General features: G+C 66.5%; 57 protein-coding genes (1 of these 57 only partly in view). 17 read left to right on the top strand and 40 right to left on the bottom strand.

What is annotated here, in order from left to right:
• From ABZW16_RS12105 to ABZW16_RS12095, 3 genes are all read right to left on the bottom strand, one after another.
• Positions 1-639 carry the 5' portion of a response regulator transcription factor gene (locus ABZW16_RS12105; RefSeq protein ID WP_354954987.1) on the bottom strand. Its footprint begins 18 nt before the window's first position, so only the first 639 of its 657 coding nucleotides appear in the window; the start codon lies at positions 637-639; its stop codon lies off the left edge, out of view.
• Positions 640-661: 22 nt separating this feature from the next.
• Positions 662-1,822 carry a histidine kinase gene (locus ABZW16_RS12100; protein WP_354954985.1) on the bottom strand — a complete coding sequence of 387 codons (1,161 nt, stop codon included), beginning with the start codon at positions 1,820-1,822 and terminating at the stop codon, positions 662-664.
• A gap of 124 nt (positions 1,823-1,946) precedes the next feature.
• Complete coding sequence (locus ABZW16_RS12095) at positions 1,947-3,170, bottom strand: cytochrome P450 (protein ID WP_354954983.1); 1,224 nt, start codon at positions 3,168-3,170, stop codon at positions 1,947-1,949.
• Between the two features lie 253 nt (positions 3,171-3,423).
• Between ABZW16_RS12095 and ABZW16_RS12090 the strand changes: the two genes are divergently transcribed.
• A complete protein-coding gene (locus ABZW16_RS12090; protein WP_354954981.1) occupies positions 3,424-3,975 on the top strand; it encodes a TetR/AcrR family transcriptional regulator in 552 nt (183 codons plus the stop codon).
• Between the two features lie 251 nt (positions 3,976-4,226).
• Here ABZW16_RS12090 and ABZW16_RS12085 read toward each other — a convergent pair whose 3' ends face one another.
• The 5 genes from ABZW16_RS12085 to ABZW16_RS12065 all read right to left on the bottom strand — a co-directional run bounded on the left by ABZW16_RS12085 (position 4,227) and on the right by ABZW16_RS12065 (position 7,599).
• Positions 4,227-4,526 carry a hypothetical protein gene (locus tag ABZW16_RS12085; RefSeq protein WP_354954979.1) on the bottom strand — a complete coding sequence of 100 codons (300 nt, stop codon included), beginning with the start codon at positions 4,524-4,526 and terminating at the stop codon, positions 4,227-4,229.
• Between the two features lie 48 nt (positions 4,527-4,574).
• Positions 4,575-5,288 (bottom strand): hypothetical protein, encoded by a 714-nt coding sequence (locus ABZW16_RS12080; RefSeq protein WP_354954977.1) that lies wholly within the window; start codon positions 5,286-5,288, stop codon positions 4,575-4,577.
• 115 nt (positions 5,289-5,403) lie between these two features.
• Positions 5,404-5,802: a hypothetical protein gene (locus ABZW16_RS12075; protein ID WP_354954975.1), complete on the bottom strand. Its 399-nt coding sequence runs from the start codon at positions 5,800-5,802 to the stop codon at positions 5,404-5,406.
• A gap of 184 nt (positions 5,803-5,986) precedes the next feature.
• A complete protein-coding gene (locus ABZW16_RS12070) occupies positions 5,987-7,084 on the bottom strand; it encodes an ionic transporter y4hA (protein WP_354954974.1) in 1,098 nt (365 codons plus the stop codon).
• 122 nt (positions 7,085-7,206) lie between these two features.
• A complete protein-coding gene (locus ABZW16_RS12065; RefSeq protein ID WP_354954972.1) occupies positions 7,207-7,599 on the bottom strand; it encodes a nitroreductase/quinone reductase family protein in 393 nt (130 codons plus the stop codon).
• Positions 7,600-8,231: 632 nt separating this feature from the next.
• On the opposite strand from ABZW16_RS12065, the gene ABZW16_RS12060 reads away from it, so the two are divergent.
• Positions 8,232-8,900: a PhoU domain-containing protein gene (locus ABZW16_RS12060; RefSeq protein WP_354954970.1), complete on the top strand. Its 669-nt coding sequence runs from the start codon at positions 8,232-8,234 to the stop codon at positions 8,898-8,900.
• A 25-nt stretch (positions 8,901-8,925) separates the two neighbouring features.
• Here the strand turns inward: ABZW16_RS12060 and ABZW16_RS12055 are convergent, their stop codons facing one another.
• A complete protein-coding gene (locus ABZW16_RS12055) occupies positions 8,926-9,882 on the bottom strand; it encodes a LysR family transcriptional regulator (protein ID WP_354954968.1) in 957 nt (318 codons plus the stop codon).
• A 70-nt stretch (positions 9,883-9,952) separates the two neighbouring features.
• Between ABZW16_RS12055 and ABZW16_RS12050 the strand changes: the two genes are divergently transcribed.
• On the top strand, positions 9,953-11,113 hold the full coding sequence (locus ABZW16_RS12050) for a TDT family transporter (RefSeq protein WP_354954966.1): 1,161 nt from the start codon (positions 9,953-9,955) through the stop codon (positions 11,111-11,113).
• 37 nt (positions 11,114-11,150) lie between these two features.
• Here ABZW16_RS12050 and ABZW16_RS12045 read toward each other — a convergent pair whose 3' ends face one another.
• Both ABZW16_RS12045 and ABZW16_RS12040 read right to left on the bottom strand, forming a co-directional pair.
• Positions 11,151-12,080 (bottom strand): RNA polymerase sigma factor, encoded by a 930-nt coding sequence (locus ABZW16_RS12045; protein WP_354954964.1) that lies wholly within the window; start codon positions 12,078-12,080, stop codon positions 11,151-11,153.
• 84 nt (positions 12,081-12,164) lie between these two features.
• Positions 12,165-13,037 (bottom strand): haloalkane dehalogenase, encoded by an 873-nt coding sequence (locus tag ABZW16_RS12040; protein WP_354954962.1) that lies wholly within the window; start codon positions 13,035-13,037, stop codon positions 12,165-12,167.
• A 644-nt stretch (positions 13,038-13,681) separates the two neighbouring features.
• Here ABZW16_RS12040 and ABZW16_RS12035 point away from each other — a divergent pair.
• Together ABZW16_RS12035 and ABZW16_RS12030 are read left to right on the top strand one after the other, a co-directional pair.
• Positions 13,682-14,464 carry an HNH endonuclease family protein gene (locus tag ABZW16_RS12035; protein WP_354954960.1) on the top strand — a complete coding sequence of 261 codons (783 nt, stop codon included), beginning with the start codon at positions 13,682-13,684 and terminating at the stop codon, positions 14,462-14,464.
• 35 nt (positions 14,465-14,499) lie between these two features.
• Positions 14,500-14,724, top strand: a complete 225-nt coding sequence (locus tag ABZW16_RS12030) for a hypothetical protein (RefSeq protein ID WP_354954958.1) — start codon at positions 14,500-14,502, stop codon at positions 14,722-14,724.
• Between the two features lie 214 nt (positions 14,725-14,938).
• Here the strand turns inward: ABZW16_RS12030 and ABZW16_RS12025 are convergent, their stop codons facing one another.
• From ABZW16_RS12025 to ABZW16_RS12015, 3 genes are read right to left on the bottom strand one after another with little or no spacing between them, the layout of a single operon-like run.
• Positions 14,939-15,958: an NAD(P)-dependent alcohol dehydrogenase gene (locus ABZW16_RS12025; RefSeq protein WP_354954956.1), complete on the bottom strand. Its 1,020-nt coding sequence runs from the start codon at positions 15,956-15,958 to the stop codon at positions 14,939-14,941.
• An 11-nt stretch (positions 15,959-15,969) separates the two neighbouring features.
• Entirely contained in the window at positions 15,970-16,392 is a 423-nt protein-coding gene (locus tag ABZW16_RS12020; protein WP_354954954.1) for a hypothetical protein, read from the bottom strand.
• On the bottom strand, positions 16,389-16,832 hold the full coding sequence (locus ABZW16_RS12015; RefSeq protein WP_354954952.1) for a hypothetical protein: 444 nt from the start codon (positions 16,830-16,832) through the stop codon (positions 16,389-16,391). Before ABZW16_RS12015 ends, ABZW16_RS12020 begins: the two co-directional genes overlap by 4 nt.
• A gap of 133 nt (positions 16,833-16,965) precedes the next feature.
• Between ABZW16_RS12015 and ABZW16_RS12010 the strand changes: the two genes are divergently transcribed.
• Entirely contained in the window at positions 16,966-17,778 is an 813-nt protein-coding gene (locus ABZW16_RS12010; RefSeq protein WP_354954950.1) for a helix-turn-helix transcriptional regulator, read from the top strand.
• 141 nt (positions 17,779-17,919) lie between these two features.
• Here the strand turns inward: ABZW16_RS12010 and ABZW16_RS12005 are convergent, their stop codons facing one another.
• From ABZW16_RS12005 to ABZW16_RS11980, 6 genes are all read right to left on the bottom strand, one after another.
• Positions 17,920-18,843, bottom strand: a complete 924-nt coding sequence (locus tag ABZW16_RS12005) for a LysR family transcriptional regulator (RefSeq protein WP_354954948.1) — start codon at positions 18,841-18,843, stop codon at positions 17,920-17,922.
• Positions 18,844-18,952: 109 nt separating this feature from the next.
• The gene (locus ABZW16_RS12000) at positions 18,953-20,521 is read right to left on the bottom strand and encodes a hypothetical protein (RefSeq protein ID WP_354954946.1); all 1,569 of its coding nucleotides are present in this window, start codon (positions 20,519-20,521) and stop codon (positions 18,953-18,955) included.
• Positions 20,506-21,303, bottom strand: coding sequence for an ABC transporter ATP-binding protein (locus ABZW16_RS11995; protein ID WP_354954945.1), 798 nt, complete (start codon positions 21,301-21,303; stop codon positions 20,506-20,508). The genes ABZW16_RS12000 and ABZW16_RS11995 overlap by 16 nt, the downstream gene beginning before the upstream one ends.
• A gap of 78 nt (positions 21,304-21,381) precedes the next feature.
• Positions 21,382-22,590, bottom strand: coding sequence for an FAD-dependent monooxygenase (locus ABZW16_RS11990; protein WP_354954943.1), 1,209 nt, complete (start codon positions 22,588-22,590; stop codon positions 21,382-21,384).
• A 224-nt stretch (positions 22,591-22,814) separates the two neighbouring features.
• Positions 22,815-23,462 (bottom strand): PadR family transcriptional regulator, encoded by a 648-nt coding sequence (locus tag ABZW16_RS11985; protein ID WP_354954941.1) that lies wholly within the window; start codon positions 23,460-23,462, stop codon positions 22,815-22,817.
• 55 nt (positions 23,463-23,517) lie between these two features.
• Positions 23,518-25,551 (bottom strand): MDR family MFS transporter, encoded by a 2,034-nt coding sequence (locus tag ABZW16_RS11980; RefSeq protein ID WP_354954939.1) that lies wholly within the window; start codon positions 25,549-25,551, stop codon positions 23,518-23,520.
• Between the two features lie 134 nt (positions 25,552-25,685).
• On the opposite strand from ABZW16_RS11980, the gene ABZW16_RS11975 reads away from it, so the two are divergent.
• The 3 genes from ABZW16_RS11975 (at position 25,686) to ABZW16_RS11965 (ending at position 27,505) form a co-directional block, all read left to right on the top strand.
• Positions 25,686-26,561: an oxidoreductase gene (locus tag ABZW16_RS11975; protein ID WP_354954937.1), complete on the top strand. Its 876-nt coding sequence runs from the start codon at positions 25,686-25,688 to the stop codon at positions 26,559-26,561.
• A gap of 63 nt (positions 26,562-26,624) precedes the next feature.
• On the top strand, positions 26,625-27,113 hold the full coding sequence (locus ABZW16_RS11970; RefSeq protein WP_354954935.1) for a transcriptional regulator: 489 nt from the start codon (positions 26,625-26,627) through the stop codon (positions 27,111-27,113).
• Positions 27,114-27,148: 35 nt separating this feature from the next.
• On the top strand, positions 27,149-27,505 hold the full coding sequence (locus ABZW16_RS11965) for a DUF3817 domain-containing protein (RefSeq protein WP_354955029.1): 357 nt from the start codon (positions 27,149-27,151) through the stop codon (positions 27,503-27,505).
• Between the two features lie 22 nt (positions 27,506-27,527).
• Here the strand turns inward: ABZW16_RS11965 and rdgB are convergent, their stop codons facing one another.
• The 10 genes from rdgB to clpS form a co-directional block, all read right to left on the bottom strand.
• On the bottom strand, positions 27,528-28,133 hold the full coding sequence (gene rdgB / locus ABZW16_RS11960; protein WP_354954933.1) for an RdgB/HAM1 family non-canonical purine NTP pyrophosphatase: 606 nt from the start codon (positions 28,131-28,133) through the stop codon (positions 27,528-27,530).
• On the bottom strand, positions 28,133-28,903 hold the full coding sequence (gene rph / locus ABZW16_RS11955; protein ID WP_354954931.1) for a ribonuclease PH: 771 nt from the start codon (positions 28,901-28,903) through the stop codon (positions 28,133-28,135). The genes rdgB and rph overlap by 1 nt, the downstream gene beginning before the upstream one ends.
• 42 nt (positions 28,904-28,945) lie before the next feature.
• Complete coding sequence (locus tag ABZW16_RS11950) at positions 28,946-29,710, bottom strand: cyclic nucleotide-degrading phosphodiesterase (RefSeq protein WP_354954929.1); 765 nt, start codon at positions 29,708-29,710, stop codon at positions 28,946-28,948.
• Between the two features lie 77 nt (positions 29,711-29,787).
• On the bottom strand, positions 29,788-30,510 hold the full coding sequence (locus ABZW16_RS11945) for a rhomboid family intramembrane serine protease (protein WP_354954927.1): 723 nt from the start codon (positions 30,508-30,510) through the stop codon (positions 29,788-29,790).
• A gap of 103 nt (positions 30,511-30,613) precedes the next feature.
• Complete coding sequence (locus tag ABZW16_RS11940; protein ID WP_354954925.1) at positions 30,614-31,576, bottom strand: cysteine synthase; 963 nt, start codon at positions 31,574-31,576, stop codon at positions 30,614-30,616.
• A gap of 8 nt (positions 31,577-31,584) precedes the next feature.
• On the bottom strand, positions 31,585-31,857 hold the full coding sequence (locus ABZW16_RS11935; protein ID WP_354954923.1) for a MoaD/ThiS family protein: 273 nt from the start codon (positions 31,855-31,857) through the stop codon (positions 31,585-31,587).
• A 33-nt stretch (positions 31,858-31,890) separates the two neighbouring features.
• On the bottom strand, positions 31,891-32,313 hold the full coding sequence (locus ABZW16_RS11930) for a M67 family metallopeptidase (protein WP_354954921.1): 423 nt from the start codon (positions 32,311-32,313) through the stop codon (positions 31,891-31,893).
• A 266-nt stretch (positions 32,314-32,579) separates the two neighbouring features.
• Positions 32,580-33,638, bottom strand: coding sequence for a P1 family peptidase (locus tag ABZW16_RS11925; protein WP_354954919.1), 1,059 nt, complete (start codon positions 33,636-33,638; stop codon positions 32,580-32,582).
• A 64-nt stretch (positions 33,639-33,702) separates the two neighbouring features.
• Entirely contained in the window at positions 33,703-34,272 is a 570-nt protein-coding gene (locus ABZW16_RS11920; protein WP_354954917.1) for a DUF2017 domain-containing protein, read from the bottom strand.
• 22 nt (positions 34,273-34,294) lie between these two features.
• Positions 34,295-34,615 carry an ATP-dependent Clp protease adapter ClpS gene (gene clpS / locus ABZW16_RS11915; protein ID WP_354954915.1) on the bottom strand — a complete coding sequence of 107 codons (321 nt, stop codon included), beginning with the start codon at positions 34,613-34,615 and terminating at the stop codon, positions 34,295-34,297.
• A gap of 119 nt (positions 34,616-34,734) precedes the next feature.
• Here clpS and ABZW16_RS11910 point away from each other — a divergent pair, with 119 nt between their 5' ends.
• Positions 34,735-36,030: a nicotinate phosphoribosyltransferase gene (locus ABZW16_RS11910; RefSeq protein ID WP_354955027.1), complete on the top strand. Its 1,296-nt coding sequence runs from the start codon at positions 34,735-34,737 to the stop codon at positions 36,028-36,030.
• On the opposite strand, the gene ABZW16_RS11905 is transcribed toward ABZW16_RS11910, so the two are convergent.
• Positions 35,960-36,235 carry a hypothetical protein gene (locus ABZW16_RS11905; RefSeq protein WP_354954913.1) on the bottom strand — a complete coding sequence of 92 codons (276 nt, stop codon included), beginning with the start codon at positions 36,233-36,235 and terminating at the stop codon, positions 35,960-35,962. The two genes, ABZW16_RS11910 and ABZW16_RS11905, sit on opposite strands and share 71 nt — an antisense overlap.
• Positions 36,236-36,351: 116 nt before the next feature.
• On the opposite strand from ABZW16_RS11905, the gene ABZW16_RS11900 reads away from it, so the two are divergent.
• Positions 36,352-36,918: a nicotinamidase gene (locus tag ABZW16_RS11900; RefSeq protein WP_354954911.1), complete on the top strand. Its 567-nt coding sequence runs from the start codon at positions 36,352-36,354 to the stop codon at positions 36,916-36,918.
• Between the two features lie 133 nt (positions 36,919-37,051).
• On the top strand, positions 37,052-39,097 hold the full coding sequence (locus tag ABZW16_RS11895) for an ATP-dependent DNA helicase (RefSeq protein ID WP_354954909.1): 2,046 nt from the start codon (positions 37,052-37,054) through the stop codon (positions 39,095-39,097).
• 632 nt (positions 39,098-39,729) lie between these two features.
• On the opposite strand, the gene ABZW16_RS11890 is transcribed toward ABZW16_RS11895, so the two are convergent.
• From ABZW16_RS11890 to glgP, 3 genes are all read right to left on the bottom strand, one after another.
• The gene (locus ABZW16_RS11890; protein WP_354954907.1) at positions 39,730-40,275 is read right to left on the bottom strand and encodes a DoxX family protein; all 546 of its coding nucleotides are present in this window, start codon (positions 40,273-40,275) and stop codon (positions 39,730-39,732) included.
• 110 nt (positions 40,276-40,385) lie between these two features.
• On the bottom strand, positions 40,386-41,747 hold the full coding sequence (locus tag ABZW16_RS11885; RefSeq protein ID WP_354954905.1) for an NCS2 family permease: 1,362 nt from the start codon (positions 41,745-41,747) through the stop codon (positions 40,386-40,388).
• Between the two features lie 415 nt (positions 41,748-42,162).
• Positions 42,163-44,733, bottom strand: coding sequence for an alpha-glucan family phosphorylase (gene glgP / locus ABZW16_RS11880; RefSeq protein WP_354954903.1), 2,571 nt, complete (start codon positions 44,731-44,733; stop codon positions 42,163-42,165).
• Between the two features lie 231 nt (positions 44,734-44,964).
• Here glgP and ABZW16_RS11875 point away from each other — a divergent pair, with 231 nt between their 5' ends.
• From ABZW16_RS11875 to glgB, 3 genes are read left to right on the top strand one after another with little or no spacing between them, the layout of a single operon-like run.
• Positions 44,965-45,606, top strand: a complete 642-nt coding sequence (locus ABZW16_RS11875) for a LysE family translocator (protein WP_354954901.1) — start codon at positions 44,965-44,967, stop codon at positions 45,604-45,606.
• A gap of 38 nt (positions 45,607-45,644) precedes the next feature.
• Entirely contained in the window at positions 45,645-47,648 is a 2,004-nt protein-coding gene (locus ABZW16_RS11870) for an alpha-1,4-glucan--maltose-1-phosphate maltosyltransferase (protein WP_354954899.1), read from the top strand.
• The gene (gene glgB, locus ABZW16_RS11865; RefSeq protein ID WP_354954897.1) at positions 47,645-49,801 is read left to right on the top strand and encodes a 1,4-alpha-glucan branching protein GlgB; all 2,157 of its coding nucleotides are present in this window, start codon (positions 47,645-47,647) and stop codon (positions 49,799-49,801) included. The genes ABZW16_RS11870 and glgB overlap by 4 nt, the downstream gene beginning before the upstream one ends.
• Before the next feature lie 19 nt (positions 49,802-49,820).
• Here the strand turns inward: glgB and ABZW16_RS11860 are convergent, their stop codons facing one another.
• The 3 genes from ABZW16_RS11860 to ABZW16_RS11850 form a co-directional block, all read right to left on the bottom strand.
• On the bottom strand, positions 49,821-50,672 hold the full coding sequence (locus ABZW16_RS11860; RefSeq protein ID WP_354955025.1) for a tetratricopeptide repeat protein: 852 nt from the start codon (positions 50,670-50,672) through the stop codon (positions 49,821-49,823).
• A 137-nt stretch (positions 50,673-50,809) separates the two neighbouring features.
• The gene (locus ABZW16_RS11855) at positions 50,810-51,178 is read right to left on the bottom strand and encodes a DUF3817 domain-containing protein (RefSeq protein ID WP_354954895.1); all 369 of its coding nucleotides are present in this window, start codon (positions 51,176-51,178) and stop codon (positions 50,810-50,812) included.
• A 106-nt stretch (positions 51,179-51,284) separates the two neighbouring features.
• Positions 51,285-52,463, bottom strand: a complete 1,179-nt coding sequence (locus ABZW16_RS11850) for an acetyl-CoA C-acetyltransferase (RefSeq protein WP_354954893.1) — start codon at positions 52,461-52,463, stop codon at positions 51,285-51,287.
• A gap of 224 nt (positions 52,464-52,687) precedes the next feature.
• Between ABZW16_RS11850 and mce the strand changes: the two genes are divergently transcribed.
• Positions 52,688-53,149, top strand: a complete 462-nt coding sequence (gene mce / locus ABZW16_RS11845; RefSeq protein ID WP_354955023.1) for a methylmalonyl-CoA epimerase — start codon at positions 52,688-52,690, stop codon at positions 53,147-53,149.
• Positions 53,150-53,235: 86 nt separating this feature from the next.
• Positions 53,236-54,240, top strand: a complete 1,005-nt coding sequence (locus tag ABZW16_RS11840; protein WP_354954891.1) for a hypothetical protein — start codon at positions 53,236-53,238, stop codon at positions 54,238-54,240.
• A 120-nt stretch (positions 54,241-54,360) separates the two neighbouring features.
• Here ABZW16_RS11840 and ABZW16_RS11835 read toward each other — a convergent pair whose 3' ends face one another.
• The 3 genes from ABZW16_RS11835 to ABZW16_RS11825 all read right to left on the bottom strand — a co-directional run bounded on the left by ABZW16_RS11835 (position 54,361) and on the right by ABZW16_RS11825 (position 56,468).
• On the bottom strand, positions 54,361-54,669 hold the full coding sequence (locus tag ABZW16_RS11835) for an ATP/GTP-binding protein (protein ID WP_354954889.1): 309 nt from the start codon (positions 54,667-54,669) through the stop codon (positions 54,361-54,363).
• A 321-nt stretch (positions 54,670-54,990) separates the two neighbouring features.
• Positions 54,991-55,677, bottom strand: a complete 687-nt coding sequence (gene nucS / locus ABZW16_RS11830) for an endonuclease NucS (protein WP_354954887.1) — start codon at positions 55,675-55,677, stop codon at positions 54,991-54,993.
• A 59-nt stretch (positions 55,678-55,736) separates the two neighbouring features.
• The gene (locus ABZW16_RS11825; RefSeq protein WP_354954885.1) at positions 55,737-56,468 is read right to left on the bottom strand and encodes a rhomboid-like protein; all 732 of its coding nucleotides are present in this window, start codon (positions 56,466-56,468) and stop codon (positions 55,737-55,739) included.
• Between the last annotated feature and the right edge of the window lie 256 nt (positions 56,469-56,724).

The following is a 56,724-nucleotide window of genomic DNA, read 5'->3' as shown; positions in this document are numbered from 1 at the left end:
CGTCGCGCCGAGCACGGCGAGCCGAACCCGGTTGGTGGCACCGGTTTTCGTCATCAGATTGCCGATATGCGTTTTGACCGTCGTGACGCCGAGATGTAGACGCTCGGCGATCTCGGCATTGGACAGACCCGTCGATACCAAGGCGAGCACCTCGGCTTCGCGTCGGGTAAGCCCCTGCGGCGCATCGGAATCATCGTTGGTCGTGGCGGCCTCCCGTGCGGACACCGCCGAATCCACCAGTCGCTGCAATACGGCCTGAGTGAAGGGCGATTCGCCCGCGGCGGCGCGGCGGATGCCATCGAGCAGATCGGTGGGCGAGGCATCCTTGACGAGGAATCCGCAGGCTCCCGCCGCGAGCGCGGGATACAGGTGGTCGTCATCGTCGAAGGTGGTCAGGACGACGATGCGGATCGATGGCCGCATTGCGAGAATCCGTTCGGTGGCGCGAATTCCGTCCATTCCCGGCATGCGCAGGTCCATCAGGATGACATCGGGCGTGGTCTGCTCGGCCAGCCGCACGGCCTCGCCCCCGCTGGCCGCCTGCCCGACGACCTCGAGTTCGGCATCGGTCTCGCAGAGCATGCGCAGCCCGGCCCGAACCAGTTGCTGGTCGTCGACGATCAATATTCGAATGGTCATGGCCGCTCGCTCTCCCGGACCGTCACGATGCCACCCGAATCGCGGGCGGCAGGGATGCGTCGAGTCGCCAACCGGAATCACCCGGCCCGGCGACGAACTCGCCACCCAGCAGCTCAACGCGTTCGCGCAATCCGACCAGTCCGAGGCCGTTCCCGGAGCCGTTCACTGTTCGAATCCCGTTGTCGCACAATACGAAATCGACCGCACCGTCGGTGCGTGCGGTGATGGTCAGCCGGGCCGTGACGCCCGAACCCGCGTGCTTGACCACATTCGCCACGCCCTCCTGTGCCAGGCGCAGCAAGGTCAACGCCCGTAGCGCGTCCACCTCCGTCACGGCAGCGTCGACCTGCACCGCCACCATGGTGCCCAGCTGTTCGGCCCGCTCCGCGACGGCGGCGATCGCTTCCGGCAGATCCGCTGGCGCGATGAAGGATTCGCCCGCCATTGCCGGATCGCGCAGCACGGAGACGAGCAGCCGCAGATCGGCGAGGGTTTCGGTACCGCTGGCGTGAATATCGTCGAGCACCTCACGTACCGCGGGCGGCGCGTCCGGTACCGCATGCCGGGCCACACCCACCCGCAGCACGGTGGACGAGACGTGATGGGCGATCAGATCGTGCAATTCCCTGGCGATGGCGGTCCGCTCCATGGCCCGCGCGGCCGCGATATCGGCCTCCCGACGCTGCGCGATCTCCCCCGCGGCCCGGCGGGCCCGATCCGCACCCTCGCGCGCGGCACGCAGCAGATGTCCGATCAGCAGCGGCGCACCCGCCATCACCAATGCCCGGTAGCCGGTCGCGGCGACCGCCCCGGCCGGATGCAGCAGATACGCCCCGCCCAACGCTCCCGCCGCCACCCACGGCTGCCACCCGCCGCGGCGTGCGGCGAGTTCGATGAGCGCGATGGCGGCCCCCACTTTCGGCACCAACGGACCCGTACCGCCGATCTCGAAGCCGAGCACCAATAGCCCGGTCACCAGCAGTGATGTGGTGAACGGCCATCGAATACCGCCCGCCGTCGCGCACACCGCGAGCAGGCCGATGATCCAGTCCACCGGACCCGGCGCATCCGAAAGCAGCAGCAGACAGCCCATCGCCGAGGTCAGCAGCACCCCCAGCCGAACCGGTAGGGCACGCGCGTCGAGCAGCCAGTCCGCGCCCCTGGTCACACCCGAATCCACCACGCAGACCATGATGCCCGGCTGGTGCGGACTGCAACTCCTGCCGTCGGAGGAGGTCGGTCCTCCCGAAGGCCGTATCCCAGGTCAACTGGTAATCGCTCAGCCCACGCCCGGCGGGCCGCTGGAGCTACTCGGCGACAAGGGCGAGGCGGTGGTGGCGGCGCACGAAGATGCTGGGAACCCATTGGGCCGCAGCGGGATCGGGTGCGAGCCGAAATGCGGCCGTCCGAGTCAGCAGGGTTTGCAGGGCCACGCGGGCCTCCAGCCGGGCCAGGGCCGCGCCGACGCAGAAGTGGATGCCCTTACCGAAGGCCAGGTGATTGCGCTGGGCCGGGCGGTCCAGGTGCAGTTCGTCGGGGGCGGCGAAGACGGCGGGGTCACGGTTGGCGGCGGCCCAGAGTAGGAGCAGGTGACTGCCCGCGGGGAGATCGGTGCCGCCGAGCGTGGTGTCGCGGACGACGTGGCGGTGGTGGGCGCGGAAGGGGGATTCCAGGCGCAGAACCTCCTCGAGGAACGGGGTGAGCAGGTCCGGATCCGTGCGCAGACGGGTCTGGAGGGTGGGGTCGGCCGCGAGGATACGGGTCGCGTTGCCGATGAGTCCCGCGGTGGACTCACCGCCCGCGCCGACGAGTTGGACGAGCATCAGGACGGCGACATCGCGAGCGAGTTCGCCTGCGGCACAGGCTTTTGCGAGATCGCCGAGGAGGTTGTCGTCGGGGTGGTCGCTGGCTCGGACGAGCTGTCGGCGCAGATAGCCCGCGAGTTCGGTGGCGGCGGTGACGACAGCGACCAGACGGTCGGTGGTGACCACGCCGTCGAGCAGTTCATTACTGGTGTAGCCCCAGGTGAGCAATTGGGGAATGTCGTCGTCGGGCAGGCCGATCAGGTTGGCCACCAAGGTCATCGGCAGTCGGTCGCCCATGGCAGACATCCATTCGATGCGTCCGGCGCCGAAACCCGCCGTCCACAGGCGATCCGCGGTGGCGACGATGGTGGGTTCCAGTGCGCGAATGCGTTTGGCGACAAGGGCGGGCAGCACCAGTTTGCGGTGCGCCTGATGGGTCGGGTCGTCGCCGGTGGCCAGGACGTGGATCGCCTGTCCTCCGCCGTCCAAATCGAAAACCCCGGCTGAACCGTCGGGTTGTCGGACCAGCGCCGCAGTGAGGTTCGAGGAGAAGTCGGCGGGGCGCGAAGTCGCCTCCATGACCAGATCCCAGCGGCTGACCAGGTAGAAACCGGTGTCCGCGATGCGGTGCACCGGCGAGTCGGTGCGCAGTCGGTCATAGAGCGGGTAGGGATCGTCGAGCAGCCCGGGGTCGAACAGGTCGATGTCATTCAATGCGCGGGTCATTCGCTCCGCCTTTCCAACGCACGATTTCTACTTCCGCACACCAGATTTCGCGGCCTCGACCACCCGCGTCAATAGCCTCGAAAAACTGCGAATCCGGCACCGAATCCACAGGTCGCACGCTGTCTCGAGGCCCGCCGCCCACCTGCCGCTCCGCTGGCCGATCTCGCCTAGAATGTCTCACTCTGAGACAAAATTCTTCAACCGTATCTGACCGAAAATCCCGAGTTCTTCGTCAGCGAATCAGGAGGTCGCGATGACCGGTCTGCCCGATTGGCTCGCTGGCGGCCACCGCCGTGACCTCGCGATCGAGCGCATCCACGCCGCCGCGGCCGACCTCATCGCACGCAAGGGCATGGCCGGACTGAATATCGATCACGTCGCCGCCGCGGCTGGGTGCTCCCGCGCCACCGTCTACCGCTACGTCGGCGGCAAGTCGGCACTGCGCGATGCCGTCCTGGTCGGGGCCACCGCCCGCATCGCCGAAACCATCCGGCACTCCGCCGCGGCCCACACCGGCCCGGACCGCATCACCCACGCGATTCTCGCGGCCTTGACCGCCGTCCGCGCCGACCCGGTAGCCACCGCCTTCCTGACGGCAACCACCCCGGCAGAGGTCGACGAATACCTCGCGAACAATCCCCGATTGGCCGACGCTGCAACACAATTGACCGGAACCGGCGACGATCCGATTGCCGGACAATGGATAGTCCGTGTAGTGCTCTCGCTATTGTTCTGGCCCGCGACCGATCCCGCCGCGGAGCGAACGCTCGTCGAGCGCTACGTGCTGCCCGCCTTCGGTGCGTAACCAGTTTTCCGAGGCGGGCCACCGGATTCCGGCCTTCGGTCGAGGCAATATCGCCTACCTCTCGCCCAGCGCAATTCCCGCGGCATCGGCATCACCCGGCGACGATTCTTCACCAGTAGCGACGGCGTGCGGTGCGGCGGGCGGAAAAGTTGGGCGGCCTGGTCTCTGTTGGCTTGGAACGCAGGCGGTTTCGCCAGGGAGCATCGGCCGGGCGGGTGGCGTGGAGTCGTTTTCTGCGCATCGCCGATAGGTCAGTGCATGGCCCATGGGGCGATGACTTGGACGGCGGGCCAGCCGAAGTCCTCGGTGTCCTCGCCGTCGACGAACCAGAGCCAGTTCTGCACGGCGCGCACCAGGGTCCAGGCGCGGGCGCGGTCCGGATCGAGTCCCGCGATATCGACGACGGTGGCGAAGCGGTCATCGAGGCCGGATTCGGTTCGGCGGTGCTCGGCGTAGCGGGCCGCGAGCTCGGGCAGACCGGCCACCCACGCCCGCGCCGCGGGCTCCAACCTGACGAGACGATCGGCGAAGAATTCGGGGACAACGATCACCAATCGAGCATCTCAGCCCTGTCGAACGATTTTCCCAGCAGTCGGTGGCTACGGCAGACCTGGAATCACGGGCAGCGGCGGTAGACCCGGGAACGGATTGTCCGGCATCGGTACAGGTGCCGGTGCGGGTGCGGGTGCCGGATTCTCTGGCACCGGCGCTGGATTCGGGACCGGATTCTGTGGCACCGGTGCCGGATTCGGGACCGGATTCTCCGGCACCGGCGCTGGAATCGGTGCCGGATTCGGGACCGGGTTCGGCTGCGTCTGAACCGGCGCGGGGATCGGGGTCTCGGCCGCCGGTGGGACCTCTTGAAGGGCCGGGCTCTGCGGGATACAGGTCCAGTGGCCCTCCGGCGACCGGCCCCATTGCGCCACAATGCCGTCATGGGAGCAGTCGTCGCCGACCTGGTGCACCTCGGGGCCCTGCAGCAGGGGCGTGCAGACCCATAGTCCGTTGCGCAGGTCCCATTGGGCGATGACGTTTTCGTGGGAGCAATCGTCACCGCGCTTGCGCGCTTGCACGGATTTCGATGGCGGCGAGATCGGGGGTGCGGGGGCCGGGCGGGCGGTGGTCGGTACCGTCGCGGAGGTGGACTTCGCGGTCGAGGACGGCACGTCGCTGTCCGAATCCTGATTCGATCGCAGCAGCGCGATCGCGACCACCAGCGCAAGTGCGGCGGCGAGGACGGCCGCGACGGTTAGGACGCGCGTGTTATCGGTTCCGCGATTGCCGCCGGGTGCCGCACCACCGAATTGCACCATCGCACCGCCTTCGTGCCGAGTAGGGACTACCTTCACGAAAACTCTGCTGGCAGGCTACCGAAGTCCCGGCAGGAAAGATCAGGTTTCTCGGCGCGTGTTCCGTTCGGCCAACGCCTTATTTGACGCCGACGCGCACCTTGACGGCGTCATCGCCGGTTTCGTGCAGCGCCTGGCCGATCAGGCTGCTGAGGTCGATACGCGGTGCGCTGGCGGTGACCGCGTCGGTCAGTGGCCGCAATCCGGCGATCAGCGATTTCAGCTCCGGCCCGACCTTGTCCATCCACTCGGTCACCCGTTGCAGAAACGGCACAAGGCCATTGCCCTCCAGGTACATCTGCGGACTGTTCCCGGCCGTGACCAGCCGACCGACCGCCTCGACGAGATCGTCGAGCGCCTGACCGAACCGCACCAGATCAGGCGCACCGACCGTGGTGGCCGGTCCGGCCCAGGCGATATCGCCAGCGGCGAGCTGAAAGCTATTGAGCAATTCGGCGATCTTCGGGGCCCTGGTCATGATGGTGGCGGGGTGCGGGATGTGTCGAAGTTCATGCCGCACTCTCCGGATCCGGCGTCGATGCCAACATCCAGCAAGCTAATCGTTACGCTGGGTTACAACAAAATCGGCAAGCTGTGACGCTCGCCACTTACCTGCCGTTCGCCCCGCTCAGCGCAGTTATTCGTGGTTCCGGTCACGCCAACTAGGGGCTAGCGGCGAGGAAGACAAATGCGGAGAACAGGCCCATATGGACGCCGCCCTGGAGCAGGGTCGCCCGGCCCGGCACCACCGTCAGCACGCCGACAACAACCGTCAATGCGAGCAGTACCATCTGGGTCGCACCGAGGCCGAGCACCAGCGGACCGTCTAGCCAGATGGTTGCTACGGCGATTGCCGGAATGGTCAGACCGATGCTCGCCATCGCGGACCCGAGCGCGAGATTGAGGCTGATCTGGACCTGATCGCGACGCGCCGCACGCACCGCGGCCAGGGTTTCCGGCAGCAGCACGAGCAGCGCGATGACCACACCGACCGCGGACTGCGGCAGACCCGCCGAGGCGACCGCCGATTCGATCGATGGCGACACCACCTTGGCCAGACCGACGACCGTGACCAGCGCGACCACCATCATGGCGAAGCTGAGCAGGCTCGCGCGCACCGTGGGCCGCTCGCCGTGCTCGGCCAGCGCACCGTCGGCGGACTCCTCGACGGGCAGGAAATCGTCCGGGTGCCGCACCGTCTGCACCATGACGAACAGGGCATATAACGACAGCGAGGCCACCGCGGCGAAGACCAATTGCGCGGCGGAGAATTCCGGCCCCGGCTTGCTGGTGGTGAAGGTCGGCAGGACCAGACTGAGTGTGGACAGGGTCGCCACCGTGCCGAGTGCCGCGCCGGTGCCCTCGGCATTGAAAACCGCCACCCGTCTGCGGACCGCACCGACCAGCAGGGCGAGCCCGAAGATGCCGTTGCAGGTGATCATGACCGCGGCGAAGACGGTATCGCGGGCCAGCGCCGCCGACTTCTCCCCGCTGGAGACCATGATCGTGACGATCAGTCCCACCTCGATCACCGTCACCGCGATCGCGAGCACCAGTGATCCGAGCGGCTGCCCCACCCGATGCGCGACGATCTCGGCGTGGTGTACCGCCGCGAGCACCGCACCGACCAGGGCCACGCCCACCACGACCACACCGATACCCGGCAGCGATCGCCCCCAGGTGGCGGCCAGGGCGATCGCGGCTAGCAGTGGGATGAATACGGTCCAGCGGGAAGTCGACGCACGGATCATGACTTCCATCGTGTCAGCAAATTGTCCGCAGCCGAGCGCGTGTGAGCAGGGGTATGCGGGTTTGCGCACGTCCGGGAGTTATCGCCGGATACTGCGAGGGCCGACGACGACGAGCTGTGGCAGCGGTCCGGTCAGTCGAGATCGATCCGGACGGTCAGCAAATCGGTGCCGACCAGCCGAACGGCCGTGCTATTGGCCTTGGGCAAGGCCCGCAGCCGAGCGCGCGGATCATCGTCGGGCAGCAGATGCGCGGTACCGGTATGCCAACGCCCGTGCAGCCGCACTCGAACCCTATTGTCGGCCTTGATATTCCGGATGTACTGCGAGCGCTCACCGAATTCGGAGACGAGCCAGAACGCATTACCGACCCGGCGACCACCGATCGGCGTAACCCGCGGCTGCCCACTCACCCGCCCCACGGTCTCCAGCAGCTGCTGCGTCGGCAACCTCCGCAGCATCGGATTCCCGACCCGCCGCTGCAGAGTCGTCACGACCCGATGCTGCACATCCCGCAGATTCGCCATACCGCGACGCTACTCCGGAGAGATCAAAACCAGTCGGACCTGTCGGCGAACCCCCGCGCGTCCCCTCGCTGCCACATCGGTGGCGCTCTGTCTGCTCACCGCTGGCACTGTCCATGCGATACCCCTAAGTTTCGCCCCGCAACATATCCACCGCTCCGTCGATGGGATCGCTGGCGCCCCGCCCAGCCAGATTGCTGCCCCACCCCTCCGACTGCGCGCCGAGCGCAGTCATGTGGCGCCGAATATGGCGCCGTATCGACCGCCATTCGACTACGTTCGACAACCCGGCCTCAGGGCTGGATACGGCAGGAGCTAGCTGGATGCGGCACTGGCGAAGGTGGCTACGGATCGAGCGGGCACGGCCGCGTCGAGTTCGACGGCTGCTGCGTTGCCGTCGAATTCGAGTGCGGCGGAACCGAACTGCTTGTCGCACTCGGCGAATCGGCTCGGGCGCAGGTAGACCGCGATGTCGTAGTCGCAGGCCGGTTCCGGGTTCGCGGCGCCGAATACCGCTGCGCGGAAAACCGCCCGCAGATTGCCGGTGCCAGCCCGAGCGTTATGGCCTGTCCATTCCTGCCAACGTTGCGATGGAGTCGAGATTCAGGTACGCGATGGCGCGGCGATGCGCGACAATGTGCCAAGTGCGGACCCAGTTCACTCGCGAGCTCCTCGCGTTGACCAATGATTTGACGCTCATGTGTCGGCTCGCCCACGATGCCGCCGAGCGCGTCACCGCTGCGCTCGGCGACGCCGATCTCGCCGCCGCCTACGAGGCCTTCGCGCACGACGAACAGCTACAGAAGATGTACTCGGCATGCGAGGCCAGGACCGTGGTGCTGCTCGCGCTGCAGGCGCCGGTCGCGCGTGATCTACGCCACGTCGTGACCGCGATCCAGATCGCCGGTGAACTGTCCCGGATCGGCTTGCTGATCAGCCGCGTCGCCGATCAGGTCTACAAATATCATCCGGAACCCGTTGCACCCCAACATCTTATGGATATCCTCACCGCGATGGGCCGGCTGGCCGCCCACTACACCGCCCTCGCGGGCCAAACGGTCGCCACCGGGCGTGAGTCAGCCACCCCCGAATCCGGTTCCCTCGCAATGGATCAGCTGCATCGGCAACTCCATATCGCCCTCGCCGACCCGACCCACACCCACCCCACCGAGGCCGCCATCGATATCGCCATGGTCGGTAACAAACTGGAGCGCTGCATCGACCACACCAACCGCATCGATCGCCTGATCCGCTTTCTGGACACCGGAATTCCCCCGGCCGCACAGCCTCCCGACGCCGAATAGCAGGTCCACCGCACCGAATCCGACGCTAGGCGGGTGCGGACCCCGCCTGCGTGGGGTCGGAACTCGGTCCGGATCCAGTCGTGCGGCCGGCAATGGCGTAGAGGGCGCGGGCCGGACCGGTGAGGCGCTGGCCGGAGGGCCAGACCGCACGGAGGGTTCGGGTCAGGTCCAGGCCGGTAATGGCCGGGGACACCAAGGTGCCCGCGGCAATTTCGGCGGCTACGGCCAGCGAGCTGAGCACCGCAGGACCGACACCGGAGGCGACCGCGGTCTTGATCGCGGTGGTTGAGGAGAGTTCGAGCGCGACAGTGGGTTTCCACCCTGGAATGGCCTGCGCGACAGCATTTTCGAACCAAGTGCGGGTGCCCGAACCGGTCTCGCGCTGGATCAGCGGGGTCGCGGCGAGGTCGGCGAGTTCGACCGAACCGCGCCGCGCCCACCGATGCTGCGGGGCGACCACGACAACAAGCCGGTCGCGGGCCACGATATGACTCTCGAGGCCGCGGAAATTCCCCGGGCTCTCGACGAAGCCGATGACATCCTTGCCATCGAGCACCGCCTGGGCCACCTCGACGGAATTGCCGGACTCCAACGCGATGGTGGTATCGGGTGCGGCGCCGCGCAAGGTCATGAGCCAGCCGGGGAACAGGTACTCGGCGATGGTTTGGCTGGCCGCCACGCGCAGGTGGGAATCGCGTTGGGCGCGCAATGTGTCGATGCCCGCGTCCAGTTGCCCGGCCGCGTCGATCACCCCGCGCGCCCATTCGGCGATCAATACCCCCGCCGGAGTCGGCCGCGAACCGAGGGTGCTGCGCTCCAGCACCGGCAGGCCGACCAGCTTCTCCAGATAGTGGATGCGCGACGACGCCGACGGCTGGCTGATCCCATGTGCCTGCGCCGCACGCCCGAGGCTGCCCAGTTCGATGACCGAAAGCAGCAGGTCGAGGGCGGCCAGATCCGGAACACGCGGAGACAGCGGCATAGAACGAGTCTATGCACCCATAGAAACGCCGTGGCTACTCGGCGCCACTCGAGCCGACGAATCTGGATCTATGGCCGCCACAGTGACCTTCCGCCCCGCACGCTCGCGGCGCCTCCTGGGCGAACTCGAACGCGACACGACCCGCCGCCCCGTCGAGCCCCGATCGCTGCGACACCTCGGCCCCAACTGGTTCGCCGCCGTCATGGGCACCGGCATCGTCGCGAATGCCGCCGCCACCCTGCCCCTGCAGTTTCCAGGGCTGCGCGGCGCGGCGACCGCTGTCTGGGCGTCGGCCGCACTGCTGCTGGTGGTACTGACCATCGCCTTCGCCATGCACCGGATGCGCTACCCCGAGCTCGCCCGGAGCCACCGCGACCACCCCGTCATGGCGCACTTCTACGGCGCCCCACCCATGGCACTGCTGACCATCGGAGGGGGCACCCTGCTACTCGGCCGCGATGTGATCGGCCTCGGCGCCGCACTCACCGTCGACTGGGTGCTCTGGTCGGTCGGCACCGTACTCGGCCTGATGACCGCCGTTGCCATCCCCTACCGAATGTTCACCCACCACCGCATCGAACCCGATGCCGCCTTCGGTGGCTGGCTGATGCCCGTGGTGCCCCCGATGGTGTCCGCGGCCATGGGCGCGCTGCTGGTTCCCTATGCCCCCGAGGGACAGCTGCGACTGACCATGATCCTGGTCTGCCTGGCCATGTTCGGTCTGAGCCTGATCGCCTCCATTGTCACCATCACCATGATCTGGTCCCGCCTGGTGCACCATGACCTCCCACCCGCGAACATGATTCCCACGCTCTGTATCGTGCTCGGCCCGCTCGGCCAATCCGTCACCGCCGCAGGACTTCTCGCCAATGCCGGACCATCCGTGCTGCCCGAGCTCTACACCAAGGGCCTGACCGTCTTCTCGGTCATCTTCGGCGTCGCCACTTGGGGTTTCGCAATGCTGTGGCTGGCATTGGCGGCCACGGTCATCGTAAAGACCGCCCGCGCAGGCGAATTGAAGTTCAACATGACCTGGTGGGGCTTCACCTTCCCCCTCGGCACCTGCATTACCGGCAGCACCGTGCTCTACGGCCACACCGGCGCCGACCTCTTCGCCGTCACCGCGGTCGTCCTCTACATCGGACTGGTCGCCGCCTGGGCGGTCGTCGCGGCACACACCATCCGTGGTGTCCACACCGGTCCGCTCCTACGACCGACGCCCGCCGCCTGATCACGAACAACTGCCGAGGCCCCCGTCCGTGAGCCGCTCAGTCAAGTAGGGGGAAGCGCCCCGAGTGCAGCAGTCCGGCAATCGCGTCCATCTTCGCCTGCGGTGCCGCGTAATCGGGGTGGACCCGGATCACTGCCGCGGCATCGTGCAGTCGGATCATCTGCTCCTCGGCCGCGTTGACATTGCGCCCGCCCGCACTGACCGCATGGCGGGCGAAGACGGGCCGCTTCGGATCGACGCGCCCGAGTGCCAGCGCCTTGTCCACCCGCCGCGAACAGCGGCAGAACGCCTCCGGATTCGCCACCCCGCAGGTCGAATTCAAGAACGTCGCGATGCGTTTCTTGGCCCGCTCCAACCGCTTCCGATACGCGGATGCGGAGATACCCAGAATCCAGGCCGCATCGGTGGAGCTGAGCTCGAAGACCTCACCGAGCACGAATGCGACCCGTTCGTCGCGGGCCAGACACTGCAGCATGGCCTGACTGCAATTGAGCCGCACCTCGTGCGCGAGCACCTCGGCCTCGGGCCCGCGGTAGTCCTCGGCCGCCAGCCCGTCCGCCAAACCCTCCCGATATGTGTCGAGACTGACCTGCGCGGCCTCCTGCGGGGTCTGCCGCTTCAGATTCAGCAGATAGTTGACCCCGATCCGGTAGGCCCAGGTCAGTAGCTTGGCCTCACCCCGCCAGGTCGCGAGATTCCCGACCACCCGCAAGAGGATCTCCTGCGTCGCATCCTCGGCCTCCGCGGGCCGCCACACCATCCGCAGCGCCAGCCGATACAGCGGATCCTGCAGGTGCCGCACCACATCCGAGATGGCGGCCCCGTCACCGGCAATGGCCCGATCGACGAGTTCCCGCTCCTGTGCCCGCGCCTCGGCCGGCACCGCGCCCTCGACGTCACCGCCGAGTCCGATCCTGGTCACATCGGCGGCGGGGTCTTGTTCGGACTGCGATAGCTCGGGTTCCACCGCACAATCCTTCGGCGGTATCCGGCCGGGCGCAAGTCCCCCCGCGCGGAGCCAGTCGATCAGTGCTCCGCGCGGCGCACCCCCTTACGCACTCGTAGTCGCCGTCGTCAGCGAGTGGGCACGCAACCAGTTCGCGACCGCCGTGCCGATCGCATCTGGCTGATCCTCGGGCGCGTGGTGACCGGCCTCACCGACCGAGACGACCTCGGCACTGGCGAAAGTCTCGCCAGCCCAGGCGATCACCTCCGGCGAACCGAGCCCGACCCCGTTGTCCAGCCCCATGAGCAGCTTCGGCACCTCGGGACTCCGGGCTGCCCACTGGTCGTAGTTCTGCACCAGCGCAACCACATCGGCGGGCGAGTCGTCCACCGGGAACTCGCGCGTCCAGGCCAGTATCGGCTTGCGCGATTCCGGCGTCGGGAAGGGCGCGCGGTACACATCGTGATCTTCTTGCGACAGGTTGACAATGCCCCTCGGCAGGTTGAACTCGATGAACATATTCTCCTCGAGCACCATTCGCTCGCCCTCGGCCGTGCGGAATTTGCGGAACAGTTCGGCGCCGAGCGGCGGGAGATCGTCCCAGCTCATCGGCCGCAGGAACGTCTCGATCAGTGCGATGCCGCGAATGCGGTCGGGATGCCGTGCGGCCCAGTGCATGCCGAGCGCGCCACCCCAGTCGTGGCCCACGATGACGACCTGATCGAGGCCGAGTGCATCGAACCAGGCGTCCAGGTAGCGGGCGTGATCCTCGAGCCGGTAGGCGCTGTCCGGCTTCCCGGACGCGCCCATGCCGATCAGATCCGGCGCGAGCACCCGGGTTTGCCCGGCGACATGCGGGAGCACATTGCGCCACAGGTGCGATGAGGTGGGGTTGCCGTGTAGGAACACCACCGGTACCGAACCGGCACCGGTATCGGTGTAGTTGATGAACGAGTCGAGAACGTCGACGGTAGCCATGATGCGGGTCCTTCCTTGATCCTGCTCTGTGCCTGCACCCGGTTTCGACACACACTCCGCGCCCGTTGTGACAGCCGCGCGATGTGACGCTCGTCACCCACCGGACTCCACCTGTCGCCGCCCACCCGGAACGGATCTCAACACAACCGCAGGTAAACCTAATTCCGTATGTGAGTAGTACATACTTCAAATACTCATCGCAGCATTCAGGAGATTCTCAGAATTAGGTAAAGGGTTTACAAAGAATTTCGGATTGATCTACTGTCTATCTACGTAAGAACAATGAAGTTCGCACACAGACCGTCACAAGGAGTCACCCGCGGTACGACGACTCGACGAGACTTCCCTCATCAGCCTCGTGGAGTCGCCCGAACGGATCATCTGGACTGGACACCCGGCCCGTTCACTCGCCAGCGGGACCAACTCCTTCGTGACACGACCACCCCTGAGTCGGCGCCGGCACGGCGACTCAGGGGTGGTTTTGGATGTGCCGGACACAAACCGCTCAGTCGCATTGCCGCACAGAACGTTCTCCCACTGGATGTGCCGAACGTCATACGTGACAATCACATACGGGACGGGCGGCCGACGGTAGCTTGACGCCCGACAAATTCATCGGTGCGAGGCTAGGAAGTTCGATCGTTGTGAAGTGGTTGTCGTCCAGCCCCGTGCGTCGCGCACTCGCCGTTTGCGCACCCGTCGTCTTGGCCATTGTGGTCGCCGTCGCCTATTCGTTCTTCGACGACTGGACCGGTAAGAGCGGCGGCAAAGCGCCTGGTGCCGCAAGCGCCGCAACGATTTCCGGTAAGGACATCACCGCATTGCTCGGGCAGCTGGTCGACGCGCCGGAGGCAGCGATGGACGGCTACAGCCGCGAGAAGTTCCCACACTGGGATACGAATAAGGCCGAGCACGGATTCGGCACCGAATTCGAGCAGTACAGCAAGTGCACCACCCGAGATGTGATGATGCTGCGCGACGCCACCGGCTCGGTCGAACTCGACCCGAAGACCTGCCAACTCACCGTCGGCAAGGACGGCGGCTGGCGCGACCAGTACGGATTTCTCGACTCGAAGACCGGAAAACTCAAGCCCTACAAGTGGATGACCGATCCGGCGACCGTCGATGCCGAGCACATCGTGCCCCTGGCCGAGGCCTGGCGCTCGGGTGCGGACAAGCGCGATGAAGATACCCGCCGCCGCATTGCCAATGACGCCATCAATCTCATCGCCTCCGATCCGTCGGCCAATCGTTCCAAGGGCGATCAGGACGCCACGAACTATCTGCCGCCGGGAAACTTCCGGTGTGGCTATATCGAGCACTATGTCAAGATCAAAGTAAAATACGCGCTGACCGTTGATCCCGCCGAACACACCGCACTGCGCAACGCAGTCGATGACTGCGTCCGTCGAGGAGAGTTCAAATAAGCGACATCATCGAGATTTCCGTCAAGGCAGCCGTCATGACCGAGGAGGAAGGGACGGTTTCCGGCGAGCTCGATGTCGCCCTCGACGACACAGGTAAGGGTCTGGTCCGCTATCGCGGCAACGAGACCTGGTACACCATCGGCAATATCGAAGCCGGACCACCGCGCACCTGGACCACCGCTGCCGAACTCGCGGCCGCTATCGAAGCCACCGCAGGAACTCGTGACGTGGCGGGCAATATAGTGCCATTCGAGGCCTGACCGCCGAGTCACATTGCCGCCGGACGATTCCGGATCGGCTGGGCCGAACCTACACCGACAAGTGTGATCCATTGCCGCGAGCTGGCCGCCGCCGCGCGGGCAATACCGCTGCACCTATGTGACCAGGCGGATTCAGGTCAAGGCGGCCTATCGGCGCTGGATCACCCAGGCCGAAACGGACGCCATGACACGCGAACTCAACGGCTGCCCTGACTCAGGGCATGGTGATGACGACCTTGCCGAACGGATTGTCGTCGCGGAAGTACCGGTACGCCTCCACTGCCTGATCGAGTGGAAATGTCCGATCAATGACCGGGCGCATGCGGTGTTCGGTGATGGTCCGGTTCATCGCCTCGAAATCGTCGCGGCTGCCGACCGCGATCCGGCGGATCGCGAGATACGGTCCGACGAACGGATTCTCGAGTGGCTGTCCCTTCGGCAGCTGCGATGCGCCGATCATGGTGATCATTGCGTTGTATCCGGCCGAGCGCACCGATTTCGACAGGGTGGGCAGCCCGACGGCCTCCACCACATGTTCGACACCGTGTCCGTCGGTGAGTTCTAGTACCTTCTCGTCCCAGTCGGGTGTCTCGCTCCGGTCGACGGTCTCATCCGCGCCGAGCTTGTGCAACCGCTCGGCCTTATCCCGGCCCGAGGTGATCGAAATGACCCGGGCACCCAGTATTTTCGCGTACTGCACGGCGAACAGCGCAACGGTGCCACTGCCCACGGTCAGCACCGTCTCACCCGGTCCGACCGGCGCGGGTTTCGTCAGCGCCGCCCAGGCGACGACTCCCGCGCAGGTCAGCGTGGCCGCCTCGATATCGGTGAGATGGTCGGGCACATGCACCACCGAATCCTCTTCGAGCACGGCGTAAGTGGCGAGCATGCCGTTGTAGTTGGCGCCGTACTGCTCGGCGACCAGGGCCAGCCGCTGCGGCCCGCTGACGAAGCGCACGAAGTACGTCGCGGTGACCCGGTCGCCGAGCGCGGCGCGAGTCACATTGTCGCCCACGGCGATGACCTCTCCCACACCATCGGAGAGCGGAACGATATCCGGGGTCGCAGGCAGCGGATAGATGCCGTCCATCAGCATCAGATCCCGCCTGTTCACCGAGGCCGCCCGCACCTTGATGACCACCTGATTCGGCCCCGGCACCGGCACCTCCTGCTCCCGAACGGTCAGCCCGGCCAGGCCGTGCAGTGGATCGAGGTGGTAAGCAATGGCATTCATGATCTGCTCTCTCAGTTCTCGGTAGCAATCGAAAAATCAGTGGTCGGCACGAACAGCGCCTCGAAGGGGGCGTCACCGACACCGACGGTGACGTGCCCCTGCCCGTCGGTGTCCTCGACATGGACGAGATCGCCGGGACCGAAGCGCCGCCTGCGACCGTCACTCGTCGTCACCTCGATCAGGCCGCGCAGCATAACGACCCACTGTTCGGCCGGAGCCGGATGCGGGTCGCTATCGAATTGCGCACTGCGCAAATACGTCACGGTCGCCGCTGACGACAATCCGGCAACGGCCATCGCGGGGACGCCCGTGGCCAGAGTGCGATCGGCCAAATCCAGTTCGGCGTCGACGAATCGCGAGCCGCCGTCCGCGGTGCGCACGATCCGGCTGTACCGCAACGTCTTCGCCAGCCCGGCAGCACGCACCGCACTCATCGCACGCCCTCGATGAACTGGTGGTCGGAGGTGATGCGGCCGTCGGCGTCGAGGCCGATGACCTCGTAGCCGCCGCCCGCGATCGAGCCGTCGGCGCGTGCGACCATCGACCACGGCAGGCCGATCAGACCGGCGGGCAGTTCGGTGGGCTCGCCCACCTCGAAGAGGTATTCGCCGGAGGCGACGAACATCTCGTAGGCGCGGGTCACCCGTGCCTGCATCGCGTCGTGGCCGCGCACTTCCAGTGCGGGTACCGCGAAGTTCAGTTGGGCGGCCGCCTGCCGAATCTCCAGCGGCGGATCGACCAGGGTCTGCGCACCGGACGGGGCCCAGATCTCGTGGATCAGCTTGCGGCGCAGTTCCGGGTCGGACTCGTTCCACTGGGCCATGTAGCGCTCGGCGAAGGCGGTCAGGTCGTTGTCATCGAATCGCTTGCTCATGGCTCAGAGTTTTACGAGCACAACGCCGCCGCGCGATTCCCTCCAGGGAATGACACCGATGAAGCGCGCGGGTGGCCCGTTGATTCCCTGTCGGGAATGGCGCGGGTGCGCCGGGTCGGATATCACTGGAGTCATGACCACGGTGGTAGAGCCAAGTCCGTTCGCGCAGCAGTTGCGGCACTGGCGTACGCAACGGCACGTGAGCCAGCTCGACCTGGCCATTCGCGCCGATACCAGCCAGCGCTATCTGAGCTTCCTGGAGCAGGGACGCTCGCGGCCGGGTCGCACCATGGTGGTGCGGCTGGCCGAATCGCTGGAGCTGTCGCTGCGCGAGCGCAACGGTTTGCTGCTCGCCGCGGGATACGCCCCGGTGTTCCCCGAATCCGACCTGGACACACCGGAATTGGGCCCGGTCCGGACCGCACTGGAGCGCATTCTCGACGGGCACCTGCCCTACCCTGCGGTCGTCACCCGCCCGTACGGCCGACTCGTCGCCGCCAACGCCGCCTTCGACATCCTCACCGAAGAGGCCGCGGCGGAACTGATCACCCCGCCGATCAATGTGCTCCGCCTGGCCCTACACCCCGATGGGCTGGCCCGACGCGTACAGAACCTGCCCGAATGGGGCCGCCACGTCACCGAAAGCCTGCGTGGCAAAGCCCTGCGCAGCCCGGACACCCACCTCGACGAGTTCATTGCCGAACTCGAGAGCTACCTCCCCGAGGCCACCCTGGGCCCCGACCACCTCGGCTTCGCCGTCCCCCTACGCCTGAGCAGCCCCGACGGCGAACTCCGCCTGATCACCACGATCACCAGCTTCGCCACCGCCGTCGACATCACCCTCTCCGAACTCCACCTCGAGGCCTTCCTCCCCGCCGACGACCAAACCGCCGAAATCCTCCGCCGCCGCGCCGACCAACGCCAAACCAGTGCCGCGTCCAGCTAGCTCCTCCCGTCCAGGCAGCGGTCGAAGGTAGTCGAATGGTGTTCGCCCAGACCGTATTCGACGCCTTACGACTACGCTCGGCGAGTAGACGAAGTGGGTGGGGCATGGTGCGCGTTCGGACGGCGCCCCTGACGCACCTGGTCACCATTTCCGCCCGGCGGCCCGCAGGTGGTCGTACACCAGGTCGATGTGGGGGCGGGCGGCGGTGCCGGGACGGCGGACCAGGAAGCCGGTATTGATGGGTGGGTCGTCGGGTTCGAGTAGCGGGACCAAGGTGCCGGCGGCCAGCTCGGCGGTGCAGAGATAGCGCGGGAGGACGCTGATGCCCGCGCCCGCGGCGACCGTCGCGGTTATCGCGCGCAGATCGGCGACGACTACCGAGGGTTCGGCGGTAAGGCGGACGCCGAATACGTGTCGCCAGTAGCGGCGCAGGATCGGTAGGTCGGCGGAGTAGCTGATCAGGGGTAGGCCCGTCAGGACCGCCGGACCCTCGGCGCGCAACCGTGCGGTGTCGATGCGTTCGGCCATTTCGGGCGCGGCGACCAGGACGAATTCCTCATCGGCGAGCGGTTCGGCGATCAAGGCCCGGCCGCGCGGGCGCACCGTGGACACGATGAGGTCATAGTGTCCGGCGCGCAGCCCGGCCAGCAGTTCATCGGACAGCCCCGCGGTGACCGTCAGCCGAACACCGCGCGCGATCAAGCTCGCTAGCGCCGGAAGTGCCTGCACCGCAAGCAGTTCGGCGGGTCCAGCCAAACGCACCGGCGGCTGCGGCACCGGTTCGGCGGGCACGGCACGACCAGCGATCCCATCGAGGGCGTCCACCGGCCCCGCCACCCGCGCCGCCAACTCCACGGCCGCCGCCGTCGAAACCACTCCGCGCGGCAGCCGCTCGAACAGCCGATAACCCAGCCGCTTCTCCAACGCCTGCAACTGAGTCGTCACCGTCGGCTGCGATAACCCGACCAGCCGAGCACCCGCCGTCACCGAACCCGCCCGATGCACCGCCAGGAATGTCCGCAGCTGATTCAAATCGAGATTGCCATCGGAATCCCTATCGCTCACGCACCAAGTGTATTTCTCTCCCGATGTTCGAACAGCCCGTTCCCGAGCACGGCCCCCGCGCTCGACCATCCGAAATCCGTGCCCGGTTCGGCCCGCCGGATCGCAAGCGTCAACGCGGCTGCACGGCCGCGAGGACTTCCGGCCCACGGTCCGACAACCGCCGCTCGGCGAGGCGAGCACCGAGAACCGCACCCATGACCCCGATCGCGATCCCCAGCGGCAGCGCCAGCCACTGCACGGCGGTGAGGTCGAAAACTCGGCCGATGACCAGCACGATCAGTACGGGAATGGCCGCGACCAGTTGGCCCAAACTGGTGCTGATTTGGACCAGAGCCTTCGCACAGCCCGGATTTCCGGAGGAGGCGAAGGGATTTCCGGTTCGCGGCGGCAGCGGATAGGGCGCGGTAACCGAGAGGAATACCGCGGAACCCGCACCGACGCCGAGCACGACGAACAGCAGCGACAGCGTCCAGGGGTACATCGACCAGCGGCCGAGCGCACCCGGCAACACCACCGCGAGCAGCAGCGTCGGCAGGCCGATCACCAACAGCAGGGCCAGCAGTCGTCCGCGCACATCCGCACGCACCGCACCGGGTGTCACCAAGGTCTGCCAGAGTGCGGTGCCGTCGTAGCCGTAGAGATTATTTGCGGCCAGCCCCGCGAACCATGCCGCACTCACACCGGCGAACACCACACCACGCGAACTGTCGCCCTGTATTGCCGGAAATACCGGAAGCAGCGCTCCGACCAACAACACCGGCAGCAGCGCCGCACGCCGTCGGCTATCGCGCGACCAGGTCCGCAACTCCTTGACCACCACCGCACCAACCGGCCCACTCGGCCGCACCCGGCCCAGCAGCATCCCCCGCCCGGCCGCACCGGATGTCGCTCCCATCGGCGCGATCAGCCGCCGCCGCAACAGCACCGACCACGCCTGCCACAGCACCGCCGTCAGCGCGAACAGCCCGGTGAGTGCGAGCAGCGCGAACAACCAATCGCCACGCGCCGCCGCGGCCACCGCATCCGGCGCCCAGCCGGAGGGCAGGACGCGCAGCAGATCCGCCAGCCATGGTGCCGATTCCCGCACCGCATTCATGTGATTCAGCAGGAAGCTCATCGGGTAGTAGGCCAGCCCGGCCAGGCCGGCGAGCAGCACCCCGAGATCGCGTCCTCGCCGCGACCGCATCGCCGCGCCGATCCACGCCAGCACCACGCGCGAGAGCACCACCACGAAGATCAACTGCAGCACCACACCGACCAGCGCGACCGCGGCCGCACCCCAACTCAGTTGCACCGCAAGCACGATCAGCCCAGAGAAGGCCAGCAGGTTGATCACCGGCGCTGGCCCGACGAAGGCTGCGGCCAACAGCCCGGTGGCCAACTGCCGATGGCTCAGCGGCAGCAGCCGCAGCTGTTCGGGCTGCACGGTCTCATCACTGCTGCCCGTGAGCACCGGTCCGCACAGCCAGCCGAGCGTCCAGATGCCGTACCAGGCGGCGACGACAGTGATACCACCGGCCACATCGCCGTCGCGAACCGCGAATCCAGTGAGGCTCGCCGTGCCCAGGGCGAAGACGAGACCGATCACCACGCCACTGACGAATGTGACCCCCTGCCAGCCATTGCCCAACGCACGCTTGGTCAGCAGCAACCGCATCCGGATCAGGACGCCAACCACGACAGCCCGTCCTCCCCGCCGACCCGGCCGCCGACCAACTGCACGAATGCCGCTTCCAGGCTGCTGTCCCCGCGCACCTCGTCGAGGGTGCCAACCGCCACCACCCGCCCCGCGGTGATCACCGCGACCCGGTCGCACAGGTTCTCCACCAGCGCCATCACATGACTCGACAGCACCACCGCACCGCCCGCCGCAACAAACCGCTGCAGAATGGTCCGAATCGTGCTCGCGGACACCGGATCCACCGCCTCGAACGGTTCGTCGAGCACCAGTAGTTTCGGCGCGTGCAACAGCGCCGCGGCCAACCCGATCTTCTTGCGCATGCCCGCGGAGTAATCGATGACGAGAGTGCGTTCGGCACCGGTCAATTCGAATACCCCGAGCAATTCCTCGGCCCGCTCGGAAACCGTCTTCGCGGGCAGACCGCGCAGTAAGCCGGTGTAGGTCAACAGCTCTCGTCCGGTCAGACGTTCCGGTAGTGCCAGCCCGTCCGGCAGCACACCCGCCAGTGTCTTCGCGGCGACCGGATCGGCCCACACATCGACGCCGAAGATATGCGCCTGTCCACCGTCGGGCCGCAATAGCCCGCAGGCCATCGACAAGGTGGTCGTCTTGCCAGCGCCATTCGGGCCGACCAGCCCGAAGAACGAGCCCGGCGGCACCGTGAGGCCGACATTGTCGACCACCCACGGACCACCGAATCGCTTGTACAGCCCGGTCAATTGCAGCGCAGGATCGGTATGCACTATCCCCCCTGAGTTTCGATTCCCATCTTCCACCATACGGATGATGCGGCCGTCGGGTTCGAAACCGGAACCGAATGTTGCCTGCCCCCGCATCGGGGGACAGGCAACATCCCGCTACGCCCTGGAAGCAGCCAACTCCCGCTGCACCGGCGCATCCCAATCGATCCGATACCGCTGCTCGGCACCCATCGTCTTCTCCAGGTTCATCCCCTTCATCAGCAGCGGCATCAGCAATGGCATCATCCGGCGCGCCACCGGCCCCGGTGTCTTGCTGTGGTTGATCTTGCGCCCCCGGGCCGTGACACTCTCCACCCGCGGCCGCCGCAACCCTTCATAGGCGGCGAAGGCCGCGCTGTGCTCGGGCAGATCCCGCAGGCACCGCGCCAGCTGCACCGCGCTCTCGATGGCCAGCGACGCCCCCTGGCCCGAACTATTGGACGGCGCGTGCACCGAATCCCCGACCAGTACCATGCGTCCCCGGTGCCAGGTCGGCACCGACGGCATAATGTGGAGCGCCCCGGTCGTTTCCAGATTTGCCGCGGTGGTCTTTCTGGCGAATTCACCGCCCGGGGTGTCCTCGGCATAGGTCTCCCGCAGGATTCGCAACCAGTGCTCGGCCGGAATCGTCCGCGCCTCGGACAGCGTAAGGTACTCCTTGTGCGGCAGATTGGCGCCCCACATGATCTTATCGTCGCCGACCGTTCCATAGAGGTAGTAGGCCTTCTTCCCGAATGCGAAAACCATTGTCTCCGGGGCGAGTCCGATTTCATTGTCGATCATCGCGCCGAATCCGATCATTCCGGTGTACTCGGGTCCCGGATTCTTCGGATCGATCAGACCGCGCACGGTGGATCGAATGCCGTCCGCGCCGATCAGCACATCGGCGGTGGCGGAACTGCCATCGGCAAAGTGCGCGGTAATGCCGTCGGCATCCTCATCGACGCTTACGAGTCGCTTGTTGTACTCGAAGGGAATACCCGTGGCGACCGCGTGGTCGTGCAGCGTCCGGTGTAATTCGTTGCGGTCGACAATTTTCAACGATGGCACGTCCGGAATGTCCGGCATCCGCAGCACTTTGCCGCCGACCGACATTTGAGTATGCGATACCGGGCTCGCGATCGCGTGGAACAAATCGCCAGCGCCGATAATGTCAAGGGCGGCAACACCATTCGGCGCCAGAGCCAGCCCGCTGCCGACGCCGAACGTCGGACCGGGATAGGCCTCGTAGACGCGGGCAGCAATGCCCGCCTTGTGCAGCGCGGTGGCGGTGACCGGTCCGGCGATACCACCGCCGATGACAATGGCTGTTTCTGTGGTGGACATGGGTGTACTCCAATGTGTGCGATACGGGTTCATTCGAAGCCCGAACCGACCGCCCCACCGCACACCCAGTTATCCTGTGGTTGCCAGCCTTGTAGCCGGGTGCGCGCATGCGGACGCGGTTCGAGACGGTTTCATCGGGCTCGGCGGCGGTGTTGCCGCACCCCGCCGGGCCTGGTCTCAACTGATCGCTCCGCCCGGTGCCTGCCGGAATCCGGAGCGGACGTCTATTCCGTGATCCCCCTTTCCACCAGCTCGCCGACCTCGGCGGGCGTCATGCCGACGGCATGCATATGCCGCCAGAGATCGACACCGGGAAATGTGCCCGCGGCGATCTCGTCACGCAGCGACGCCGCCCACTCGGCCTCGGCTTCCAGCATCGCAACGCCGTATTCGGCTTCGATGACGAACAGCCTGGGCAGATTGGCCGCCGCGAGTTGATCGAGTTCTCGGCGCGCAGCGTCGATGGTGCGGCTCAGCGCGCCGATGCGCTGGCCGAGTAACTCGACGACCTCATCCGGCGGCAGCGCCGCCGCGACGGAGAGTCCGGCAATGAACCGGTTGGGCTCCGGTTCCGGTTCGGCGATCAATTCCCTTGTCCAGTCGGCCATTTCGGCCCGACCGGCATCGGTGATCGCATAGATCGTGCGTTCCGGCCGAGCACCGTCGCGCTCACTGCCGACAACCTCGAGGAGGCCTGCCTTCTCCATGTTCTGCACCACGGTGTACAGCGAGCCCCACTTGATGTCCATATCGCGGTCCTTGCCGCGCTCACGCATCTTCGACGCGATTTCGTAGCGGTGCATCGGCCGTTCGATGACGGTCGCGAGCACCGCCAGCGCCAGCAGATTGTTCACTTTGCGCTTCGTGGCCATGGGCACCTCCTTACTCGTCTACGAATATACGTCTACGAGTATTCGGGCACAAGTACTAGACGTGCGCGACTTCCTGCTCCCTGGCCTGCTCATCGAGAATTTTGGCGGCGATATTCGCCAGGGCCTGATCGAGCAGCGCCCGGTCGGCGGGATCGGAGCAGTCCCAGTCGTCGAGCCGGGCGCCGAGCCAGCGCTGCCACGATGCCCGGATCCGGTCCACTTCGGCCCGGCCCGTATCCGTAAGCCGCAGGCCACCAGCGTCTTCGGTCAGATATCCGCGGCCGATCACCCGGTCGTAGATCGGTTCGATGACCTCATCCGGCAGCTTGTGCACCTCCGCGATCGCGTCGAGGGTCGCCGCACCCCTGATCCGGGTGTGCAGGTAGACCTGCCCCAGCGCCCAGGCTTCGCCGCGACTCAGATCGCTACCCGCGGCTGCGAGGATGCGCGGACCGACAGGTCCCTCGGCCCGCGCCTTGCGCATGGTGTCCGAGACGGCACGCTCCAGGTACACCAAGCGGTCCGCGGGCTCCGGCATCGAAAAGCCCTCGCCCACATCCGTCGCACTCGCCCGTGCGCTATCGCGCAGCGGCACTTCCTTCAGGAACCAGGCGACCACGAAACCGGCCAGCGCGACCGGCACCACCCATAGGAATACGTGATCGATGGAATCGGCGTATGCGTCGATGATCGGCGCCGACACCTCGGTCGGCAGCGCCCGCAAGGACTGCGGATTCGCGGCGACCTCCGGTGACACGACCCGGACCTGCATGAGCGCATCGGTCAGCTTCGGACCGATCTGATCGGTGTACAACGTTCCGAAAATGGCAGTGCCGAAGGCACTTCCGACCGTGCGGAAGAAGGCGACACCCGAGGTCGCGGTGCCGAGTTGGGCATAGGGCACGGTGTTCTGCACGACGATGGTCAGCACCTGCATGGTCAGGCCGAGGCCGAGGCCGAGCACGAGCATGTACAGCGATTCCAGCCACACGCTGGTGGTCCGGCCCATGGTCGACATCAGATACAGCCCGAGCGCCATCACCAGCGTGCCCACGATCGGGAAGTACCTGTAGCGACCGGTCTGGCCGACCACCTGCCCGGAGATGATCGATGTGATGAACAACCCGACCACCAGCGGCAAGGTGCGCACCCCGGATACGGTCGCCGAAACACCGTTCACGTACTGCAGATACGCGGGCAGATAGGTCATCGAACCGAGCATCGCGAACCCGACGATAAAGCTGAGGATCGAGCACACGGTGAAGACTCGGCTGCGGAACAGCCCCATCGGCAGCATCGGCTCTCTGGCCTGCAACTCCACCGCGACGAATGTGGCCAGCAGCACCACCGCGGCCGCGAACAGGCCGATGATCATCGGTGAGCCCCACGGATACTCCTGTCCGCCCCACTCCAGCCCGAGGATCAAACAGGAGACACCGGCCGCGACCAACCCGATACCCGCGTAGTCGATGATCGGCTTGACGACGGCCCGCATCCGAGGAATCGTGCGCGCGGCCATCGCGATCATGATCACCGCGACGGGCACATTGACGTAGAAACACCACCGCCAGCTGGCGTGGTCGGTGAACAACCCGCCCAATGTCGGGCCGATCACCGTGGTGACGCCGAAGACCGCGCCGAGCGCACCCTGATATTTGCCGCGCTGCCGCAGCGGAATGGTGTCGGCGATCAGCGCCATCGCGGTGACCATCAGGCCACCGGCGCCGAAACCCTGGATGCCGCGGGCGATGATCAGCAGCGTCATCCCGTTCGCCAGACCCGCGATCATCGAACCGATAATGAAGATCAGCGCGCTGAGCTGAAAGATCAGCTTGCGACCGAAGAGGTCGCCGAGTTTGCCCGCCAGCGCGGTCGCCACCGCCTCCGCCAGCAGATACGCCGTGACCACCCACGCCATCCGCCCGGCCTCGCCGAGATCGGCGACGATCGTGGGCAATGCGGTGGACACGATCGTCTGATCCAAGGCCGCCAGCAACATGCCCAGCACAATCGTGGCGAACACGATATTGGTCTTGGCCTTGCTCAACGGTTCAGGAACTTTTTCGGCGACAGCGAGTGCACCGGTCATTGACCCAGTATGGTCGGTTGCCGTCATTCCAGTTATCCAGCGACACGGCAGCGAATCACCCGGCCACCACTCAAATCCGCGATCCGATGCGCGCCACCCTTCCCCCAAAACTTACCCCAGAGTAAGGTCAGCTCATGGCGTGGAAACCGAATGAAATACCCGACCAGAGCGGGCGTACCTTCATCGTGACCGGAGCCAATGGCGGCCTCGGCGTCGAGACCACCACCGTGCTGGCGAGCAAGGGCGCCACGGTGGTCATGGCCTGCCGCAATGTCGCGAAGGCGCAGCCGATCGCCGACCGAATCGATGGCGATATCCGGGTCGAGCGTCTGGATCTGGCGGATCTGGCATCGGTGCGCGAATTCGCCGACAAGACCGGCGAATTCGATGTGCTCATCAATAATGCCGGTCTGATGAACGTCCCGTTCTCGCGCACCAAGGACGGATTCGAGACCCAGTTCGGCGTCAACCACCTCGGACATTTCGCACTGACCGGACTGCTGCTCGATCGCCTGCGCGATCGGGTGGTGAGCCTGGCGAGCATCGCACACAAGCAGACCCCGAAACTCTGGATCGACGATCTCAACTACGAGAACCGTCGCTACCAGCGCAACCTCGCCTACGCCCAGGCCAAACTCGCCAACCTGATGTTCGCCCGCGAACTGCAGCGACGGCTGACCGAGGCCGCATCCACCAAGCGGTCCTACGCGGTCCACCCCGGCGTCTCCGCGACCGACCTGTTCACCAGGACCGAAACCCCGCTGGACCGGTTCAGCAAGCCGTTCATCCGCATCATCGGTCAGCCCCCGGCCAAGGCCGCCCAGTCCACCCTGTTCGCGGCCACCATGCCCGATGCCGATCCCACCATCTACTGGGGTCCGAACCGTTTGTTCCAGACCCAGGGCCCGGTCGAGCCCTCGCCGTCGAGCAAACTGTCGAACAACCCGGAGCTGCTGCGCCGCCTCTGGGAGGAATCCGAGCGGATGACCGGGATCACCTACAAGTTCTGAAGGCGCGACCGCGCCGCCGACCTGCTCCTACGTACCGTGTAGTAGACGGGTACCGTAGTAACCGTGTCCGCCCCATCTCGCCGCTCGGCACACAATCGCCCGGCCCTCATCGTGCTGGTGATCGTGGCCGCCCTCGCCTGCCTGGCCTTGGGATGGTGGCAGTGGCAGCGGTTCGAATCGGCCAGCGGTACCGGGCAGAATCTCGGCTACGCACTGCAGTGGCCGCTGTTCGCCGGATTCGCGATCTTCGCGTACTTCCGGTTCGTGCGACTGGAGACCGAATCCGAATCGGAGGAGGACGCGCAGGAACCGACGGCCGAGCAGGCTCCGGCGAAGGCGGCGCGGACCTCGGCACGGCGATCCGCGAAAGCCGATGCGCAGCGCGAGATTCCGGCGGGCCTGCTGCCCGAGCGCCCCAAGGCCATCCGGGACGAAGATCCGGAACTCGCCGAATACAACAGATATCTGGCCGAACTACACGCCAGCGACATCGACCAACAAGTCCGGGATGCGGGCCTACATGCCCGCGACACGCAGAGGAGCGCCGGTTGACCACCAGCGAGAACTCAACCGAATCCAGCCAGGCGCTGACGGCCGAGGCGGCGCGGCCCAACGCCTCCGCCGCGAGCACCAGCGTCGCGAAGATCAGGCCCGCGCTGCTGCGCTACCGCGTCCTCGCCTGGACCACCGGCCTGTGGCTGCTGCTGCTGAGTGGCGAGGTGATCGCGAAGTACGGCTTCGACGTGCACACCCCGAGCTGGATCGCGGTCGTGCACGGCTGGGTCTACTTCATCTACCTGCTGGTCACCGCCGACCTCGCGGTCAAGGTGCGCTGGCCGATCCTGCGCACGGTCGGCACGCTGATCGCGGGCACCGTCCCGCTGCTGTCCTTCTTCGTCGAGCACGTCAACGCGAACAAGGTCAAGCGAGACTTCGACCTCTGACCCGCCGACAACCGCTGTCGAATCAGGCCAGGGCCGACAGCGCGGGCAGGAGTTGAGTGAGGGCGCGGCCGCGATGCGAGGCCGCGTCCTTTTCCGCCGGGGTCAGCTGGGCCGCGCTGATCTCGCCGCCCGCCGGAATGAACAGCGGATCGTAGCCGAAACCGCCGTCCCCAGCGGGCTTGCGGCCGATCGAGCCGGGCCATTCACCACGCACCACGGTCTCGGCGCCGCCGGGGACCACCAGCGCGCAGGTGGAGACGAACCGCGCGCCGCGCCGCTCATCCGGCACATCACCGAGTTGGGCCAGCAACAGCGCGTTATTGGCCGCGTCATCGCCGTGCCTCCCGGACCAGCGCGCGGACAGCACACCGGGCATTCCGTTCAGCGCGTCCACCTCGATACCGGAATCATCTGCCACACAAGGCAATCCGGTCGCGGCCGCACCGTCGCGGGCCTTCGCGAGCGCATTCTCCTCGAAGGTCGCGCCGGTCTCGGGCGCCTCGTCGTAGGCGGGCACATCGTCGAGCCCGACGATCTCGATGCCGGCGATACCCGCGTCGGCGAGAATCCGACGCAATTCGTTCAGCTTTTTGGCATTGCGGCTGGCGACCAGGACGCGGCGCGACATCACTTCTTCTTCGACTCGGACGGCTGCGGCAGCACGCCTGGGTAGGGCAGCGCCAGTGCCTCTTTCTGCACCGTGAACAGCCGCTCACATCCGGCGAGTGCCGCGTCGAGCATCTTGTCCAGTGTGGAGCGCGGGAAGGTGGCGCCCTCGCCGGTGCCCTGGATCTCCACCAGGGTGCCGGTATCGGTGGCGACCACATTCATATCGACCTCGGCGCGCGAATCCTCTTCATACGGCAGGTCCAGTCGTACCCGACCGTCGACGACGCCGACACTCACCGCCGCGATCGCGCACGAGATCGGCTGCGGGTCGGCCAATCCGCCCGCCGCGCCGAGGTAGGTGACCGCATCCGAGAGCGCGACATACGCACCGGTGATGGCCGCGGTCCTGGTGCCGCCATCGGCCTGCAGCACATCGCAGTCGATGGCAATGGTGTTCTCACCGATGGCCGCCAGATCGATGCAGGCGCGCAGCGACCGGCCGACCAACCGGCTGATCTCCTGGGTACGCCCGCCGACCTTGCCCTTCACCGATTCCCGTCCGCTGCGGGTATGCGTTGCCGCGGGCAGCATCGCGTACTCGGCGGTCAACCAGCCGAGTCCGGAATCGCGACGCCACGGGGGCACGCCCTCGGTAACGCTCGCGGTGCACATCACTCGGGTCTGCCCGAACTCCACCAGCACCGAACCGGCTGGATGCGTGGTGAATCCACGGGTGATCCGTACCTCGCGGAGCTCATCGTCCGCCCTGCCATCGGCTCGTCTCGACACGCGCCAAGCCTAGTCATATGACCCGCGGCGCGCGGCAACCGGTCAGACGTCGAAGGTTTCGCCCGGTGCCACCGCGTGCACCGGCCCGGAGAACTGGGCCTTCGCCTCGGCGATCACATCCTCGCGCGACGTCCACGGCGGAATATGGGTGAGCAGCAACTCTTTCACGCCCGCGCGCGCCGCGATCATGCCCGCCTCGGCGCCGGACAGATGGATGCCGGGCGGCCGATTCGCCGGATCGTGCGTCCACGACGCCTCCGACATCAGGATGTCGGCATCCTGCGCGAGTTCGAGTACCGCGTCGCACATCGCGGTGTCGCCGGTGTAGACGAAGGTCCGTCCGGCCGCAGTCGAGATACGCAGTCCATAGGACTCCGGCGGGTGATACATCCGGCGCGCGAGCACCGTATGGCCGGGACCGAATTCGACCGCCTCGCCCTCGACCCACGTCCGATGATCGATGACGTCGGACCAGTCGTCGCATTCGCCGCCGACCTCGGCCGAGGCATTGCCGATGCGCACCGGGCTATCCGCCGGACCGCGCACGATCGCCCGCCCCACCGGGGGTGTCGGATGGTAGCGCCGCCAGACCAGCAGGCCGGGCAGATCCAGGCAGTGATCGGCGTGCAGGTGGGTGAGAAAGATATCGACCTCACCGGGATCGGCATAGCGTTGCAGTGCGCCGAGCACACCCGGCCCGAAATCGATGACCACCGGCGACATATCCGGCCCGGTCAGCAGGTACCCCGACGCAGGGGAGTCCGGGCCGGACACACTGCCCGAGCACCCGAGGACGGTAAGGCGCATTCCCCCATGCTCCCACGACGATTTCTCACTCAAGAACCGATCCCCCACATTCCGCTACGAGTCGCGCGCATCCGCGACTACGCATTGACTCCGGCTCGATCCCCGCGACGGTGTCGACGTTCATCACCAGAGAGTACCCAGCCAGCAAGCACTCCACCCACCGCCCCGAAAAGATGCCCCTGCCAAGAGATTCCGGGCTGTCCGGGCAGCACACCCCACAGCACCGACCCGTATATCGCCAGCACCACCGAGCCGATGCCGATCTGGGCGATATTGCGGGCGAACCAGCCACGCGAGATCAGGAAGGTGAGCCAGCCGAAGATCAGCGAGGACGCGCCGAGATGCACCGATCCGGTGGCACCGGTGAGCCAGACACCGACACCGGCCACGATCCAGATGATCGCGGTGGCGGCCATTCCGCGTCCGATGCCCGCGAGCAGGGTGATGAAGCCGAGCACGAGGACCGGAAGCGTATTGGCGAACAGGTGATCCCAACCATGGTGCAGGACCGGTGCCCAGAGGATTCCCCACAGGCCATCGGCCTCGCGCGGCTCGATGCCGTTGTAGTCGAGTTTATTGTCGTCGAGGGTGTCGACGCCTTCGATGCCGTAGAGCAGGGCGACGAATGCGGTGATGATGACACCCGCGCGCAGCCAGAGCTGTCTGACGGGAGCGAAGTTGTTCGATTTCGCCGGAGTCGGCGCACCGGGAGTCGATACGATCGGCTGACCCAATTGGGCGCGCAGTGCGGCGATCCGCTCCGGATCGAACGACGAACCGATTCCCGAACCGCCGGTCATCGCAACCTCCTCGTCGAGCGAGTCCCGGGCCGTCGAGATATGCCCGCCAGGGCTCGCTCTTTCGAGGGTACCGGGATAAATCGCGCCCGGATCGGATCTCGGTTCAGGCCCAGAGCTGGCCGTCGAGGCGCTCTTCCGCCTCTTCCAGAGTCCCGTCATAAGCGCCGGTGGACAGGTACTTCCACCCGCCGTCGGCAACGATGAACGCGATATCCGCCCGCTGACCGGCCCGCACGCACTTACGCGCGACGCCGAGCGCCGCGTGCAGGATCGCGCCGGTCGAAATGCCCGCGAAAATGCCCTCTTCCAGCACCAGCTCGCGCGTGCGTTTCACCGCGTCGAACGGGCCGACCGAAAAGCGTGTGGTCAGCACGGACTCGTCGTAGAGCTCGGGAATGAAGCCCTCATCGATATTGCGCAGTCCGTAAACCAGTTCGCCATAGCGCGGTTCGGCCGCGACGATCTCGATGCCGGGCACCTTTTCCCGCAGGAACCGCCCGGTCCCCATCAGCGTGCCGGTGGTGCCGAGACCCGCGACGAAATGGGTGATCTCGGGCAGGTCGGCCAGGATCTCCGGGCCGGTGGTCTCGTAGTGCGCCAGCGCGTTCGCCGGATTGCCGTACTGGTAGAGCATCACCCAGTCCGGATTCTCCGCGGCGATCTGCTTGGCCAGTGCGACCGCCTGATTCGAACCGCCAGCGGCCGGGGAATCGATGATCTCCGCGCCGAACATGGTCAGCAGCTGACGACGCTCGACCGAGGTGTTCTCCGGCATCACGCAGACCAGCCGGTAGCCCTTGAGTTTGGCCGCCATGGCCAGCGAGATACCGGTATTGCCGCTGGTCGGCTCCAGGATCGTGCAACCGGGCGTGAGCCGGCCGTCGGCCTCGGCCTGTTCGATCATCCGCAGGGCCGGGCGGTCCTTGATGGAACCGGTCGGGTTGCGGTCCTCGAGCTTGGCCCACAGCCGCACCGGGTGCTCCCCGTCCCACTGCGGGGACAGATTGCGCAACCCGACCAGCGGGGTGTTGCCGAGGGTCGCGATCAGCGATTCATAGCGCGTCACGGGGTCGATCAGCCTCCGGCGACGGCGGGCAGGATGGTGACGCTCGCACCCTCCGGCACCTCCGCCTCGAGGCCGCCCGCGAAGCGCACGTCCTCGTCGTCGACGTAGATATTGACGTAGCGGTTCAGCTTGCCGTCCTTGAGCAGCCGCTCGGCGAGGCCGGGATGGTTCGCGTCGAGGTTCTCGATCAGCGCGGACAGGGTCGAGCCCTGCGCGTCGACGCGCTTCTCGCCTCCGGTCAGGCCACGCATGATGGTCGGGATGGACACGGTTACCGGCACGGGGACTCCTCGAATTCGACGAACATAGGGGTACTAAACGGTCTCGTACGCATCGACGACCTCGACCGGCTCCTCGGTGACCACACCATCGACGATCTGGTAGCTGCGCAGCTCGTGCTGCTCGGGATCGCGGGTGGAGATCAGCACATAATGCGCGAACGGCTCGGACGCGTAGGAGATGTCGGTGCGGCTCGGGTAGGCCTCGGTGGCGGTGTGCGAGTGATAGATCACCACCGGGGTCTCATCGGCGTCGTCCATGGCCCGCCACACCTTCAGCTGTTCACCGGAGTCGAACCGGTAGAAGGTCGGCGAGCGCTCGGCATTGACCATGGCGATGAACCGCTCGGGTCGATCCGACCCGTCCGGACCGGCGATGACGCCGCACGCCTCATCCGGGTGATCGGCGCGCGCATGCGCGACCATCGCCTCGACGAGATCGGCCCTTATCACCAGCACGAGTCAAACCCTTCCGCATTTCGGCACCGCAAATGCCGACATATCGCACCCGACAACGACCAAGAATATTCGGCTATTCCCGGCCACCTGTCGGCCGGTACCCTTCCGTCGGCCACGCTCCGGTGCCCGCACAGACCGGCGATCGAGCGTCGGCATCCCGAAGTTCCCGTCACCCGCGCCCGGACCAGGGCGGTTCCCAAGTCATACGCACACTTTCGCGTTCATCGGCCCGATCGCGTTCACCCCCGACGCGTCGCACTGGTGGATCAGCGTGGGAAGAGGTCGGAATATGCGGGGATGCCCGCGACCGAGCGGGCCGAAAGGATGGCGTCGACGATGGCGCGTTCTACGCACACCGCCGCAGCGGTACAGACGGCGTCCAGGACCAGCAGATCGGCCGGGAAGGCCGGGGGCATCGGCAGGGTGGTGATCTCGGCGGCGCCGGTGGCGAGAGCGAACAGGGTGTCGCCGTCCAGGGGCGAGTGGGCCGGGCGGATGGCGCGGGCGAGGCCGTCATGGGCGGTGGCGGCCATGCGCTGGCAGCCCGCGGGGTCCAGGGGTGCGTCGGTGGCGACCACGCCGATGGTGGTGTTGAGGACGGTGCCCTTGACCGGGAGTGCGTTGGCCGCGGCCAGTTGGTCCACAGTTGCCGGGTGCAGCCCGAAGTGCTCGGGACCGTCGGTGCCGACGCCCCAGGGCAGGCCGGTGCGCGGGTCGAAGACCGAGCCGACGGGGTTGGCGACGATCAGCGCCGAGACGGTGACGCCCGCGCCGGGACCCGCACCGAGCACCACGCTCGCGGTGCCGACGCCGCCCTTGATCGAACCGGCACGCGCGCCGACCCCGGCCCCGACCGAACCGCGCTCGAAGTCGACCGCCGCCGCCTCGGCCGCCAGGAACCCGAAGTCGGCGGTCGGGCGAATGCCCCAGTCCCCCACCGGAAGATCGAAGATGACCGCGGCGGGCACGATGGGCACCACGCGGTTCGGATCGGCCGGATCCATCGGGATGCCCTCGCGATGTTCCTCCAGCCAGCGCATTACGCCGTCGGCGGCTGCGAGTCCGTAGGCGCTACCGCCGGTGAGCAGAATCGAATTCACTTGGCGCACAGTGTTGCCCGGGTCGAGAAGATCGGTTTCCCTGGTCCCCGGCCCACCGCCGCGCACATCGACCGCGGCGATGGCACCGCCGGGCGCGTGCACCACGGTGCAGCCGGTCGCCGCGCCGGAACCCAGCGTCGCGCTCGGATCGAGCGCGTGCTGGTGACCGACCAGCAGCCCGGCGACATCGGTGAGCGAATTCCGTGGTCCCGCTTGCGCATTCACAGCTGCTGCTCCTGACTACTCGGCACCGATCCAGGATGGCGTCTTCCGGCCAGCGGCGGCGCGGTCAGGGTGCGAGGGCCTGCAGCAGCGAATCCTGCATCCAGGTGAGCCAGTGGTACACATCCAGATGCGGCCCGCGCGGGTCATCGGGTTCGAGGTGATCGGGTGTGTCGGCATCGATTCCGAGCACCGTGCCCAATGCCAGCCGCACATCGGTGAGCGCGGTCAACCAGGCATCGGCCTGCTCGGGGGTCAGCACGATCTTCCCGCCGTCGGTGGGCACCGTATTCAGCACCACCGACCCCGCGGCCAGCTTGGCGTCGATGATCTCCGGTTCGTGCAGGCCGCGCAGGGCACTATTGAGATCGGCGCGGTCGGCGTCGGGGGAACCGGGTTCGCTGCGGTGGAAGTCCGGCAGCAGCCGGTGCAGCCGGGGATCCTCGGGCGGCGTCGTATTGCCGCCACGCAACCCGGTCAGTTCGGTGAGTTCGTCGGCGGGCGCGGATTCGGCCCGCTCGGTCAGCAGCCCGGAGACCGCACCGACCAGGGACCGCAGCACGCTCGCCTCACGCGCGTCCATCTCGGATCGCAGCTTGAGGCCGCTCAGCGAGTTCTTCCGGCTCCACTTCCGCACTGACGTCAGCGTAGTCGTACGATCAGTCGTCCCGTTGCATGGTCGCCCAGAGTCCCGCCGCGTGCAGCCTTCGCACGTCCTGTTCCATCTTGTCCCGCGAACCCGACGACACCACTGCCTTGCCCTCGTTGTGCACCTTGAGCATCAATTCGGTCGCCTTCGCTTTGCTGTAGCCGAACAGCTTCTGGAAGATGTAGGCGACATAGTGCATGAGGTTGACCGGATCGTCCCAGACGACCGTCACCCACGGACGGTCCTCGGCCTCCAGGATCTCGGTGTACTCGACCGCTTCCGGAGTCGCCTGTGCCGCCGACAGTGTCGCGTTCGATTTGCACAAGGCCATAACACTCAGGGTACGACTCGACTCCGGATACACAACACCCGCACACCTGGATTCGGCAGACGCCCCGGCAGCACCGGCCCGGCACGCGCGCGACCGCTGTCTACAGTGACTTGGTGGACATGCGCAGCACCGCCTTGCTGACCGATCAGTACGAACTGACCATGCTCGCGGCCGCGCTCGGCGACGGCTCGGCGCAGCGCCGCTGCAGCTTCGAGGTGTTTGCCCGGCGCTTGCCGAATGGTCGCCGTTACGGTGTGGTCGGGGGTACCGGCCGCCTGCTGGACGCACTGGCGCACTTCCGTTTCGAAGAACCGGAGCTCGATATCGCGGCGGGCTTCCTGGACTCGAAGACCGTCGACTGGCTGCGCGACTACCGCTTCACCGGTGATATCGACGGCTATCCGGAGGGTGAGCTGTATTTCCCGGGCTCCCCGATCCTTTCGGTGCGCGGCAGCTTCGCCGAATGCGTCCTGCTGGAGACGCTGGCCCTGTCGATCCTCAACCACGACAGCGCGATCGCCTCGGCCGCCGCACGCATGGTGAGCGCCGCCGCGGGACGCCGGATGATCGAGATGGGCTCGCGCCGGGCCCACGAACTGGCCGCACCGTCCAGCTCGCGCGCCGCATATCTGGCCGGTTTCGACGCCACCTCCAACCTGGAGGCCGTGCGCCGCTTCGGCGTGCCCGGCGCGGGCACCAGCGCGCACGCGTTCACCCTGCTGCACAGCTCCGCCGACGGCGCGCACGAGGCGGCCGCCTTCCGCGGCCAGATCGATGCGCTCGGCATCGGCACCACCCTGCTGGTGGACACCTTCGACATCACCAAGGGCGTGGCCACCGCCATCGAGGTCGCCGGACCCGAATTGGGCGGCGTGCGTATCGACTCCGGTGATCTCGGCGTGCTGGCCAGGCAGGTGCGCGAACAACTCGACCGGCTCGGCGCGACCAAGACCCGCATCGTGGTCTCCGGCGATCTCGACGAATATGCGATCGCCGCATTGCGCGCCGAACCCGTCGATGCCTACGGCGTCGGGACGTCGCTGGTCACCGGGTCCGGAGCGCCTACCGCGGGCATGGTCTACAAACTGGTCGAGGTGGACGGGCTGCCCGTGGCCAAACGCAGCAGTCACAAGGAGTCACGCGGCGGCACCAAAAAGGCGGTCCGGCTGTCCCGCCGGACCGGCACCGTGGTCGAGGAGATCATCTACCAGGCCGCCGGAACCCAGCCCGCCGCAAACGGATTCGAAATGCGCGAGCTTTTGGTTCCGCTGGTGCGCGGCGGTGCGGTGGTCGATGGACTGCCCACGCTCGCGGACAGTCGCAAGCTGGTTTCCCGCGGGCTGGTCAGCCTGCCGTGGGAGGGCCTGAAACTGTCGGATGGGGAGCCTGCGATTCCGACGACATTTCTGAACTGACCAGGGGCGCGGCGGCGTGGGCGTTGCGCCGCTCGGCCAGCCATTCGACGGTCGAAACCGCTATCAGCACGATCAGCAAGCCCTTGATCAGCAGCCGCACCCAGTCACCGACCGCGTCGGGTCGGTCGCCGAGCAGAAAGGCGGTAGCGAGATAGGCGGTGTAGCCGATGACGTATGCGATCGAAATTCTGACGGTGCTGTTCACGTGTTCCTCCAAGTGCCGTGGCCCGCCCTATCGATCAGGCGGCACAATGTAATCCACAGACAGGACCCCGAGCGTTTACATCTCGGTGCACGACATCCTGAGAAAGTGAGGTCGACATGAACCGAGCGTTGATCATCGTCGACGTGCAGAACGATTTCTGCGAGGGCGGATCAGTCGCCGTCAGCGGTGGGGCCATGGTCGCCCGTCGCATCACCGACTATCTGAACTCCACGCATTACAGTGCGGTCGTCGCGACCCGCGATTACCACATCGATCCGGGCGGACATTTCTCCGAACATCCCGATTACGTGGACACCTGGCCGCCGCACTGCCGGGTCGGCACCTCCGGTGCGGATTTCCACCCGAACCTCGATACCGCGCCGATCCAGGAGATCTTCTCCAAGGGCCAATATTCCGCGGCCTACTCGGGTTTCGAGGGCGCCACCGAGGACGGCACCAGCCTGGCCGACTGGTTGCGCGAGCACGCCATCGACGAACTCGACATCGTCGGGATAGCCACCGACCACTGCGTCCGCGCGACCGCCCTCGATGCCCGCATCGAAGGGTTCGACACCCGGGTGCTGCTGGACTTCACCGCGGGCGTGGCACCGGAGACCACCACCGCCGCCCTCGATCGCATGCGCACGGCGGGCGTGGATCTCGAGGGGTCGGTCGCCCGGTAGCCCGGTCCGCGGCAGCATCGTGCACCCCGACATGCCGTAGGACGCGCCGGGTCGCATGGCGAAGGTGTGCGAAGTACCGTGCGGACCGGATCGGGCGGTGATCTCTGTCGGTTCCACGCAGTAGGCTCGTCGCGTGCCCGAACTGCCGCCCGTCCCCGAGCTTTTGGCCACCGCTGTGCATGCGCTCGGCGGGAAGGAGCGCGTCGGGCAGCTGACGATGGCGGCAGCGGTGGACCATGCGATCGATACCGGGGAGCACCTCGCGGTGCAGGCGGGGACCGGGACCGGGAAATCGCTGGCGTATCTGGTGCCGAGCCTGCGTCATGCGGTGCGGACCGGGCGCACGGTGGTGGTGTCGACCGCGACGATCGCACTGCAGCGTCAGCTCGTCGATCGGGATCTGCCGCGACTGGCCGAGGCGCTGAGCAAGCCGCTGGGCCGGGCCGCGAAATTCGCGATCCTCAAGGGGCGCAACAACTATCTGTGCCTGAACAAGATCAATAGCGCGATACCGGACGAGCCGCAGGAGGCGGAGCTCTTCGACGCGTTCGCCATCTCCCGGCTCGGCCGGGAGGTGCAGCGGCTCAACGAGTGGGCCTCCGATACCGAGACCGGCGACCGGGACGAGCTCGTCCCCGGCGTCACCGACCGGGCCTGGCGGCAGGTCAGCGTGTCGTCGCGGGAATGCCTCGGCAAGTCGCGCTGCCCGTTCGGCCAGGATTGTTTCGCCGAGCGGGCCAGGGCGGAATCGGCGCAGGCCGACGTGGTAGTGACCAATCACGCGCTGCTGGCCATCGACGCGATCAGCGGCATCCAGGTCCTGCCCGAACACGATGTGGTCGTCATCGATGAGGCGCATGAGCTGGTCGACCGGGTCACCGGCGTGGCCACCGCCGAACTGGCCGCCTCGGCGATCAGTGCCGCGGCCCGGCGCTGCGCCAAACTCATCGACCAGCAGGAAGTGGACCGGCTGGAGGAGGCCGCCGAGGCTTGGCACACGGTGCTGGACGAACTGCCCGCCGCCCGCTGGGACGCCCTGCCCGATGGCATCGCGCCGGTACTGGCGCTGGTGCGTGACGCAGCCTGGAATGCCCGCACCGCGCTCGCACCACAGGGCGGTACTACCGCACAGGGCGACCCGGAGAGTGCCGCCGCCCGCACCCAGGCACTGGCCGCCATCGATGAGGTGCACGACAGCGCGGTGCGCGCCTTGACCGCGTTCGATGAACCCGATCCGGCCAAACGCACCGATGTCATCTGGCTCGCCGCGGACGAGATCCGCGGCGTCGCCCGGCGGACATTGCGGATGGCGCCACTAGCGGTGGGCGGGCTCCTGCGCAGCAGACTCTTCGGCACTGCCACCGTCGTGCTGACCTCGGCGACCTTGCAGATCGGCGGCTCCTTCGACGGACTCGCCAGCACCTGGGGTCTGCCCGCGCAATCGGCCAATCGCAGCGATACCGCAACCGCGAACGGCGCCGAAGCGCCCTCGGACGCCGATACCGTGCGCTGGAGTTCGCTCGATGTCGGTTCGCCGTTCGACCATGCCAAATCCGGCATCCTGTACGTCGCCAAACATCTGCCCGCCCCCGGCCGCGACGGTTTGGCACCGGCCTATCTCGACGAAATCGAGCGGCTGATCACCGCCGCGGGCGGCCGCACACTCGGTCTGTTCTCCTCGATGCGCGCCGCCCGCGCGGCCACCGAGGCACTGCGCGAGCGGCTGGACACGCCCGTTTTATGTCAAGGGGACGACGCAACCGGCGCACTGGTACGCAAGTTCGCCGACGATCCGGAGACCTCGTTGTTCGGCACGCTGTCACTGTGGCAGGGCGTCGATGTGCCCGGTCCGTCGCTGAGCCTGGTCATCCTGGATCGGATCCCGTTCCCCCGCCCCGACGATCCGCTGCTGACGGCGCGGCAGCGTGCGGTGGAATCGCGCGGGGGCAATGGCTTCATGACCGTCGCGGCCAATCACGCCGCATTGCTGCTGGCCCAGGGCACCGGCAGGCTCCTGCGCAGCGTCGATGACCGCGGTGTCGTGGCGATCCTGGATTCGCGTTTGGCGACCGCACGCTACGGCGGCTATCTGCGCGCCTCACTGCCGCCGTATTGGGAGACCGCGGATCCGGAGGTCGTCACCAGAGCACTCCGGCGGCTGACCGCCGCAAGCGCCTGATCAGGCCGAACTGTGATACCACTCACAAAGCGCTCCATTACTTCCAGACAGAAGTAAGTTGAGATCCGATACTTCGGTGGACCCCCAATTCCACACCGGATGTATCGGCGGTCCCCGCGCCAAGCCCTGCACGCGGCGCGGGGACACCATGTGCCGCCGTCGCAGCCGGTCCACGCATGAGACCGTTTCTCAATGACGCACCAGCCAAATATCGACACTCTCGACGAATTCTCGATCAGCGCAAGATCTTTGGCCGAATGTCGTGCGATCTTCGCACTCACCGATGCCGACCTCGACGGACACACCCCCGGCGGCGCGGCAAGTTTCACGGCGACCGCCTCGACCCCGATTTCCATCTGGCGTCGCTGCTGGAACTGTCCAGGGTGTCCTCCGGCAAAACCCGCCTCTACCTGCTCGTCGATCACACCGGTGCCCGTCCGGACGATCTGGTCGCGCATCTGCGAAAAGAACTGCACGCCAAAGGGATCCGGTCCTCACTCCGGGAAACCGGTTACGAATTCCAGCGGCGCGACCACGGTCCTGCATTCGCACCCCGATGCGACGTGAAATCGATTGGGGCCCAAATAGAGCAGCGGCGCGGCGACCGTCACCGCTCCGCACATATCAACAGATCAGAGCGTCCACTTCAAGATCAGCGTGATGACGGCAGCGACCACGGCCAACACAATCGAGGCAATGCCCCACACCACGCCGTGACGCTGCCACGGGCGGCCGCTGTCGAGGGAGAACTTGCCGGGGCCGGTGAAGGCGACGACCGCGCCGACGGTGGCGAACAGCAGGGGCATTTCATAGCCCTTGCCGGTCAGCAGGCCGCCGTGCCAGGTGGTATTGATCGCGTTGATCATGGTGCCCAATACGATGGCCGAGGCCAGCGGGGTCAGCAGGCCGAGCAGCAGCAGGATGCCGCCGGTGAATTCACTCAGTCCGGCAAGCGTGCCGAACAGTTTGCCCGGGTTGTAACCCATCGAATCGAAGGTCGCGGCGTTGCGGCTCCAGCCCACGCCGTTGAACCAGCCGAACAGTTTCTGGCTGCCGTGCGCGGCGAGCAGGCCGCCGAAGACGACGCGCAGCAGCAAGAGGCCGAGATCGGTGGCGGAGTTGTCGAAAGTCGTGATGCTCGAGCCGCCGGGGCGCTCGAGCGTGCTGTGGTTGGTCATGCTGGTCCCTATCCCTGCATCGGTTCGAACAGTGACTGTTTAGCCTCGGCAATGAAACGGACTGCGGTCCGATTATCGCACAGAGCACGCCAACTGCGCGATCCTCGGTGTTATTCCGCCAGGAAGAAGAAGTATCCGAGGAACATCACCAGCAGCGCCCACATCGCCGGATGCACCTCTTTGACGCGCCCCTTCGCGGTCATGACGATCGGGTAGAACAGCATCCCCATTGCCAGTCCGTTCGCGATCGAGTAGGTCAGCGGCATCATGATGACGGTGATGAAGGCCGGGATCGAGTACTCCAGCCGGTTCCAGTCGATCTCGCCGAGCGCACGGGCCATGAGCACGCCGACCACGATGAGCGCGGGCGCGGTTATGGCGGACGAGCCCGCGACGACCGCGAAGATCGGGTAGCAGAACATGGCGATCAGGAACCAGCCCGCCGTGGTTACGGCGGTCATGCCGGTCCGCCCGCCCGCCGAGACACCCGCGGTCGATTCGACATAGGCGGTGGTGGTGGAGGTCCCGATGACCGCGCCCGCCATGGTGCCCACCGAATCGGCCGCGAGTGCGCTGGCCGCGCGCGGCAACTTGCCGTCCTTGTCGAGCAACCCGGCCTGGTTGGCCACGCCGATCAGGGTGCCGGAGCAGTCGAAGAAGTCGACGAACAGCATGGTGAGGATGACGACGGCCATCTGGCCGGTGAAGGCGTCCGGCAGATGGATGATCGCTTGGCCGAAGGTGTGCTCGAGCCCCCGCGGCATCGCGACGACACCGTGCGGCAGATCCACCAGACCGCTGATGACGCCGACCGCCGCCGTGAGCACGATGCCGTACAGCACCGCGCCGTGCCAGCCGATGACCAGGAACACCACGGTCACGACCAGGCCGAACAGCGCAAGCAGGGTGGTGCCCTTGGTGAAGTTGCCGAGCGTCACCAGCGTGGCATCGCTATTGACCACGATGCCCGCATTCTTCAGGCCGAGGAACGCCACGAACATGCCGATGCCCGCGCCGACGGCCAGCTTCATCTGCATCGGAATCGCATCGAGAATGCGTTCGCGCACCTTGGTGACCGCGAGCACGAAGAAGATCACCCCGGACAGGAAGGTTCCCGACAGCGCCGCCTGCCACGGGATTCCCATTCCGAGCACCACCGAGTAGGCGAAGAAGGCATTGAGGCCCATACCCGGCGCAAGCGCGATGGGATATCTGGCCCATATGCCCATCACCAGCGTGCCGAATACCGCGGCGACGGCCGTCGCGGTGAAGACCGCCTGCATGGGAATGCCCTTGGCGCCGAGCGCGCCCTGGTCGCCGAGTACCGATGGATTCACCGCGAGCACGTAGGACATGGCCAGGAAGGTGATCGTTCCGGCCATCAGCTCACGCTTAATGGTCGAGCCGTTCGAACTGATGCCGAAGTACGTGTCCAAACGTCCTCGGGTCCGGCTCAGAACGTCGGTGACCATAGGGTTCTCCAGTCGAAAATTAGTACAAGGGTGCCAGGGCACGGTAGCCGACAGTTCACTGAGCCCGAGAACTCGCCCCATGGGCCGGGTGCGGACATTCGTGAGCAGCGTCACGATAGCCATCTCCCTACTCGGCGGCGCCACCACCTTTCGCGGCCTGGATTTCACCAGGGGCACCAAGGCCACGATCAACCTCTGGTTCGCCTATTCGATTTCGAAGCAGCCACCCCCCACCGCATACTCCGCTTCAGCTTCCCCACCGGCCCCCTCCCCTGGGACCCCAAAGACCTGGTCCAACTCGCGAAGTTGTTACGCCCGGTCCCGATCCTGGGGGAATCCGACGGCCGACTCGCGTCGAGTACGGGGCCGAGATAATCGAGCTCCGCATCCGGCGCTTTCACAGCGCCGACACCGGTTAGGCGCTCGGAGCGATGACCAAGCCCAGTTCGGCGTCGCCGGCGAGTAATTCGTTATGCGGGAGTATGCGGATCGTGTAGCCGACGGCACCGGAGAGCGGGACCGGGGTTTCGACGGTGAAAAGGTCTGTGCCGGAGTCGGATCCGGTGTGGGTCATGGGGTAACTGCTGATGTCGGAGAGGTCGTCGGTCGGGGAGACGCGGCCGAGTACGGCTTGTATGGTGACGTCGGCGGGGGTGAGACCGCCGAGGTCGATGCGGGCGGAGAGGGAGAGTTCGGCGCCGATGATGGGGGTGTCGGGCAGGCCCGCGCTGTCGACCTGGATCACCTTGACCGAGGGCCAGGCGGCCTCCACTCGACGGCGGTACTCCGAAATCGCTCGGGCACCAGCGAATTCGTCGGCGCTCGCGCGTTTCCCGGCGACCGCGGCGGCCGCGTAGTACTCGACCGAATAGTCGCGGACCATGCGGGAGGCCAGCACCTTCGGCCCGAGGGTTTCCAGGGTGTGGCGCACCATCTCGACCCAGCGCACCGGCATATCGGAGAGATCGCGGTCGTAGAACCGCGGTGCCACCATGCGTTCGAAGAGGTCGTAGAGGGCGGCCGCCTCGAGATCGTCGCGGCGGTGTTCGTCGGTGACGCCGTCGGCGGTCGGTATGGCCCAACCGTTTTCGCCGTCGTACATCTCATCCCACCAGCCATCGCGGATGGAGAGGTTGAGCCCGCCATTGAGCGCTGACTTCATCCCGGAGGTGCCGCAGGCCTCCAGCGGACGCAGCGGATTGTTCAGCCACACATCGCAACCCCAGTACAGGTAGCGGGCCATCGACATGTCGTAATCGGGCAGGAAGACGATGCGATGGCGCACTTGCGGATCGTCGGCGAAGCGGACGACCTGCTGGATCAGCGCCTTGCCGCCGTCATCGGCCGGATGGCTCTTACCCGCGACGACCAACTGCATCGGCCGATCCGGATTCAGCAGCAGCGCACGCAAGCGCTGTGGATCGCGCAACATCAGGGTCAGCCGCTTGTAGGTCGGCACCCGCCGGGCGAAGCCGACGGTCAGCACATTCGGATCGAAAACGCCATCGACCCAATCCAATTCGGCCGATGCGGCACCGCGCTCCAACCAGGAGGCGCGCACCCGGCGGCGCACCTCGGCAACGAGGGTGGCGCGCAAGGTATTCCGGGTCGACCACAGTTCAGCCAGGTCGATATCGCGCAGCTTCTCCCAGCCCCGCGCCTCCTCGACGAGCTGGGGTCCGATGTATTCGCGGGCCATGTCGAACCATTCGCGCGCTGCCCAGGTCGGAGCGTGCACACCATTGGTGACCGAACCGATCGGCACCTCGGTCGCATCGAATCCGGGCCACAGCGGCGCGAACATGGCACGGCTCACCTCGCCGTGCAGTTTGGAAACACCGTTGGCGCGCTGGGCGAGTCGCAAGCCCATATGCGCCATATTGAACACCGACGGATCGGCTTCGCGGCCCAGCGCCACGATCCGGTCGATGGAAAGTCCGGGCAGCATCGCGGATTCGGATTCACCGTGGCCGCCGCCGAAGTACCTGCGCACCAACGGCATCGGGAACCGGTCGATGCCCGCGGGCACCGGAGTATGCGTGGTGAACACCGTCGCCGCCCGCACCGCGGCCAGCGCCGTGTCGAAATCGAGTCCGGTCGAAACCAATTCACGGACCCGCTCGACGCCGAGGAATCCGGCGTGGCCCTCGTTCATGTGGAATACATCGGGATCCGGCAGTCCGGCCGCACGGGTGTATGCGCGTACCGCCCGCACCCCACCGATACCGGCCAGGATCTCCTGCTTGATCCGATGGTCCTGATCGCCGCCGTAGAGCCGGTCGGTGACCGAGCGCAGCTCCGGATCGTTCTCGGCGATATCGGAATCCAAAAGCAGCAGCGGCACCCGCCCGACCTGCGCGATCCACACCCGCGCCCGCAGCACCCGCTGGTCGGGCATCGCCACATGGATCAGTACCGGCGCGCCGTCGGTGGTCAGCAATCGCAGCGGCAGGCCCTGCGGGTCGAGCGCGGGATAGTGCTCGCTCTGCCAGCCGTCCGCGGTCAGCGACTGCCGAAAATAGCCGGAGCGGTACAGCAATCCGACGCCGATCAATGGCAACCCCAGATCGGAGGCGGCCTTCAGATGATCACCGGCGAGAATCCCGAGCCCGCCCGAATAGTTCGGAAGTACCTCGGTGACGCCGAACTCCATCGAGAAGTAGGCGATACCGCGCACCGGCTCGTCGGTCTGCCGCTGGAACCAGCCCGGCCGGGTCAGATAGTCGTGCAGATCCGCGGCCGCGGCGTTCACCCGGCCGACATAGTCCGCGTCGGCGGCGAACTCGTCGAGCCGCGCCGCGGGCACCTCCCCCAGCATCCGCACCGGATCGCGGCTCACCTCGCGCCACAACTCGGGATCGAGCTCGGCAAACAGGTCCTGCGTGGGCCAATGCCACGACCAGCGCAGATTCGTGGAAAGTTCGCCCAGGGCCGCCAAACGCTCGGGCAGATGGGCACGGACGGTGAAACGACGGAGTGCCTTCACGTGCGGAACCCTACCGAATGCCGAGTCCCCGGGTGGCCACAGCGCCCCAGGTCACCCGTGCGCACGCACCGGCGGAGCCGCTCACATACCTGACGACAGGACTACACGCGGACCTGACGACAGGACTACACGCGCCGGGCCCGTCATCGTGCAATGCACGAGCCGCCCACCGACGCGGACCCGCCGGAATATCGGTCGCGACAACCCCGGCACAAATGGCAGCATCGGCTGATGCCGCACTGGATCGATGTGCTCCCACAGTTCCTGCTGGCCTGTCTCATCCTGGCCGCCCTACCCGGACCCGCGACCGCACTGTTCCTCCAGCGCGCGGTGCGCGACGGGCGCGCGGCGGGTCTGGCCGCGGTGGCGGGGAACGAAATAGGTGTGTTCGGATGGACGCTCGCCGGTGGCGCGGGCCTGTCGGTGCTGCTGGTCGCGAACCGGTTCATGAATACCGCGGTGCACGTCATCGGCGCGCTGGTGCTGATCTGGCTCGGCGTACAGGCCTGGCGCGGGGCGCGCGGCGACGACGAATTCGGCGCCACGATGACCAAGATGCTGCCCACCGGCCGCACCCCCGGCTCGGCCTTCCGCGCATCGCTGATCTCGATTGCCGCGAATCCGAAGGCGGCCGTCTTCGGCCTGACGATCCTGCCGCAGTTCCTGCCGTCGACCGGTCCGGTACTGCCGACCGTGCTCATCCTGGCGGCCATCCAGTTGGTCATCGATACGGCCTGGTGCGTCGGCATCGTGCTGGTGGCCGATCGGGCCGGGACCTGGTTGCGTCGCACCGGCATCCGCCAGCGGGTGGAACGCGCCCTCGGCGCGATCTTGGTCGCGCTCGGCCTCGGACTGGCGGCCGACGCACGCTGATCCGGACCAACCGCCCCACACCCGGTAGGTTGGTCGACGTGACCGGCCGCATCGCCATCGATGACACCGCCCCGTCGATACCGGGCGGCCGCCCGGCCAAGGCCGCCGTCGGCGAGGTCTTTCCGGTGCGCACCGTGGTCTGGCGCGAGGGGCATGACGCCGTCTCCGCCACGCTCGCGGTGCGCGGTCCCGGATCGGCGCGGACCACCCGCATTCGCATGACACCGGACTTCGAGCCGGACGTCTTCAACGCCACCTTCGTCCCCAACCTGCCGGGCGCGTGGACCTACCGCATCGAGGGCTGGAGCGATCCGATCGCCACCTGGCGGGCGGCGGTGGAGGCGAAGCTGGCCGTCGGTCAGAGCGCCGCCGATCTGGACAACGATCTCGAACTCGGCGCCCGGCTGCTCGAACGCGTCGCGCAGGCCGTACCCAAGAAGCAGTTCGAGCGGTTGCGCGCGGCAGCGGCGGCGCTGCGCAGCGATGAACAGTTACCCGCTCGTGTCGCGCCCGCATTCGGCACCGAGGTCGCCGAGATCCTGCGCGCTACGCCATTGCGGGACATGGTCACCCGCGGCCCGCAGCACACCGTGCTGGTGGAACGCCAACGCGCGCTGTACGGCTCGTGGTACGAGTTCTTCCCGCGCTCGACGGGCGGCCACGATGCCGAAGGCAACCCGATCCACGGCAATTTCGCCACCGCCACCAAGGAATTGCCGCGCATTGCCAGCATGGGTTTCGACGTGGTCTACCTGCCGCCCATCCACCCGATCGGCGAGATCAACCGCAAAGGCCGCAACAACGCGCTCTCCGCCGAACCGGATGATGTCGGCTCCCCGTGGGCGATCGGCTCGAAGGACGGCGGACACGACGCCCTCCATCCCGAACTCGGTACCACCGCCGACTTCGCCGAATTCGTCACCACCGCAACCGAACTCGGCCTCGAAGTGGCGCTCGACCTGGCCCTGCAGTGCGCACCGGATCATCCATGGGTCGCCGCTCACCCGGAGTGGTTCACCACGCTCCCGGACGGCACCATCGCCTACGCCGAGAATCCGCCGAAGAAGTACCAGGACATCTACCCGGTCAATTTCGACATCGATCCGGACGGTCTGTACGCGGAGGTCCTGCGCGTCGTGCGGCACTGGATCGGCCTGGGCGTCAAGATCTTCCGCGTCGACAACCCGCATACCAAGCCCGCCGACTTCTGGGAATGGCTGATCGCGACCGTGCGGCGCACCGATCCCGAGGTGATCTTCCTGTCCGAGGCGTTCACTCGACCGGCCCGGCTCTACGGTCTGGCCCGCCGCGGATTCAGCCAGTCCTATACGTATTTCACCTGGCGCGTCGCCAAATGGGAACTGACCGAATTCGGCAACGAGCTGGCCGCCAAGGCCGATGAGGCCAGGCCGAACCTATTCGTCAACACCCCCGACATCCTGCACGAAAGCCTGCAGCACGGCGGGCCCGGCATGTTCGCCATTCGCGCCGTGCTCGCCGCGACCATGGCCCCGACCTGGGGTGTCTACTCCGGATTCGAACTCTTCGAGCACCAGGCGGTCCGGCCGGGCAGCGAAGAATACCTGGATTCGGAGAAATACGAACTGCGCCCGCGCCCGTTCGCGGAGGCGCTCGCGCGCGGAGAATCGCTGGAGCCGTGGATCACTCGGCTCAATGAGATCCGCCGCGCACATCCGGCGCTACAGCAGCTGCGGTGCATCCACTTCCACCACGTGGACAACGATGCGCTGCTCGCCTATTCGAAGGTCGATCCGGTCAGCGGCGATGTCGTGCTGGTCGTGGTGAATCTGAATCCCTATGCGGCCGAATGGGGCATGATCTCGCTCGATCTGCCCGCGATCGGCCGGGAATGGCATGACCATCCGGTGGTATTCGACGAGGTCAGCGGCGAGGAATACCACTGGGCGCAGACGAATTATGTACGGCTGGATCCGGCCCACGCGGTCGCCCATATCCTCACGCTGCCCGCGGTACCGCAGCAGGCACGCGCGGAATTGGCCTTCCGCAGGACCTTTCGATGAAGCGCCGCGATCTGATGCTGCTCGCGGCGGGCACACATACCGACCCGCATACCGTGCTCGGCGCGCATCCACATCCCGATGGCACCGTCATCCGAGTGCTGCGCCCTCACGCCGATACCGTCTTCGCCCGGGTCGGCGGTGTGGACCATCCGCTGAAGTCGTTGGGGCACGGCGTTTTCGCCGGTGTCGTCCCGCACCCCGATCTGATGGACTACCGCATCGTCACCAATTGCCAAGGCGGGCAGACGATCATCAGCGCGGACGGCTACCGCTTCCTGCCCACCGTCGGTGAGCTGGATCTGCATCTCCTCGGCGAGGGCCGCCATGAGCGGCTGTGGAACGTGCTCGGCGCGCACCCGCGTCACTACACCACCCCCGATGGCGAGGTGGACGGCACCTCGTTCGCCGTCTGGGCACCGAATGCCCGCGGCGTCACCGTAATCGGGGATTTCGACGGGTGGAGTGGACACACCGCGCCGATGCGCTCACTTGGTGCCTCCGGGGTGTGGGAGGTTTTCGTGCCCGGCGTCGAGGTGGGCACGAAGTACAAGTATCGGATAAACGGCGCGGACGGCCGAACCGTCGATCACGCGGATCCGCTGGCCTTCGCAACCGAGATGCCGCCTGCCACCGCATCTGTCGTCACCAAGAGCACCTACACCTGGTCCGACAGCGAGTGGATCGCCGCACGCGAGCGCACCGATCCGACCCGTGGGCCGATGAGCGTCTACGAGGTGCACCTCGGCTCGTGGCGGCCCGGCCTCGGCTATCGCGAATTGGCCGACCAGTTGGCCGATTACGTGCACGCCGCCGGATTCACCCATATCGAACTGCTGCCGATCGCCGAGCATCCGTTCGGCGGCTCCTGGGGCTACCAGGTCACCTCCTACTACGCACCCACCGCCCGCTTCGGCTCCCCCGACGACTTCCGCGCCTTCGTCGACCGCATGCACACCGCGGGCATCGGCGTCCTGCTCGACTGGGTGCCCGCCCACTTCCCCCGCGACGAATGGGCCCTGGCCCGCTTCGACGGCACCGCACTCTACGAGCACGCCGACCCGCGCCGCGGCGAGCAGCTCGACTGGGGCACCTACATCTTCGACTTCGGCCGCAATGAGGTGCGCAACTTCCTGGTCGCCAACGCGCGGTACTGGATCGAGGAATTCCACATCGACGGACTGCGCGTCGACGCCGTCGCCTCCATGCTGTACCTGGATTACTCACGCGCCGACGGAGATTGGGAACCCAATGTGCGCGGCGGCCGAGAGAATCTGGAGGCCGTCGACTTCCTGCAGGATCTGAACGAAACCGTGCATCGCTACCACCCCGGCGTCGTCACCATCGCCGAGGAGTCCACCACCTGGCCCGGTGTCACCCGCGGCACCGATGTCGGCGGTCTCGGCTTCACCATGAAGTGGAATATGGGCTGGATGCACGACACCCTCGGCTACCTGGGTCGCGATCCGATCCACCGCTCCTGGCACCACAACGAGATCACCTTCTCGCTGGTGTACGCATGGAGCGAGAACTACGTGCTGCCCATCAGCCACGACGAGGTCGTGCACGGCAAGGGCACACTCTGGACCAGAATGCCCGGCGATGATTTCGCCAAGGCGGCGGGCGTGCGCGCACTGCTGGCCTACATGTGGTCGCATCCCGGTAAGCAATTGCTGTTCATGGGACAGGATTTCGGCCAGTTCCGGGAATGGTCGCACGACCGCGGCCTGGACTGGCACGAACTGGAAAACCCACTGCACCGGGGCATTACGACCGCCGTGCGGGATCTGAACGCGGTCTATCGTGCCCATCCCGCGCTGTGGAGCCAGGACACCAGCCCGGGCGGCTATTCCTGGATCCAGGCCGACGACCGCGACCACAATGTGATCGCCTTCCTGCGCTACGGCTCCGACGGCTCGGTCATCGCCTGCATCTTCAATTTCTCCGGCTCGGTCCACGGCGAGTACCGCGTCGGCCTGCCGAGCACCGGCACCTGGCGCGAAATCCTCAATACCGACGCCGTCGAATACGGCGGCTCCGGCATCGGAAACCTCGGCGGCATCAAGGCGACCGACGAACCGTGGCACGGCCGCCCCGCCTCCTCCACCGTCGCCCTACCCGCCAACAGCGCCATCTGGCTGACCCCCGAGGCCTGACTCCCCGAGGGTGCGCCCGTCAGTAGAGGGCCGCGGCGAGCTTGCGGCGCGCGGCGACGACGAAAGGTTCTGCCGGGTCGAACAATTCGAAGAGTTCGAGCAGGCGAGTGCGGGCCTTGGTGCGGTCATCGCCCGCTGTCTTCTTGATCACCGCGATCAACCGGTCGAACGAGGCATCGGGCTGCTGGTGCAGCATCTCCACGTCGGCGGCAGCAAGGGCGGCGTCGATATTGGCCGGATCGGCGTCCGCGGTTGCGATCGCGGAGTCCGGTACGGCCTGGGCACGGGACAGGAAGCGCAACTGGCGCAGCGCGTTCTTTGCCTCTTCATTGCCCGGCTCGGCGGCGATTATGGCCTCATAGGCCGCTTCGGCACCGGCCATGTCACCGCGCTCCAGCGCGGCCTCCGCGGCGACGAAACGGGGGTCGTCGACGGGCTGCGGCTCGGCACCGCCTTCGCCTTCCAGCTTGCCCGCGACGGCGTCGATGACCGCGCTGAGCCACTGCTTGACCTGCGGCTCCGGCTGGGCGCCCTGGAAGTCCGCGAGCGGCTGACCGCCCGCCACGGCGATCACCGTCGGAATGCCCTGCACGCCGAACGCCTGCGCGATGCGCATATTGCTCTCGGCCTCGACGGTGGCCAGATCCCAGGTGCCGCCGCCCTCGGCGACCAGTCGCTCCAGCGTGCGCACCAACTCGACGCTGCCGGGACTGCGCTGCGAGTACAGCGCGACCACCACCGGCACCTGCATCGACCGGCGCAGCACCTTCGTTTCGAAGTCCACCTCGGAGACGGCGTAATCGCCGCCCCCACCATCCGACGCACCGGCCGGGGGCTGCTTGAGGCTGGACAGATCCACCGCACCGGACATAGCGGCGGCAACGGCTGGCGAAGGGCGGCGTGCGGCAGGTCGAGTCACGGCTTCCAGTTTGTCACGGTGTCGCCGCGGGGGGAGCTCAGGGCTCGTAGGCGGTAGCTTGCGTAACCGCGGAGAGCCTGCGAGTCCCGCTAATACGACGCAGTCGTCGGGGCTCCGGTGTCGGCGGAAGTGACGTTGCTCAGCTCACCGAGCTGACCAGCGCGCACCGCCCACACCTCGAAGAGCACGGTGCAGAACGGCGGAATGCTCGACAAAAGTGCGAGCACCGTTGTCTTGGCATTCCAGGCCAGCTCACGGGCGGCGAGGATCGCGGTGATCACGAACAGGATGAAGATGATGCCGTGCGTCATCCCGAACACCCTGACCGGCCAGGTGACCGGTTCGGGCAGGCGCTTGAACACCATGCCGACGATCAAGAAAACCCAGGAGATCGCCTCCAGCACAGCAATGAAGCGGAACCGCTTGGCCACGGTGGTCGTGTCGAAGAAATTGCCCATGGCCACCATTGTGCCGGACTGCTACGACACGTCGTAGTTGAACTGGTCACACTTCGGCCCGCGGCCCCCGTCGGCCCGGTATATGCCGGGCCGACGGAAGCGGGAACTAAACCTTGATGATCAGGGCGTCACCCTGACCGCCGCCACCGCACAGGGCGGCCGCGCCGATACCGCCGCCACGCCGCTTCAGCTCCAGCGCCAGGTGCAGCAGGATGCGGGCACCCGACATGCCGAGCGGGTGGCCGATGGCGATCGCGCCACCGTTGACGTTCACCTTCTCCGGATCGATGCCCAGCTTGCGGGTCGAGGCGATACCGACCGCCGCGAACGCCTCGTTGATCTCGACCAGATCCAGCTCGGCGGGCGAAATGCCTTCGCGCGCACAGGCCTTGGCAATGGCATTGGCGGGCTGATCCTGCAGGGTCGAGTCCGGACCGGCGACAACGCCAGCGGCGCCGATCTCGGCGATCCAGCTCAGACCGAGCGACTGCGCCTTCTCCTTGCTCATCACGACCACCGCGGCCGCACCGTCGGAGATCTGCGATGCGGTGCCAGCGGTAATGGTGCCGTCCTTGCGGAAGGCCGGGCGCAGCTTGGCCAGCGATTCGGCGGTGGTGTCGGCGCGGATGCCCTCATCGGTGCCCACCAGGACCGGATCGCCTTTGCGCTGCGGCACCGCGACCGGAACCACCTCGTCATCGAAGACGCCGTTCTTCCATGCCGCCGCCGCCCGCTGATGCGAGGCAGCCGCGAACGCGTCCTGATCCTCCCGGCTGACCGGCTCGGTGTCGTTGCGCTGTTCGGTCAGCGCACCCATCGGCTGGTCGGTGAAGATGTCGTGCAGACCGTCGTAGGCCATGCTGTCGCGCATCGTCACATCGCCGTATTTGAAGCCCTCCCTGCTCTTTTCGAGCAGATGCGGGGCCTGGCTCATGGATTCCTGGCCACCGGCGACGACGATCTCGTACTCGCCAGCGCGGATCAACTGATCCGCGAGTGCGATCGCGTTGATACCGGACAGGCACACCTTGTTCAGCGTCAGCGCGGGCACATCCATCGGGATGCCGGCGGCGACCGCGGCCTGCCGAGCCGGGATCTGGCCCGCGCCCGCGGTGAGCACCTGGCCCATGATCACGTAGTCGACCTGCTCCGGCGCGATGCCGCCCTTCTCCAGCGCCGCCTTGATGGCGAAACCGCCCAGGTCGGAACCGCTGAAGTCCTTCAGACCCCCGAGCAGCCGACCGACCGGGGTACGCGCACCGGAGACGATCACGGTTGTGGTCACGACGAGCCTCGCATTCATTGATCGGAACAGCGCCGCACACTCCGTACTGCACGGAACAATGCGCGGCGTCAACCTCTGTACTCAACGGTAGCTTGTCCTACTCGACCGACCCTCTCCAGGTACGCGGCGCCCTCACCTGCGCTGGGCCGAGCGCAAGGGACTAATGGCGGCCTTCCGCCCGACTGCGTCCGATCAGGCGCTACGTTCGATTGGTGAGCAACGTTATGGACCCGTCGAACTTCATCCCCGGCGACTACGTCATCGCCGTCGACCACGTCGGCATCGCCGTGCCGGACCTGGATGCCGCAATCGCCTGGTACGCCGAGAATCTCGGCATGATCGAGACCCATCGTGAGATCAACGAGGCGCAGGGTGTGCACGAGGCGATGCTGTCGCTGCCCGCCGCAGCGGACAGCGCGACTGCTCTGCAGTTGCTGGCTCCTTTGAACGCGGACTCGACAATCGCCAAGTTCATCGACCGCAGCGGACCGGGACTTCAGCAACTCGCCTATCGGGTCACCGATATCGAGGCCGTCTCCACGTATCTTCGTGATCGAGGTCTGCGTTTGCTGTACGACGCCCCTCGGCACGGAACCGCGGATTCCCGCATCAATTTCATACACCCGAAGGATGCTGGCGGTGTGCTGATCGAGTTGGTCGAGCCAAACTCGAATGTTACGCACTAGTATCAAGATCGGGCCTGAAAAACTCGTCCCGATCACATTCGCGGTCGAGTCACCATGAGGTGCAAGTAGGCTGTAGTTTGTGTGCCATGTCGTCACCTGAGTCCGATCGCAATCGCTTCGTTGCACTGCCCTTCACCGTTGTGCGCAAGGGTTATGCGCAAGACGAGGTACGCAACTACTTCGACCGTTTCGATGCCGAGTTAAGGGTCACCGCCACAGATCGGGATGCCGCTGCGGCGCAAGCCCGTAACCTCGCCAGCCAGCTGGAGGACGCGCGGGACGAGATCGACGAACTCCGTAAGGAAGTCGATCGCCTTTCGGTTCCGCCAACCACTGCGGAAGGTATGTCCGACCGCATCTCTCGGATGCTGCGCCTGGCCTCCGACGAGGCCTCCGAAGTGCGCGCTCTCGCGCAGGCCGAGGCGGCGGAAATGGTGTCGATCGCCGAGCAGCAGGCCACCGAAATGCGTGGTAAGTACGAATCGCTGCTCGCCGAAACCAAGGAGAAGCGCGAGGCGCTCGAAATCGAATTCGAGCAGACCCTCGCGAATGCGCGTACCGAATCCGCAAAGATCATCGAGGCCGCCCAGGCCGAGGCCGACCGTCTCGGCAAGGAAGCCGACGCCAAGCGCAAGGCGACCCAGCAGGACTTCGAGGCCACCATGGCCGAGCGTCGCACCAAGCTCACCCGCGCCATGGAGGAGCTCGAGGCCACCAGCCGCGCCGAGGCCGCTCAGCGGATCAAGGACGCGACCGACGAGTCCAACCGCCTCATCACCTCCGCCACCCAGACCTCCGAGCGCAAGATCGCGCACGCGAAGGAACTCGCCGAGGAGATGCGCGTGCTGCGCGGCCGGGTGCTCGCCCAGCTGCTCGGCATCCGCGGTCAGCTCGACTCGGTGCCCGCCATGCTCGCGGCGGTCAACCGGGAAAGCGAACTGCTGGACGGTGTTCCGGATCAGCGCAAGTCGATCGGCGGCGGCACCAAGTCGGTCACCAGTGGTTCGCGCACCAAGGCGATCCCCGAGGTCTCGGCCGAGGAAGACGACATCGACGCCGACGAGCGCGAGAACGTCGAAATCAGCAACTGACACCGGCGGGCAGAGCGGCGACAAACGCAACACCCCAACCGAATTCACACCGAAGGCCGCCCCGGAACCGGGGCGGCCTTCCTAATGTGTGGCACGGGCGCTTCAGTGCCCCAACGCTATTCACGACCAACGACGCGTAATCCGCCGTGTCCGACGGCCGTTCCAGCAGCCACGATGCCAGTGCCTGCGATCGTCCTCACCGTCATCGACCGCCCAGGCGACGATATGTGCCACCCCGGGCGGGATTTCGTGATCACAGCCCGGGCAGCGATAGGTTTTGATCGCCCGACTGCCCGGAACAGTCCGCACGATGTACATCTCGTCGCTGTCCGGCCCCGCCTCCCGTCGACCGAATACGTCACTGGTCGGTGGGCCGCCCGAGTGCGAGCGGCCCACCTGGCGTTCCGTCCGCGGTTTCCGTCGGGGCATGCGACAAGCCTAGGTCGTGGCCTGGCGCACACCGCGCACAGTCCGTCCTACCGTTGAGCGAGTCACAGCGATTCTCTCGCCGCAGCCCTTCCTGCTTCACCGGCCACTGCCGACTCCCGGAGGAGTTGAGGTCTTACAAGCCTCCACGAGGCATTCATCCTCTTCGGGTAACTTCCCGGCGAGTACTGCGATCCAGAGCATTACCAAATAACGCTGCCCCTCGCCGAGAAGCAGCTCATCAGTTCTCAACCCCCGCGCACGGCTTGGCGGGGCGAATCCGTGCGCGTCCAGCAAATTCGTGTACAGCGGGCGGGGGATTGGCTAGAAGAGGCGGAATTCGTTGCTCTCTGTGCCGCGCAGGGCGTCGTAATCGAGGGTCAGGCAGCGAATGCCGCGATCCTCGGCGAGGGTGCGAGCCTGCGGCTTGATCTGCTGGGCCGCGAAGACACCCGCCACGGGAGCCAGGAGTGGATCGCGGTTCAGCAGTTCGAGGTAGCGGGTCAGTTGTTCGACGCCGTCGATTTCGCCGCGGCGCTTGATCTCGACGGCCACGGTGGCGCCGTCGGCATCACGGCAGAGCAGGTCCACCGGGCCGATGGCGGTCATGTATTCACGGCGGATCAGCGTGTAGCCAGGACCGAGGGTCTGCACATGCTCGGCGAGCAGTTCCTGAAGATGGGCCTCCACACCGTCTTTCACCAAACCTGGGTCGATGCCGAGCTCATGCGAGGAGTCGTGCTCGACGTCCTCGATGGTGATGCGCAGTTCCTCACCCGCCTTATTGGTGACCACCCAGAAGGCCTTCGCGCCCTCCGGTACCGCGTCACCATCGCGCTCCTGCAACCAGCACGGCGGGCTCATCCAGTTGAGCGGCTTATACGAGCCGCCGTCGGAATGCACAAGGACCGAACCGTCCGCTTTGATCAGCAGCAATCGGCGGGCCATGGCGAGATGGGCGGTGAGTCGCCCTACGTAGTCGACCTGACAGCGAGCAATCACTAGGCGCACCCAAGCACTGTAGGTGAGTGCCCGGTCCCGCCTGGCGTCAGCCCTATCGCATCGGATTGTCAGCCCATGAGCAGGATGGCCGCGAGGATCGCGCTCACGGCGAGCAGGCCGGATTCGACCCTGGTGAGTCTGCGGGTCGACGCCGCCTTGGCCCGGATCATCCCGAAGCCGACCGCTGTTCCGATACCGAAGGCGACCAGATGGCCGACATTGGTGAAGGTCTGCTCGATCAGCACACCCTCGGCGGCAACGATGAACCACACGGTGGACCAGGCGATACGCCAGCGATGCGGGATGGCGACAACGATCGCGCCCACCAACGCCATGGCGCCGTAACTGACCCCCACGTCCTGGGCCCACCGGATACTCGCGGGCAGCCAATCGGCCTCGATGGCGATCCAGAGGCCAGCGGCAACCAGGAGGGTGGCCCCGATATGTCCGGCCAGGAAGACACGCGCCATATGCACCGCACCGAACCGCAGCTCGGCAAGGGCGAGCAGACAGCCGAGTAATGGGATCAGCACCCAGGCGGCACTGACATCTCCGATCACCAGCGCACTCGAGAACACGGTGCCGATACGGCCGTTCAGCAGATTGTGCAGATTCGTGCTCGCGTGCAGCACCACCCGCGTTTGCGCGGAATCGCTGAGCACGGAGAAGACCACGGTGACAGCGACAAGTGCCGCCAGATATCCGAACGTCGCCGGGAGTCTCAGTTGCCACCAGCTCGAGCGAAGCGGTCTGAGGGGAGCAACCGGCGCGCGGTCAGCGGTTGTCGTCGCTGCGACCATTACACCTCCGTTTGGGTCGACGCTCTCCCGTCCAGAGGATGCCGCGTCGACTACTACCTACTGTCTCTCTCCATCATGCGTGATCGAACCGCACACAGTCTGGCTGTTCCCTGTGAGATTGCTCCAAAACATCGGACCGCACATGAGGAAAAGACAATATTACGCAAAAAGGCCCCCAACTGTGTTGGGGGCCTTTCGCAAGGATGTTCCGGCGGTGTCCTACTCTCCCACACCCTGTCGAGTGCAGTACCATCGG

It is taken from the genome of Nocardia sp. NPDC004604 (assembly GCF_040609795.1).
Taxonomy (GTDB): Bacteria; Actinomycetota; Actinomycetes; order Mycobacteriales; family Mycobacteriaceae; genus Nocardia.
Note: the sequence above shows the minus strand (reverse complement) of the source record. Positions and strands in the feature narration are given on the sequence as shown.

Bases quoted from the DNA above. Each gene is read 5' to 3' on its own strand.
- ABZW16_RS12055 (WP_354954968.1), bottom strand. From the start codon at position 9,882: ATGCCGCTGTCTCCGCGTGTTCCGGATCTGGCCGCCCTCGACCTGCTG.
- ABZW16_RS11985 (WP_354954941.1), bottom strand. From the start codon at position 23,462: ATGGCCACGAAGCGCAAAGTGAACAATCTGCTGGCGCTGGCGGTGCTC.
- ABZW16_RS12070 (WP_354954974.1), bottom strand. From the start codon at position 7,084: ATGGAAGTCATGATCCGTGCGTCGACTTCCCGCTGGACCGTATTCATC.
- ABZW16_RS12075 (WP_354954975.1), bottom strand. From the start codon at position 5,802: ATGACCAGGGCCCCGAAGATCGCCGAATTGCTCAATAGCTTTCAGCTC.
- ABZW16_RS11885 (WP_354954905.1), bottom strand. From the start codon at position 41,747: ATGGTCACCGACGTTCTGAGCCGGACCCGAGGACGTTTGGACACGTAC.
- ABZW16_RS11945 (WP_354954927.1), bottom strand. From the start codon at position 30,510: ATGACCGGCGGTTCGGGAATCGGTTCGTCGTTCGATCCGGAGCGGATC.
- ABZW16_RS11860 (WP_354955025.1), bottom strand. From the start codon at position 50,672: ATGTCCGGTGCGGTGGATCTGTCCAGCCTCAAGCAGCCCCCGGCCGGT.
- ABZW16_RS11855 (WP_354954895.1), bottom strand. From the start codon at position 51,178: ATGGGCAATTTCTTCGACACGACCACCGTGGCCAAGCGGTTCCGCTTC.
- ABZW16_RS12095 (WP_354954983.1), bottom strand. From the start codon at position 3,170: ATGACCCGCGCATTGAATGACATCGACCTGTTCGACCCCGGGCTGCTC.
- ABZW16_RS12065 (WP_354954972.1), bottom strand. From the start codon at position 7,599: ATGGCGAATCTGCGGGATGTGCAGCATCGGGTCGTGACGACTCTGCAG.
- mce (WP_354955023.1), top strand. From the start codon at position 52,688: ATGGACCCGTCGAACTTCATCCCCGGCGACTACGTCATCGCCGTCGAC.
- ABZW16_RS12015 (WP_354954952.1), bottom strand. From the start codon at position 16,832: ATGAGCAAGCGATTCGATGACAACGACCTGACCGCCTTCGCCGAGCGC.
- ABZW16_RS11825 (WP_354954885.1), bottom strand. From the start codon at position 56,468: ATGGTCGCAGCGACGACAACCGCTGACCGCGCGCCGGTTGCTCCCCTC.
- ABZW16_RS11990 (WP_354954943.1), bottom strand. From the start codon at position 22,590: ATGTCCACCACAGAAACAGCCATTGTCATCGGCGGTGGTATCGCCGGA.
- ABZW16_RS11835 (WP_354954889.1), bottom strand. From the start codon at position 54,669: ATGCCCCGACGGAAACCGCGGACGGAACGCCAGGTGGGCCGCTCGCAC.
- ABZW16_RS11900 (WP_354954911.1), top strand. From the start codon at position 36,352: ATGAACCGAGCGTTGATCATCGTCGACGTGCAGAACGATTTCTGCGAG.
- ABZW16_RS11950 (WP_354954929.1), bottom strand. From the start codon at position 29,710: ATGCGCCTTACCGTCCTCGGGTGCTCGGGCAGTGTGTCCGGCCCGGAC.
- ABZW16_RS12010 (WP_354954950.1), top strand. From the start codon at position 16,966: ATGACCACGGTGGTAGAGCCAAGTCCGTTCGCGCAGCAGTTGCGGCAC.
- ABZW16_RS11890 (WP_354954907.1), bottom strand. From the start codon at position 40,275: ATGACCAACCACAGCACGCTCGAGCGCCCCGGCGGCTCGAGCATCACG.
- ABZW16_RS11840 (WP_354954891.1), top strand. From the start codon at position 53,236: ATGTCGTCACCTGAGTCCGATCGCAATCGCTTCGTTGCACTGCCCTTC.
- ABZW16_RS12040 (WP_354954962.1), bottom strand. From the start codon at position 13,037: ATGGCTACCGTCGACGTTCTCGACTCGTTCATCAACTACACCGATACC.
- glgB (WP_354954897.1), top strand. From the start codon at position 47,645: ATGAAGCGCCGCGATCTGATGCTGCTCGCGGCGGGCACACATACCGAC.
- ABZW16_RS11995 (WP_354954945.1), bottom strand. From the start codon at position 21,303: ATGGTGGAAGATGGGAATCGAAACTCAGGGGGGATAGTGCATACCGAT.
- ABZW16_RS12090 (WP_354954981.1), top strand. From the start codon at position 3,424: ATGACCGGTCTGCCCGATTGGCTCGCTGGCGGCCACCGCCGTGACCTC.
- ABZW16_RS12050 (WP_354954966.1), top strand. From the start codon at position 9,953: ATGGCCGCCACAGTGACCTTCCGCCCCGCACGCTCGCGGCGCCTCCTG.
- ABZW16_RS12030 (WP_354954958.1), top strand. From the start codon at position 14,500: ATGACCGAGGAGGAAGGGACGGTTTCCGGCGAGCTCGATGTCGCCCTC.
- ABZW16_RS11910 (WP_354955027.1), top strand. From the start codon at position 34,735: ATGCGCAGCACCGCCTTGCTGACCGATCAGTACGAACTGACCATGCTC.
- ABZW16_RS11980 (WP_354954939.1), bottom strand. From the start codon at position 25,551: ATGACCGGTGCACTCGCTGTCGCCGAAAAAGTTCCTGAACCGTTGAGC.
- ABZW16_RS12080 (WP_354954977.1), bottom strand. From the start codon at position 5,288: ATGGTGCAATTCGGTGGTGCGGCACCCGGCGGCAATCGCGGAACCGAT.
- ABZW16_RS12025 (WP_354954956.1), bottom strand. From the start codon at position 15,958: ATGAATGCCATTGCTTACCACCTCGATCCACTGCACGGCCTGGCCGGG.
- clpS (WP_354954915.1), bottom strand. From the start codon at position 34,615: ATGGCCTTGTGCAAATCGAACGCGACACTGTCGGCGGCACAGGCGACT.
- rdgB (WP_354954933.1), bottom strand. From the start codon at position 28,133: ATGTCGCGCCGCGTCCTGGTCGCCAGCCGCAATGCCAAAAAGCTGAAC.
- ABZW16_RS12020 (WP_354954954.1), bottom strand. From the start codon at position 16,392: ATGAGTGCGGTGCGTGCTGCCGGGCTGGCGAAGACGTTGCGGTACAGC.
- ABZW16_RS11875 (WP_354954901.1), top strand. From the start codon at position 44,965: ATGCCGCACTGGATCGATGTGCTCCCACAGTTCCTGCTGGCCTGTCTC.
- ABZW16_RS11975 (WP_354954937.1), top strand. From the start codon at position 25,686: ATGGCGTGGAAACCGAATGAAATACCCGACCAGAGCGGGCGTACCTTC.
- ABZW16_RS12060 (WP_354954970.1), top strand. From the start codon at position 8,232: ATGTGCCAAGTGCGGACCCAGTTCACTCGCGAGCTCCTCGCGTTGACC.